This window comes from Pelovirga sp. C15f, assembly GCF_057178085.1.
In genome coordinates, this window is the sequence record NZ_JBXUCV010000005.1 from 57,672 (window position 1) to 113,986 (window position 56,315).

General features: G+C 53.8%; 59 protein-coding genes and 1 tRNA gene (2 of these 60 cut by a window edge). 40 read left to right on the forward strand and 20 right to left on the reverse strand.

What is annotated here, in order from left to right; all coding sequences use genetic code 11:
- The 4 genes from purD to AC1931_RS11975 form a co-directional block, all read left to right on the forward strand.
- Positions 1–277, forward strand: the final stretch of a protein-coding gene (gene purD / locus AC1931_RS11960) for a phosphoribosylamine--glycine ligase (RefSeq protein ID WP_483877501.1). It extends 1,022 nt beyond the left edge of the window; the window shows 277 of its 1,299 coding nt (coding positions 1,023–1,299); its start codon lies beyond the left edge, outside the window; its stop codon occupies positions 275–277.
- The gene (purE, locus tag AC1931_RS11965) at positions 270–794 is read left to right on the forward strand and encodes a 5-(carboxyamino)imidazole ribonucleotide mutase (protein ID WP_483877502.1); all 525 of its coding nucleotides are present in this window, start codon (positions 270–272) and stop codon (positions 792–794) included. Before purD ends, purE begins: the two co-directional genes overlap by 8 nt.
- A gap of 109 nt (positions 795–903) precedes the next feature.
- A complete protein-coding gene (locus AC1931_RS11970; protein ID WP_483877503.1) occupies positions 904–1,215 on the forward strand; it encodes a cytochrome c3 family protein in 312 nt (103 codons plus the stop codon).
- Positions 1,216–1,319: 104 nt separating this feature from the next.
- Positions 1,320–2,069 (forward strand): tRNA1(Val) (adenine(37)-N6)-methyltransferase, encoded by a 750-nt coding sequence (locus tag AC1931_RS11975; RefSeq protein ID WP_483877504.1) that lies wholly within the window; start codon positions 1,320–1,322, stop codon positions 2,067–2,069.
- Here AC1931_RS11975 and AC1931_RS11980 read toward each other — a convergent pair.
- Positions 2,066–2,569 (reverse strand): DciA family protein, encoded by a 504-nt coding sequence (locus tag AC1931_RS11980; RefSeq protein ID WP_483877505.1) that lies wholly within the window; start codon positions 2,567–2,569, stop codon positions 2,066–2,068. The two genes, AC1931_RS11975 and AC1931_RS11980, sit on opposite strands and share 4 nt — an antisense overlap.
- On the reverse strand, positions 2,566–2,829 hold the full coding sequence (locus AC1931_RS11985; protein ID WP_483877506.1) for a hypothetical protein: 264 nt from the start codon (positions 2,827–2,829) through the stop codon (positions 2,566–2,568). Before AC1931_RS11985 ends, AC1931_RS11980 begins: the two co-directional genes overlap by 4 nt.
- A 172-nt stretch (positions 2,830–3,001) precedes the next feature.
- Here AC1931_RS11985 and AC1931_RS11990 point away from each other — a divergent pair, with 172 nt between their 5' ends.
- From AC1931_RS11990 to rsmI, 10 genes are all read left to right on the forward strand, one after another.
- Positions 3,002–3,256 carry a putative Se/S carrier protein gene (locus AC1931_RS11990; protein ID WP_483877507.1) on the forward strand — a complete coding sequence of 85 codons (255 nt, stop codon included), beginning with the start codon at positions 3,002–3,004 and terminating at the stop codon, positions 3,254–3,256.
- An 86-nt stretch (positions 3,257–3,342) separates the two neighbouring features.
- Positions 3,343–4,695 (forward strand): signal recognition particle protein, encoded by a 1,353-nt coding sequence (gene ffh, locus AC1931_RS11995; RefSeq protein ID WP_483877508.1) that lies wholly within the window; start codon positions 3,343–3,345, stop codon positions 4,693–4,695.
- Between the two features lie 52 nt (positions 4,696–4,747).
- Positions 4,748–5,023: a 30S ribosomal protein S16 gene (gene rpsP / locus AC1931_RS12000; RefSeq protein WP_483877509.1), complete on the forward strand. Its 276-nt coding sequence runs from the start codon at positions 4,748–4,750 to the stop codon at positions 5,021–5,023.
- A gap of 31 nt (positions 5,024–5,054) precedes the next feature.
- Positions 5,055–5,606: a ribosome maturation factor RimM gene (gene rimM / locus AC1931_RS12005; RefSeq protein WP_483877510.1), complete on the forward strand. Its 552-nt coding sequence runs from the start codon at positions 5,055–5,057 to the stop codon at positions 5,604–5,606.
- On the forward strand, positions 5,603–6,343 hold the full coding sequence (gene trmD / locus AC1931_RS12010; RefSeq protein WP_483877511.1) for a tRNA (guanosine(37)-N1)-methyltransferase TrmD: 741 nt from the start codon (positions 5,603–5,605) through the stop codon (positions 6,341–6,343). The genes rimM and trmD overlap by 4 nt, the downstream gene beginning before the upstream one ends.
- A 54-nt stretch (positions 6,344–6,397) precedes the next feature.
- The gene (gene rplS, locus AC1931_RS12015; protein ID WP_483877512.1) at positions 6,398–6,745 is read left to right on the forward strand and encodes a 50S ribosomal protein L19; all 348 of its coding nucleotides are present in this window, start codon (positions 6,398–6,400) and stop codon (positions 6,743–6,745) included.
- 71 nt (positions 6,746–6,816) lie between these two features.
- Positions 6,817–7,458, forward strand: coding sequence for a ribonuclease HII (locus AC1931_RS12020; RefSeq protein ID WP_483877513.1), 642 nt, complete (start codon positions 6,817–6,819; stop codon positions 7,456–7,458).
- Positions 7,451–7,822, forward strand: a complete 372-nt coding sequence (locus tag AC1931_RS12025) for a YraN family protein (protein ID WP_483877514.1) — start codon at positions 7,451–7,453, stop codon at positions 7,820–7,822. Before AC1931_RS12020 ends, AC1931_RS12025 begins: the two co-directional genes overlap by 8 nt.
- 29 nt (positions 7,823–7,851) lie before the next feature.
- Entirely contained in the window at positions 7,852–9,819 is a 1,968-nt protein-coding gene (locus tag AC1931_RS12030) for an NAD(+) synthase (RefSeq protein ID WP_483877515.1), read from the forward strand.
- Positions 9,816–10,649, forward strand: a complete 834-nt coding sequence (gene rsmI / locus AC1931_RS12035) for a 16S rRNA (cytidine(1402)-2'-O)-methyltransferase (RefSeq protein WP_483877516.1) — start codon at positions 9,816–9,818, stop codon at positions 10,647–10,649. The genes AC1931_RS12030 and rsmI overlap by 4 nt, the downstream gene beginning before the upstream one ends.
- A gap of 116 nt (positions 10,650–10,765) precedes the next feature.
- Here the strand turns inward: rsmI and AC1931_RS12040 are convergent, their stop codons facing one another.
- Genes AC1931_RS12040 through ligA form a run of 3 tightly spaced genes read right to left on the reverse strand, consistent with a single transcriptional unit; the run spans position 10,766 to position 14,108 of the window.
- The gene (locus tag AC1931_RS12040; RefSeq protein ID WP_483877517.1) at positions 10,766–11,770 is read right to left on the reverse strand and encodes a 4Fe-4S binding protein; all 1,005 of its coding nucleotides are present in this window, start codon (positions 11,768–11,770) and stop codon (positions 10,766–10,768) included.
- Positions 11,771–11,805: 35 nt separating this feature from the next.
- Complete coding sequence (locus AC1931_RS12045; RefSeq protein ID WP_483877518.1) at positions 11,806–12,084, reverse strand: acylphosphatase; 279 nt, start codon at positions 12,082–12,084, stop codon at positions 11,806–11,808.
- Positions 12,081–14,108: an NAD-dependent DNA ligase LigA gene (gene ligA / locus AC1931_RS12050; RefSeq protein ID WP_483877519.1), complete on the reverse strand. Its 2,028-nt coding sequence runs from the start codon at positions 14,106–14,108 to the stop codon at positions 12,081–12,083. Before ligA ends, AC1931_RS12045 begins: the two co-directional genes overlap by 4 nt.
- 137 nt (positions 14,109–14,245) lie before the next feature.
- On the opposite strand from ligA, the gene AC1931_RS12055 reads away from it, so the two are divergent.
- The 17 genes from AC1931_RS12055 to AC1931_RS12135 all read left to right on the forward strand — a co-directional run bounded on the left by AC1931_RS12055 (position 14,246) and on the right by AC1931_RS12135 (position 34,692).
- The gene (locus AC1931_RS12055) at positions 14,246–15,511 is read left to right on the forward strand and encodes an HlyC/CorC family transporter (RefSeq protein WP_483877520.1); all 1,266 of its coding nucleotides are present in this window, start codon (positions 14,246–14,248) and stop codon (positions 15,509–15,511) included.
- Positions 15,512–15,704: 193 nt separating this feature from the next.
- Positions 15,705–16,148: a division/cell wall cluster transcriptional repressor MraZ gene (locus AC1931_RS12060; protein ID WP_483877521.1), complete on the forward strand. Its 444-nt coding sequence runs from the start codon at positions 15,705–15,707 to the stop codon at positions 16,146–16,148.
- Positions 16,148–17,101, forward strand: coding sequence for a 16S rRNA (cytosine(1402)-N(4))-methyltransferase RsmH (gene rsmH / locus AC1931_RS12065; RefSeq protein WP_483877522.1), 954 nt, complete (start codon positions 16,148–16,150; stop codon positions 17,099–17,101). The genes AC1931_RS12060 and rsmH overlap by 1 nt, the downstream gene beginning before the upstream one ends.
- A 2-nt stretch (positions 17,102–17,103) precedes the next feature.
- Entirely contained in the window at positions 17,104–17,421 is a 318-nt protein-coding gene (gene ftsL / locus AC1931_RS12070; protein WP_483877523.1) for a cell division protein FtsL, read from the forward strand.
- A gap of 8 nt (positions 17,422–17,429) precedes the next feature.
- A complete protein-coding gene (locus AC1931_RS12075) occupies positions 17,430–19,379 on the forward strand; it encodes a penicillin-binding protein (protein ID WP_483877524.1) in 1,950 nt (649 codons plus the stop codon).
- 25 nt (positions 19,380–19,404) lie between these two features.
- Positions 19,405–20,940, forward strand: a complete 1,536-nt coding sequence (locus tag AC1931_RS12080; protein ID WP_483877608.1) for a UDP-N-acetylmuramoyl-L-alanyl-D-glutamate--2,6-diaminopimelate ligase — start codon at positions 19,405–19,407, stop codon at positions 20,938–20,940.
- Positions 20,933–22,321, forward strand: coding sequence for a UDP-N-acetylmuramoyl-tripeptide--D-alanyl-D-alanine ligase (locus AC1931_RS12085; RefSeq protein WP_483877525.1), 1,389 nt, complete (start codon positions 20,933–20,935; stop codon positions 22,319–22,321). The genes AC1931_RS12080 and AC1931_RS12085 overlap by 8 nt, the downstream gene beginning before the upstream one ends.
- Before the next feature lie 3 nt (positions 22,322–22,324).
- Entirely contained in the window at positions 22,325–23,401 is a 1,077-nt protein-coding gene (gene mraY / locus AC1931_RS12090) for a phospho-N-acetylmuramoyl-pentapeptide-transferase (protein WP_483877526.1), read from the forward strand.
- Positions 23,398–24,762: a UDP-N-acetylmuramoyl-L-alanine--D-glutamate ligase gene (murD, locus tag AC1931_RS12095; RefSeq protein WP_483877527.1), complete on the forward strand. Its 1,365-nt coding sequence runs from the start codon at positions 23,398–23,400 to the stop codon at positions 24,760–24,762. The genes mraY and murD overlap by 4 nt, the downstream gene beginning before the upstream one ends.
- Complete coding sequence (ftsW, locus tag AC1931_RS12100) at positions 24,759–25,862, forward strand: putative lipid II flippase FtsW (protein ID WP_483877528.1); 1,104 nt, start codon at positions 24,759–24,761, stop codon at positions 25,860–25,862. The genes murD and ftsW overlap by 4 nt, the downstream gene beginning before the upstream one ends.
- Positions 25,859–26,953, forward strand: coding sequence for an undecaprenyldiphospho-muramoylpentapeptide beta-N-acetylglucosaminyltransferase (gene murG, locus AC1931_RS12105; RefSeq protein ID WP_483877529.1), 1,095 nt, complete (start codon positions 25,859–25,861; stop codon positions 26,951–26,953). The genes ftsW and murG overlap by 4 nt, the downstream gene beginning before the upstream one ends.
- Positions 26,953–28,335: a UDP-N-acetylmuramate--L-alanine ligase gene (murC, locus tag AC1931_RS12110; RefSeq protein ID WP_483877530.1), complete on the forward strand. Its 1,383-nt coding sequence runs from the start codon at positions 26,953–26,955 to the stop codon at positions 28,333–28,335. The genes murG and murC overlap by 1 nt, the downstream gene beginning before the upstream one ends.
- The gene (locus AC1931_RS12115; RefSeq protein ID WP_483877531.1) at positions 28,332–29,270 is read left to right on the forward strand and encodes a D-alanine--D-alanine ligase; all 939 of its coding nucleotides are present in this window, start codon (positions 28,332–28,334) and stop codon (positions 29,268–29,270) included. The genes murC and AC1931_RS12115 overlap by 4 nt, the downstream gene beginning before the upstream one ends.
- Positions 29,271–29,286: 16 nt before the next feature.
- On the forward strand, positions 29,287–30,123 hold the full coding sequence (locus AC1931_RS12120) for a cell division protein FtsQ/DivIB (RefSeq protein WP_483877532.1): 837 nt from the start codon (positions 29,287–29,289) through the stop codon (positions 30,121–30,123).
- Between the two features lie 15 nt (positions 30,124–30,138).
- A complete protein-coding gene (gene ftsA / locus AC1931_RS12125; protein ID WP_483877533.1) occupies positions 30,139–31,368 on the forward strand; it encodes a cell division protein FtsA in 1,230 nt (409 codons plus the stop codon).
- A 140-nt stretch (positions 31,369–31,508) separates the two neighbouring features.
- Positions 31,509–32,690: a cell division protein FtsZ gene (ftsZ, locus tag AC1931_RS12130; protein WP_483877609.1), complete on the forward strand. Its 1,182-nt coding sequence runs from the start codon at positions 31,509–31,511 to the stop codon at positions 32,688–32,690.
- A 289-nt stretch (positions 32,691–32,979) separates the two neighbouring features.
- Entirely contained in the window at positions 32,980–34,692 is a 1,713-nt protein-coding gene (locus AC1931_RS12135; RefSeq protein WP_483877534.1) for a radical SAM protein, read from the forward strand.
- Between the two features lie 160 nt (positions 34,693–34,852).
- Here the strand turns inward: AC1931_RS12135 and AC1931_RS12140 are convergent, their stop codons facing one another.
- The 15 genes from AC1931_RS12140 to phnD all read right to left on the reverse strand — a co-directional run bounded on the left by AC1931_RS12140 (position 34,853) and on the right by phnD (position 48,840).
- On the reverse strand, positions 34,853–35,257 hold the full coding sequence (locus tag AC1931_RS12140; protein ID WP_483877535.1) for a hypothetical protein: 405 nt from the start codon (positions 35,255–35,257) through the stop codon (positions 34,853–34,855).
- 40 nt (positions 35,258–35,297) lie between these two features.
- Entirely contained in the window at positions 35,298–35,741 is a 444-nt protein-coding gene (locus tag AC1931_RS12145) for an MOSC domain-containing protein (protein ID WP_483877536.1), read from the reverse strand.
- A gap of 3 nt (positions 35,742–35,744) precedes the next feature.
- Positions 35,745–36,716 (reverse strand): GTP 3',8-cyclase MoaA, encoded by a 972-nt coding sequence (gene moaA, locus AC1931_RS12150; protein ID WP_483877537.1) that lies wholly within the window; start codon positions 36,714–36,716, stop codon positions 35,745–35,747.
- Positions 36,706–36,915 carry a twin-arginine translocase TatA/TatE family subunit gene (gene tatA, locus AC1931_RS12155; protein ID WP_483877538.1) on the reverse strand — a complete coding sequence of 70 codons (210 nt, stop codon included), beginning with the start codon at positions 36,913–36,915 and terminating at the stop codon, positions 36,706–36,708. Before tatA ends, moaA begins: the two co-directional genes overlap by 11 nt.
- A gap of 16 nt (positions 36,916–36,931) precedes the next feature.
- Positions 36,932–38,152: a molybdopterin molybdotransferase MoeA gene (locus AC1931_RS12160; protein WP_483877539.1), complete on the reverse strand. Its 1,221-nt coding sequence runs from the start codon at positions 38,150–38,152 to the stop codon at positions 36,932–36,934.
- A gap of 66 nt (positions 38,153–38,218) precedes the next feature.
- Positions 38,219–38,557: a winged helix-turn-helix domain-containing protein gene (locus AC1931_RS12165; RefSeq protein WP_483877540.1), complete on the reverse strand. Its 339-nt coding sequence runs from the start codon at positions 38,555–38,557 to the stop codon at positions 38,219–38,221.
- A complete protein-coding gene (gene mobB, locus AC1931_RS12170; protein ID WP_483877541.1) occupies positions 38,554–39,060 on the reverse strand; it encodes a molybdopterin-guanine dinucleotide biosynthesis protein B in 507 nt (168 codons plus the stop codon). Before mobB ends, AC1931_RS12165 begins: the two co-directional genes overlap by 4 nt.
- A complete protein-coding gene (gene mobA / locus AC1931_RS12175) occupies positions 39,057–39,665 on the reverse strand; it encodes a molybdenum cofactor guanylyltransferase (RefSeq protein WP_483877542.1) in 609 nt (202 codons plus the stop codon). The genes mobB and mobA overlap by 4 nt, the downstream gene beginning before the upstream one ends.
- A 25-nt stretch (positions 39,666–39,690) precedes the next feature.
- On the reverse strand, positions 39,691–40,629 hold the full coding sequence (locus tag AC1931_RS12180) for a 4Fe-4S binding protein (RefSeq protein WP_483877543.1): 939 nt from the start codon (positions 40,627–40,629) through the stop codon (positions 39,691–39,693).
- Positions 40,630–40,638: 9 nt separating this feature from the next.
- A complete protein-coding gene (locus tag AC1931_RS12185; RefSeq protein ID WP_483877544.1) occupies positions 40,639–41,271 on the reverse strand; it encodes a TorD/DmsD family molecular chaperone in 633 nt (210 codons plus the stop codon).
- A gap of 94 nt (positions 41,272–41,365) precedes the next feature.
- Positions 41,366–42,154: a 4Fe-4S dicluster domain-containing protein gene (locus AC1931_RS12190; protein WP_483877545.1), complete on the reverse strand. Its 789-nt coding sequence runs from the start codon at positions 42,152–42,154 to the stop codon at positions 41,366–41,368.
- Positions 42,155–42,189: 35 nt separating this feature from the next.
- Positions 42,190–44,730 carry a molybdopterin-dependent oxidoreductase gene (locus tag AC1931_RS12195; protein ID WP_483877546.1) on the reverse strand — a complete coding sequence of 847 codons (2,541 nt, stop codon included), beginning with the start codon at positions 44,728–44,730 and terminating at the stop codon, positions 42,190–42,192.
- A 399-nt stretch (positions 44,731–45,129) separates the two neighbouring features.
- Positions 45,130–46,473 (reverse strand): sigma-54-dependent transcriptional regulator, encoded by a 1,344-nt coding sequence (locus tag AC1931_RS12200; RefSeq protein ID WP_483877547.1) that lies wholly within the window; start codon positions 46,471–46,473, stop codon positions 45,130–45,132.
- Positions 46,466–47,953: an ATP-binding protein gene (locus tag AC1931_RS12205; RefSeq protein WP_483877548.1), complete on the reverse strand. Its 1,488-nt coding sequence runs from the start codon at positions 47,951–47,953 to the stop codon at positions 46,466–46,468. Before AC1931_RS12205 ends, AC1931_RS12200 begins: the two co-directional genes overlap by 8 nt.
- On the reverse strand, positions 47,953–48,840 hold the full coding sequence (gene phnD, locus AC1931_RS12210) for a phosphate/phosphite/phosphonate ABC transporter substrate-binding protein (protein ID WP_483877549.1): 888 nt from the start codon (positions 48,838–48,840) through the stop codon (positions 47,953–47,955). The genes AC1931_RS12205 and phnD overlap by 1 nt, the downstream gene beginning before the upstream one ends.
- Before the next feature lie 208 nt (positions 48,841–49,048).
- On the opposite strand from phnD, the gene ispE reads away from it, so the two are divergent.
- From ispE to rpsR, 9 genes are all read left to right on the forward strand, one after another.
- The gene (ispE, locus tag AC1931_RS12215) at positions 49,049–49,933 is read left to right on the forward strand and encodes a 4-(cytidine 5'-diphospho)-2-C-methyl-D-erythritol kinase (RefSeq protein ID WP_483877550.1); all 885 of its coding nucleotides are present in this window, start codon (positions 49,049–49,051) and stop codon (positions 49,931–49,933) included.
- Between the two features lie 94 nt (positions 49,934–50,027).
- Positions 50,028–50,102, forward strand: a tRNA-Gln gene (locus AC1931_RS12220).
- A gap of 233 nt (positions 50,103–50,335) precedes the next feature.
- A complete protein-coding gene (locus tag AC1931_RS12225) occupies positions 50,336–51,268 on the forward strand; it encodes a ribose-phosphate pyrophosphokinase (RefSeq protein WP_483877610.1) in 933 nt (310 codons plus the stop codon).
- 54 nt (positions 51,269–51,322) lie between these two features.
- Positions 51,323–51,931 carry a 50S ribosomal protein L25 gene (locus AC1931_RS12230; RefSeq protein ID WP_483877551.1) on the forward strand — a complete coding sequence of 203 codons (609 nt, stop codon included), beginning with the start codon at positions 51,323–51,325 and terminating at the stop codon, positions 51,929–51,931.
- Between the two features lie 39 nt (positions 51,932–51,970).
- The gene (pth, locus tag AC1931_RS12235; protein WP_483877552.1) at positions 51,971–52,549 is read left to right on the forward strand and encodes an aminoacyl-tRNA hydrolase; all 579 of its coding nucleotides are present in this window, start codon (positions 51,971–51,973) and stop codon (positions 52,547–52,549) included.
- 29 nt (positions 52,550–52,578) lie between these two features.
- Positions 52,579–54,594 (forward strand): sodium-translocating pyrophosphatase, encoded by a 2,016-nt coding sequence (locus AC1931_RS12240; RefSeq protein WP_483877553.1) that lies wholly within the window; start codon positions 52,579–52,581, stop codon positions 54,592–54,594.
- Between the two features lie 75 nt (positions 54,595–54,669).
- Positions 54,670–55,764: a redox-regulated ATPase YchF gene (gene ychF, locus AC1931_RS12245; RefSeq protein WP_483877554.1), complete on the forward strand. Its 1,095-nt coding sequence runs from the start codon at positions 54,670–54,672 to the stop codon at positions 55,762–55,764.
- Positions 55,765–55,905: 141 nt separating this feature from the next.
- Complete coding sequence (gene rpsF, locus AC1931_RS12250; RefSeq protein WP_483877555.1) at positions 55,906–56,277, forward strand: 30S ribosomal protein S6; 372 nt, start codon at positions 55,906–55,908, stop codon at positions 56,275–56,277.
- A gap of 29 nt (positions 56,278–56,306) precedes the next feature.
- Positions 56,307–56,315, forward strand: the 5' portion of a protein-coding gene (gene rpsR, locus AC1931_RS12255) for a 30S ribosomal protein S18 (RefSeq protein WP_483877556.1). The gene runs 261 nt beyond the window's last position; only the first 9 of its 270 coding nucleotides appear in the window; its start codon is at positions 56,307–56,309; its stop codon lies off the right edge, out of view.

Genomic DNA, 56,315 nt, shown 5'->3' on the forward strand with positions numbered 1-56,315 from the left:
CTATGCCAAGGGTCTGCCCATCTCCGGACTGGAGGATGTCGCCACCATGGAGGATGTGATGGTCTTTCATGCCGGAACCGCTCTCGAGCAGGGGAAGATCGTCAATCGTGGTGGCCGGGTTCTTGGCGTCACCGGTCTGGGATCCACCGTTGCTCAGGCGATCAGCAATACCTACCAGGCAGTTGAAAAAATTCATTGGGATAAAGTTCATTTTCGCCGGGATATTGGTGCCCGGGCATTACAGCATGTTGCTGGCGCAGGAGAAAAAAATGAGTGACAACCAGCCGCTGGTAGGTATCTTGATGGGTAGTGACAACGACTATGAGGTGATGTCTGAGGCTGGACGGGCGCTCAAGCAGTTTGATGTCCCCTTTGAGATGATTGTCTCAAGTGCCCATCGTACTCCCGAACGAACTGCCAGCTATGTGCGCAGCGCCCGCCAGCGCGGTATCCGGGTGCTGATCGCCGGTGCCGGGGCCGCCGCTCACCTGGCCGGTGTTGTCGCCGCAGAAACTACGTTGCCGGTGATCGCGGTGCCGATTGATGCCACGGCACTGCGTGGTCTTGATGCCCTGCTGGCGATGGTGCAGATGCCGGCCGGTATTCCGGTGGCTACCATGGCGATAGGTCCTGCCGGGGCGCGCAACGCGGGATTGTTTGCCGTACGCATGCTGGCGACAACTGATCCTTTACTGGAACAAAGACTCGATAAGTTCAAACAGGAGATGGCTGCCGGCGTTGTAAAAAAATCTGATCGACTGCAGGAAAAATTACGAATAGATGGTCTGGTTTAGTGGACACTGTATACAATTTTATTGACATTCAGGGGCTGTTATTTTAATTTGATCCGCAACAGGTTGTTTATTGTCATTGGTTATTGTCTTTTATCAGGAGGATTAAGAAATGAAGAAGCTTGCTGTATTGTTGGCCGTGTTTGCTATTGTTGGCGTCGCTGTGTATGCGATTGCCGCACCTACCGAAGTTGTTTTTGAAGCCAAGAACGGAAATGTTACCTTTAATCATGAAGCTCACGTGGCAACAGGTGACTGTGCTTCCTGTCACCATACCGGCGAGATGGCCTCTTGCCGCAGCTGTCATGATGGCACCAATGCTGAGTCAACTAAATCACCTAGGGGTAAATTTCACACCTTCTGTATCGATTGCCACAAAGGTGGCGGTATGAAGGGCACCTGTAACGAGTGTCATAAGCGATAAAATATCGTTATTGGTTTTTGTTTATTTAATAAGTATTGATGGCGAACGCCAGTCCGGTTAATCCGGGTTGGCGTTCGTTTTTTTTTGGTGTGTGAAGGAGCAAAATGAGCACCGGAGAAACCCTGGATCGAATACTTCCTGGAAATTTGCAGATTTGGCAGGCAAAAGCCGGCCATCGCTATTCCATTGACGCCGTTCTTCTGGCGCGCTTTGTTCGGCTTGCTCCATGTCGACAAATTGCTGATTTGGGAACGGGCAACGGAGTGCTGCCGTTGTTGTTGTCACATTTGAGTGCCGCCGATAGAATATCCGGTTTTGAGTTGCAAGAGGACATGGTAGCGCGCGCCCAACGTAATGTTGCATTGAATGGTCTTGCCGGGCGTATCAGTATTCATCAGGGTGATATCCGCCGGATAACAGAGATTCATGCTGGTGGGGGAATGGACCTGGTGGTGAGCAATCCTCCTTATCGTGCCGTTGTCAGTGGCCGGATCGCGCCCAATGATGAACGTGCTCATGCGCGTCACGAGTTGGCGGGTACCATCGAGGATTTTGCGGCGGCAGCGAGCTGGTTGTTAAAGGCAGGCGGTCATTTTGCCGTAGTCTATCTGGCTGAACGGCTCAATCTTTTGCTTGGCGCGATGACGCGGACCCGGATCGAACCCAAGCGCTTGCGGATGGTTCATGCAACAGCTGATAGCGCTGCCAGGTTGGTTTTGGTTGAAGGAGTTAAGGGCGGGCGGCCTGGATTACAGATCGAAAAACCACTGGTTCTTTATGTGGGATGTCAGGCCGAGCGCCGTTATACCGAAGAGGTTGAACAGATGTACCTTAACCCCGGAGAGGAGGGTTAGGAACCGCGCTTTTTATGGAGCCTTGCCTGCAGGCTAAAGAGCCGGCGTAGTTCCTGTTGCAGCTCCGGATTTTCAATGCCCTTGACGAGGTGATCAATGTGGGAACGCTCTGCAGCACTGAGTTTGATGTCCTCGAGGGGTGGAGTTTTTTGTGGAGCTGTTCCGGGTGGCGGAGTCGCTGCGTAATGGCCGCTTTTGCGCAGGTAGAGGTCGGTAATCCCGGCCTTTGGTATCTGCTCCTGGATTTTGACAAGGATCTGGGGTTTCATCATCTGCAATTGCTGCATCCAGACCGGATGATCGACTGCTATTTCCAGAACCCCTTTGCGCAGGCGTAACGGTCTTGCCCGTGCTGCTATCTGACTGCCGACAATCTTGTCCCATACCAGCCAGGCCTGATGGCGGGTAATCTGTTGCCCGAGTCCCGGTTTGTTCAGCATCTCCTTGAGCAGGGTGTTAACGCTTTGGGCCTGTTTAAGTCGAGGACGTTTGCCGCTCATCTTGACTGTACCCGCCGGTACATCCAGCCTCCGAGAAGCTGACCGCCAACAGCGCAGGCCAGGGTGACCGGGATCCAGTGCCAGCTGAAGCCGTACAGTTGCCGGACAATCACCAGTAACGGGATGGACGCATGGATGTAGATGATCCAGCGCAGAGAATACTTGGTTGCGGATTCGCGTAGATAACCCAGGGGAAGATTGCAGGCGAATGCAATGGAAACCAGTATAATCAGCGGTAGCACTTGGTAATCGGGCAGCAACAGGAATCCTTCTTCGATATTTTTTAGAACATGTCACTCAAATTTACTGTCTGCGTCAGGGAGTTGTCAATTGATCGACGCTGGCTATCAATTGCTTCTTGCGCAGACAATACAATCATGGCACTATGCGCGACCGGATGGGGGGTGTCAATCAGCAATTTAAAGAGGTGCCGTGGTTAAGCAAGGTGATTGTGTTGCGGTTTTTCATTCGGTTCACCGGGTGCTTAAGGCTGAAAAAGTTTTAAAGGATGCAGGTATTGCTTTCGCCCTGATTCCAGCACCGCGACAACTCAGTGCAGATTGTGGGCTGGCCTTATGTTTCGCCCCGCTTGAACGTGCCGCGATCAGCGAGATACTCGAAGCGGCAGGTGTTGCTGTTGTGGAACTCTGGGTGATGCAAGCGGGCAAGTATGTGCAGATTATGTAAGTAGTCCTTGTGTCTGAGTTTTGTCTTGACAAATGAGGATGATAAATTTTACCTTGACTCTTTTGTGAGTTGAAGCGACGGGCTGTATGTTTGATAATCTCTCTGACAAGCTTGATGCGGTTTTTAAAAAACTGCGTGGCCACGGGCGCTTAACCGAAAAGCAGATCAAAGAAACCATGCGCGAAATTCGCTTGGTTCTGCTTGAGGCCGATGTCAATTTCCGGGTTGTCAAGGATTTTGTGGCCACGGTCAGTGAGCGCGCAACGGGGCAGGATGTCCTTAAGAGCCTGACGCCGGCGCAACAGGTGATCAAAATTGTTCGGGAAGAGCTGGCGCGACTGATGGGTGACGGGGAAGATAATTCCCTGAAACTGGCCGCCAAGCCGCCTGTTTCATTGATGCTCTGCGGGTTACAGGGGGCAGGTAAGACAACCAGTTGTGGCAAGCTGGCACTCAAGCTGCGGCGCGATAAGCGCAATCCGTTGCTGGTGCCTGCGGATGTTTATCGACCGGCGGCGATTGAACAGCTGAAAACTCTGGGTCGTCAGTTGGGGATCGAGGTTTTCGACTCGTCGGTCGATGATAAACCGGTTGATATCTGTACCCGTGCCCATCGCTATGCAGAGCTTAACGGCTTTGACACGATAATTTTTGATACCGCCGGTCGTCTGCATATCGATGCTGAGTTGATGGGCGAGCTCACAGGGATCGTCCAGGCGGTAGCTCCGCAGGAGATCCTGTTTGTCGCTGACGCCATGACCGGTCAGGATGCAGTGACGGTGGCGGCCAGCTTCAATGAACAGTTGCCCCTGACCGGTGTTGTTCTGACCAAGATGGACGGTGATGCCCGCGGTGGTGCGGCCCTGTCGATTCGGGCGGTTACCGGCAAACCGGTCAAGCTGGTCGGTATGGGGGAAAAGCTCGACGCCCTTGAGGTTTTCCACCCTGATCGTATGGCACAGCGCATCCTGGGCATGGGGGATGTCTTAAGCCTGATCGAAAAAGCCCAGGCTGCCGTCGAGGCTGATGACGCTGCTGCCATGGAAGCGAAACTGCGTAAGGATGGTTTCACCCTTGAGACCTTTCTTGAGCAGATGCAAATGGTTAAAAAAATGGGGTCGATGGACTCCCTGCTGAAGATGATCCCAGGCGCCGGTAAAATGATGAAGCAGGCACCAGGGATGCAGTTGCCTGAAAAGGAAATCCAGAAGATCGAAGCCATTATCCGCTCAATGACGGCGCGGGAACGGATGGATCACCGGATTTTGAATGGTTCACGTCGCCTGCGCATTGCCAAAGGCAGCGGAACCCGGGTTCAGGACGTCAATCAGCTGTTAAAACGTTTTGTCGAAGCACAGAAAATGATGAAAAAGATGCAGAAAATGGGTCCTAAAGGGCTCAAGGGAATGCTTGGTCGTGGTGGTCAACTTCCATTTTAAATAGTTTGTATACCGCCAATAATTCATGTGAAACACCAGGAGGACAGACAGCATGGCAGTAAAAATCAGGCTCGCCCGCGGTGGCGCCAAGAAAAAACCAGTTTATCGGGTTGTTGTTGCCGATGAGCGTTTCCCACGGGATGGCCGGTTTATTGAAGCATTGGGGCAGTATAACCCGCGCCTTGAAGATTCTCTTGTTGATTTTAAAGAGGATCGCGCGCTGGAGTGGCTGCAAAAGGGTGCCCAGCCGACAGATACGGTACGCAGATTATTGCGCCTTTCCGGTGTCTGGGCGAAATTCAAAGGCCAGTCAGCGGCACAAGCCTGATTCTGTCCGGCCGTGCTGATGATGGGATGGCATGTTGATTGGCTCTGAACAGCAACCGGGCGACCAAGAGACTCTGCTCCATATAGCAGACGTTATCGGCACTCACGGCCTGCGCGGTGATCTCAAGGTGCGAGCACACTCAGGTGACCATTCTGTACTGCTGGCGGTTGCCGAGGTGATGCTCGAAACCCCAACCGGGAGGGCTGTTGCAGTGCCTGTCAGTCGGCAGATCCCCCACAAGGGGATGGTGTTGCTGAGGCTTAAGGGTTTTGACACGATCGAACTGGCCGAGCCCCTGGTCGGCAGCAAGGTGAAGATCCCGCAGTCAGCCCTGCCCGAGCTTGATGACGACGAATATTACTGGGAAGAACTCTCGGGAATGCGGGTCATTGACCGGCACTATGGTGATCTGGGACGTTTGGTCCGAATATTTACCACCGCTGCCCACGATACCTATGTAGTCGAGGGGGCGTACGGCGAAGTACTGATTCCGGCCGTGAAAGAATTTATTGAAACGATTGATCTGGTGCAGCGAATTGTCGAGGTCGATTTACCCGCAGGACTGGTGCCGGATCAAGAATGATTTTTCATGTGGTCACCCTGTTCCCGGAAATGCTCGAGTCGCCTCTGCACGAGAGTATCATCGGTCGGGCATTAAAACAGGGGCTCATCGAGGTTGAAACCCACAACCTGCGTCATTGGGCCGAAGGTAAACATCTGGCCTGCGATGATGCACCATATGGTGGTGGTGACGGCATGGTGCTCAAACCCGAACCCCTGTTTCGGGCCGTCACTGAATTGAAACGCCGTACCCCGGCAGCCAGGGTGTTGCTGATGTCGCCGCAGGGCGTGCCGTTTGATCAGCAGCATGCCCGACGGTTGTCAACCGCAGAGGGAATCATCTTTCTCTGCGGACGCTATGCCGGGTTTGATGAGCGGGTCCGTGCGACACTGGTGGATGAAGAGTTTTCCATTGGAGACTTTGTGTTGACCGGTGGTGAGCTGCCGGCCCTGGTGATGATAGATGCCATCTCCCGGCATGTGTCCGGAGTTCTTGGTTCAGCTGATAGCGTGACCAGCGACTCTTTCACCGATGGTTTGCTGGAATACCCCCAGTATACCAGGCCCCCGGTATTTAATGGTGTTGCTGTGCCTGCTGTGTTGCTTTCGGGTGATCACGGGCGGATCGACGCCTGGCGCCGTGAGCAGCAGTTGTTGCGTACTCTGCAACGCCGCCCCGATTTGTTGGAAAAGGCCGACCTCAGTGCTGACGATCGCTGTATTCTCAAGCGATTACGTGGCGTAACTGGCGAGTCATAATAAATAAACACTGTCGCAAGACACGGATAGAATCATTTTTCAGGAGGATAAGGCATGAACATCATCGATCGCTTAGAGCAAGAGCAGCTCCGCAAGGATGTCCCCCATTTTAAGGCGGGTGACACCCTCAAGGTTCACGTTAAAATTACCGAAGGGGACAAGCAGCGGATTCAGGTTTTTGAAGGGATCTGTATCAAACGTGTCAACTGCGGCCTTGGTTCGTCATACACCGTGCGCAAGATCTCGGGCAGTGTCGGCGTTGAAAGAATCTTTCCTCTCCATTCACCGAGCATTGAAAGAGTCGATCTGGTGCGGGTTGGTAAAGTCCGTCGCGCCAAACTGTACTACCTGCGCAACCTGCGCGGTAAGGCTGCCCGGATTGCGGAAAAGCGTACTGCTTAATTCCTGATCTACTGCACAAGAAGCCCCCGGTATTCACGCTGGGGGCTTTTTTAATGAAGGTGGCGACCAGCATGACACCTTTAGGTTTGTTCGATTCCCCAGCGCCAACGTTTCTGGAATTTGAGGAGCAGGCGCGGCAAAGTGGTTTTCAGTCCGTAGCCGGGATCGATGAGGCCGGACGCGGACCCCTGGCCGGCCCGGTGGTTGCTGCCGCGGTTATTCTGCCCGAACATTTTTCCCTGCCTGGCCTGACCGATTCCAAAAAGCTCAGTGAACGAAGGCGCCAGTTTCTGTATCCGGAAATCTGCCAACAGGCGCGCGCCGTCGGTATTGGTGTCGCTTCCACCCGGGAAATTGATCGTCTGAACATTCTCCAGGCGACCCTGCTGGCCATGATTCGTGCGGTTGGCCGCCTGTCACAGACTCCTGATCATTTACTGATCGATGGGATCTCTGCCGTTCCCTTAACACTTTCACAACAATGTATCAAACAAGGCGACAGTCGTTCCCTTTCTATTGCGGCGGCCTCAGTCGTTGCCAAGGTGATTCGTGATCGGATCATGCTCAGCTACCATCGCCAGTTGCCTGGTTACGGCTTTGATTCCCATAAGGGCTACGGAACGCAGCAGCATCGGGCAGCTATTGCCGAGATCGGGCCATCCGCCCTTCATCGTCGAACCTTTGCCGGCGTCAAGGAGCATTTGCGTGACTGAGCAACGTCTTGCTCTGGGGGGCTATGGGGAAGAGATGGCGGCTGCCTATTTGCGCGAACAGGGTTATACTCTGATCGAACGTAATTTTCGCTGTCCCCTGGGGGAAATTGATATCATTGCCGAAAAACGCCATGATTTGATCTTTGTTGAAGTAAAAACCCGGCGCAGCACCCTGTTCGGCTTGCCACAGGATGCGGTAGGAGCCCATAAACAGCGGCAGTTGATTCGCAGCGCCCAGTGGTATCTTAAAAAACCTGGAGTTTCACGCTATCATCCGCGCTTTGATGTAATAGCGATTCTGGTGCGGCCTGGACAGGCGCCGGAAATCAATCATATCCAGAATGCCTTTACTCTCGCTGGCTGACGGTTCGTTTCGCTAAGGAGATCTCGTCAATGACCAACAAAGCAACCGCTACGGCAATCGATCCTATCCCGTATGGACTTGTTCGCGTGGCTGCGGCAACGCCGCAACTGCATCTGGCTGATCCTGATGCGAATCTTGTGCAAATCTGCAACCTGGCCCAGCGTGCTGCAGAACAATCCTGCTCCCTGGTGGTTTTCCCTGAGCTCTGCCTGACCGGTTACAGCTGTGGTGACCTGTTTTTCCAGGAGATGTTACAACACCGGGTGGTTGAGGTGTTGTTTGCCCTGGAAAAATGGACTGCAACCACCGATATAGCCCTTGTAGTGGGACTGCCGCTGGCTGTTTCGGGGCGCTTGTTTAATTGTGCTGCGCTGATCAGCGGTGGCATTATTCATGGCCTGGTGCCCAAGACCCACCTGCCCAATACCGGAGAGTTTTACGAGCAGCGCTGGTTTTCTTCGGCGCGGGATGCCCATTGTTCAGCCGTCACCCTGGGTAGTGTTGATATTCCCTTTGGTACCGATCTGCTTTTTGCGGCGGCGGATGATCCGCGGATGATGATCGGTATCGAACTGTGCGAAGACCTGTGGGCGGTACAGCCTCCCAGCAGCTCCCAAGCCCTGGCCGGGGCCAGTCTGCTGCTGAATCTCTCAGCGAGTCCGGAGATTCTCGGTAAATATGAGTATCGCCGCAACCTGGTGGCCTCACAATCGGCGCGGTGTCTGGCCGCTTATGTCTATGCCGGTTCCGGGCCGGGCGAATCGAGCACCGATCTGGTTTTCCCCGGACACTCCCTGATTGCAGAAAATGGTCAGATTTTTGCCGAAACCGAGCGTTTTTCCTTTGCGGGGCAGCTGGCGGTTGCTGATGTCGACCTGGCCCGACTGCAAAGTGAGCGTCAGCGCAATCGCCCCTTTGCTGAAAGTGCTCCCAAAGGTTCCTCCAGGTTGATCTCCATCCCTTTGCCCCGACCTGCCATCTCCGGGCTGCTGCGGCCCTTGACACGAACTCCCTTCGTTCCGCCTGACGCTAGCGAGCGCAAGGAGCGCTGTCACGAGATTTTTCAGATCCAGACCGGCGGGTTGGTCAGGCGCCTGCGCCATACCGGCTCCAAGGCCGTTGTCGTCGGCCTCTCCGGCGGTCTTGATTCCACCCTGGCGTTGCTGGTGACGGTCAAAGCTTTTGACCTTGCCGGATTGGCGCGCGGGGGGATTGTGGCGATCACCATGCCCGGCTTTGGAACCACCAGCCGAACCCGCAACAATGCCGAAAAGCTCGCTTCCCAACTGGGTGTAACACTGCGGGTTATTCCGATTCATGCGGCAGTTAAGCAGCATTTTGATGATATTGGCCATGATCCACAAACCCACGATGTGACCTATGAAAACAGTCAGGCCCGGGAGCGTACCCAGATTCTGATGGATGTCGCCAATCAGGTTTCCGGCATAGTGATCGGTACCGGCGATCTATCGGAATTAGCTCTGGGATGGTGTACCTATAATGGTGATCATATGTCCATGTACGCGGTCAACAGCGGCGTCCCCAAAACCCTGGTACGCTATCTGGTGCAATGGTGTGCCGATGAGGAATTCAGCGGTGATATCTCCACGGTATTGCGTGATGTCTGCGCTACCCCGATCTCACCGGAGCTGTTGCCGCCAACCGCTGATGGTGAAATCGATCAGTTGACGGAGCAGATGATTGGTCCTTATCTGGTCCATGATTTTTTTCTCTACCAGGTGGTAAGGATGCACTATCCACCACAGAAGGTGTTGATGCTGGCCGAACAGGCCTTTTTGAACGAATACAGTCGTCAACAGTTGACTGGCTGGCTGCAGCAGTTTTACCGGCGGTTTTTCAGTCAGCAGTTCAAGCGCTCCTGTCTGCCCGATGGTCCCAAGGTCGGCACTGTGGCGCTGTCACCGCGTGGTGACTGGCGCATGCCGAGCGACGTGCCGGCAACCCTGTGGCTCAGCCAACTGGAGCAGTTGCCGTGAGCGGCACCCTCTATGTTGTGGCTACGCCGATCGGTAACCTTGAAGACATGACCTATCGGGCCGTCAGGGTTCTGGAGGAGGTGACCTTGGTCGCCGCCGAAGATACCCGCCATAGCCGCAAGCTGCTGACCCATTACGGTATTACCACGCGGCTGATTTCGTACCACGACCACAACGAAAAAGGGCGCGCTGAGCAGCTCCTGGCCCGTCTCAAAGATGGCGAAAATATTGCCCTGATCAGTGATGCCGGTACCCCCTGTATTGCCGATCCCGGCTACGAGCTGGTGCAGCGCTGCCATCATGAAGCCATTTCGGTAGTTGCCGTGCCTGGTCCCTGTGCCGTGATCGCCGGGTTGTCCATTGCCGGACTGCCGACGGAAGGATTCCGCTTTCTCGGATTTCTGCCGGCCAAAGTCCAGGCCAGACGGGCTGTGCTGCTACGTTGTAGTGCTGATACGGCGACCCAGGTGATGTACGAAGCTCCCCACCGTCTGCTTGCTGCTCTAGCGGATATCGTCACTACCTGTGGTGGTGCGTGTCGGGTTGCCATTGCGCGTGAACTGACCAAGCGTCATGAAGAGTTGTTTGCCGGCACGGCGCAAGAAGCCCTGACCAGTTTTTCTGAGCGAGAAGCAGTAAAAGGGGAGCTGGTTATCATGCTGTCACCGCCACCTCTTCAGGTTCCGGAGTTGACGATAGCAGAGCACTTGCGCCACTTGCGCCAGACCACTGACCTTAACTGGAAAGAGATTGTCAAGCAGGTTGCCCGTGATCATGGTGTTGCCGGTAGCGAGGTTTATCGGGAGTCCTTATCGTTGCGTGAGGGTTAAATCCCGTGGGGGTTGCTTTTGTCAGGGTGAAAAATGAAGGGGATTTTATAATCGTTAGCGGTCCGGCGAGGCCGCCTTCAGTATGCGATAATGCTTTTTGTTTCCAGCTTTTTCCCTTAATGCCCGGTGCTGTTCAGCAGCGGAATCAGAACCTGATAATCCTGATAGCTCAGAGATGTCTGCCAGTTCCCGGATACCATGCCAAAAGTGACTCCAGCACAATAAATTCCCATAACCAGCACAGGGAACACCCATAGTGGCAGTGGTTTTCTAAGTTGGGGCAGGGACATGGCCAGGGCGTTTTCAGTGCAGTGTTCGACGCAGCTGATACAACCGATACATTCCGGATTGTGGATGGTTGTTTTTTGGTGTATCTGCAGGTGTGAAGGGCAGTGACTGGTGCATCGGGCACAACCGTTACATTGATTTTTGTCCCGCCTGATTTTCATTGGACTAAGCATGCTTAGCAGTCCCAGGAAGGCACCGTAGGGACAGAGATAGCGGCACCAGAAATTTTTGTAAAGCAGAGACAAAGCGCTCAGAATCAGAATGATAACTATGGCAGTGACGGACATCTGTTTGAAGAAATACAGCATCTTGACATCGCTGGTAGCCCAGTAAGGGGCTCGCATAAAGCCACTGATTGCTTGTGCCGGCATATCATAGAGGATGGTTTTGGCAAAAAAGAAAAACAAAAGATATTTCACCCCGCGCAAGGGGATATCAAGCCAGGTCCAAAGTTGAAAATCCCGTCCCAGGAAGCGTTGACCGGTTTTCCACATACCCTCCGAGAGAGTACCGACCGGGCACAACCAGGAACAGAACGATTTTTTCGCCAGCAGGCTCATGGCTATGAAGGTGAGAAAGAGAACCAGTGCGGCCGGGTGAATCGTATCTACCAGGCCGTTAATCACCCAATGCTTCAGGCTCATTAACGCTCCGATCGGCAGAAACCCTTCAATTCCCGGAGGACGTGAAACAAATGACGTCGCGCCGGCTGTTTCAAAATGTCGGACAAAGAGTCCAAAGCGAATCCCGAGGTACAGTATCCAGAGGAAAAACCCCCATTGGATAATATTCCGCCAGGTATTAATGCTACGCGGATTTAACCGGTAAGACATGGTGATTCCTTTCCTGCGAAAGCAGGTTCAACGTTTTACGCGCGTATCTCAAAGGTGCTGAAACCCGCAACAGTATCAAGCCATTCAATAGCGACATGGTCGACCCGTGCCATCTGCGGCCCCTGTCGACACCATTCGATGATTGCATTGACAATCATATGATGACCTTCAAAAACCGCCTCGACACAGCCATCGGGACAGTTACGGACCCAGCCGGTGACGCCGAGTTCGGCAGCTTTTCCCCTGGTGCTTTGACGAAACCAGACCCCCTGTACGCGACCGCTGATTCGCACTTTTGCCCTGACAGTGGTCATGATTTGCTCCCTGTTGCAATCAGCTCAAGAAACTCCTCCTCGGTCAGTACCGCGACCCCTAGACTCCTGGCCTTGTCCAGCTTGCTGCCGGCGCCGGGACCGGCAACGACATAGTCGGTCTTGCCGCTGACCGAGCCACTGGCGCGTCCCCCCTGCTGCATAACCAGATCTTCACCTTCTTTACGGCTAAAGCGTTCCAGACTACCGGTAAAGACGATAGTTTGCCCTTCCAGACGTTTGCCGGCCGGTTGTCGATTTGCGACCGGAGGTACGACGCCCAGTTCTTTTAAATCGGTGAGCACCGCACGGTTTTTTTCGGTGGCAAAAAAGTTAATTATACTATCGGCAACCTGAGGTCCGATTTCATGGATGGCGATGAGCGTTTCATAGTCCGCAGCGGCAAGTTTGTCAAGGCTGCCAAACTGCAGCGCCAGCAACCGCGCGGTGTGGCTGCCGACATGGCGGATTCCGAGGGCATAGATGAGGTTGGCCAGAGGGCGATTTTTGCTTCGGTCAATCGCTGTCAGCAGCTTTTCAGCAAGTTTGCCCCCCATGCGCTCAAACAAGAAGAGATCCTCTTTTCTCAAACGATACAGGTCGGCAATGCTGGTTACCAGTTGCAGGCGCAGCAGCTGATCGATATAACGACCACCCATTCCCTGAATATCCATGCCCCCACGTGAGCAGAAGTGCTTGAGGGATTCTTTGAGCCGCGCCGGACAGTTGATCCCCTGACAGCGCGGTACTACCTCGTCATCTTCCTGAACCAGGGGGGAATTGCAGACCGGGCACTGGGTTGGCCGTGGTATCGCTTGCTCAGTACCTGTTCTTTTATCTTTGACTACCCGCACGATCGCCGGAATGACATCTCCGGCCCGCTCAACAATAACAGTATCGCCAATATGGGCATCCAGACGCTCAATTTCGTCCCAGTTGTGCAGGCTGGCGCTGGAAACGTTAACCCCGCCGACATTGACCGGGATAAGGTTGGCAACGGGGGTCACAGCGCCGGTACGACCGACCTGTAGCCGCACTGATTCAAGGACTGTCTCTGCCTGGCGGGGGGGGAATTTGCAGGCGATGGCCCAACGCGGGGTACGGCTTTTTACGCCGAGTTCCTCCTGCAGGTTGCGGTGATTGACCTTGACCACCATGCCGTCGATTTCATACTCAAGGTGCTCGCGGCGTTCAAGCAATCGCTGATAACGATGTATGACCGCGTGGATGTCGGCAACGCAGCGGGTTTCGGCAAGATTGACCTGAAGACCCCAGCGGGCCAGATCGTCAAGCAGTTGCTGATGGGTTTGTGGTGCCTGGCCGGTCAGCTTGCCGATTCCATAACAGCTGATTTTTAATGGTCGTTCTGCCGTCAGGCGAGGGTCGAGTTGGCGCAGACTGCCGGCGGCCAGATTGCGGGGATTGGCAAAAGGGGTTTCTCCAGCGTCGCGGCGTAGCTGATTGAGCCGCCGAAAGTCAGCAAGATCGATATAGATTTCACCACGCACCTCAATCAGAGCAGGAAAATCATTCTGCAATTGTAACGGAACGCTTCTGATGGTGCGGACATTCTGAGTGATGTCCTCACCGGTCGTGCCATCGCCCCGGGTTGCGGCGCGGATCAACAGGCCGTTTTCGTAGCTCAGGGCGACGGCTACCCCATCCAGTTTTGGTTCGCACAGGTATTCGATGTCTGCCGCGGTGGCTAAAAAACGTTTGATTCGCGCATCAAAAGCGATCAGATCATCACTGTTAAAGGCATTTTCCAGCGACAGCATGGGTTCGCCGTGAACGGCCGGGGCAAATTTGTCCAATGGGGCGCTACCGACACGCTGGGATGGTGATGTCGGAGTAATAAGTGCGGGGTGCTCTCTTTCCAGTTGCAGCAGCTGTTGCATGAGCTGGTCATATTCCGAATCACTTATTTCCGGAGTATCCAGGGCGTGATAACGGTAATTATGAAAGTGCAGCTGTTGACACAGGTGCTTATGCTGTTCACGAATCTGGTCGGTGAGAGCGGTGGTCATGATTTTATCCTTGTAAATAGTGCCCGGATGTTGTTATTTCATCCGTATCATGCGGATTCGATTAAACTAATGCAAGAACTTCTCCTGTTGTAGAGAACTGAGTAACGGTACCATGCAAAAAAAGAGGATAACTTTCGATGGATGAAACAACCTGGCGCGTTCTGGCGCTGTTTTTTCTCCTTCTTCTGTCGGGCTTTTTTTCCGGCTCTGAAACTGCCTTTACCTCCCTCGATCGCTTACGCTTGCGTTTGCTGCAGCAAAAGCAGCATCCCGGTGCCGACAGGTTGGCTGATCTGGTGGATCATCCTGATCGTACCTTGAGTGGTGTGCTGGTTGGTAATAACCTGGTCAATATCGCTTCGTCTGTTATTGCCGCCGGACTGTTTGTCAGTCTGTTCGGTGATCAGGGTGAATGGCTGACCATTTTGATCCTGACACCGATTCTGTTGATTTTTTCTGAAGTCTGCCCCAAAACCCTTGCGGCACAGTACCCGGAGCGATTTTCCTTTATTGTGCTGCGGCCAATGCGCGGGTTTCTGTTTATCCTGGCCCCGGTTATTCGCGTGGTTGCGGGCACATCCAGGCTGTTAACCAGTTTTTTGCGCAAACATCAGGCCGAAGGACTCCATGTCTCGGAGGATGGTATCAAGGCGTTGATTGAGGCCGGTGAAGAGTCGGGAGTCGTCGCAGCCGAACAGCGGCGGATGCTCCACGGAATTTTTGAATTGTCCGAAACCCGGGTACGCGATGTCATGATTCCGCGCACAGAAGTTGTCGGTATTGCTGCCACAGCGTCGTATGAAGAGGTTCTGGAGGCGGTACGGCAGGCGCGGCACTCGCGGTTCCCGGTGTATCACGAGAACCTCGATAATATTGTCGGAGTCCTGCACTCAAAAAATGTTCTGGCCTATAGCCAGAATCCGACTGATTTCTCCTTCGAGAGTGCTTGTCGCAAACCCTACTATGTGCCGGAGTCAAAACGCATTGGCGTGCTGCTGCAGAATTTTTTGAAAATGCGAGAACATTTGGCCATCGTTGTCGATGAGTATGGCGGCATGGAAGGGATCGTCACCCTTGAGGATGTCGTAGAGGAGGTCATTGGTGATATCAATGATGAATATGATATTGCCGAAGTAGAATTCAGGGAAGTGGCCCCCGGCCATTACCTGATTGATGCCGCCATGCCCCTGAGGGAAGTCAACAAGCGTCTGGGGCTTGAGCTTCCCGAAGAGCAGGTCACCACCCTGGCTGGTCATATTTTTCAGCTCAGTGGCAGCATTCCCGCCGAAGGGGACACCTTTGAGGAGGGGGGGATTCGTTTCCGTGTCAGACGGATGGAAGAAAGAAGAATAGAAGAGATTGAAATTTTTATTGCGCCGCCATTACCGCAACCACCACGATAACTTAATAGCCCATAAAAATTAGCTAGTTCTCTCCCTGTTCAGGGATTTTATCATCCGCTTTGTCCAAGTCCTTGTCTTAGCAATACTTTTCTTTTTCCCCCGGACGCCCTGTATACAGATTTTCCCTTGACACTTCAGGAGCCCACCGTTATATTTTCTAAACTTAGTGTCAAATAGTGTCAAGAGGTGTCATGTGAGGTTTTCCGGCGAGTTTAATGTCAGTATCGATCTCAAAGGACGGGTCAGTATTCCGGCGCCGTTCAGGGACCATCTGCGTCAGGATTACGATAGTGACGGCCTGGTAGTGACACGCTACAAAAACGGCCTGGTTGCTTATCCGCACAAACGTTGGGATGAAATCTGCGCCAAGGTTCTCGCCATGCAGCCTGGGCCGATGCGGGAGGCAAATCTGCGTAATCGGATTGCCCCGGCCCGCGAGTGTCAATTTAATGCCCAGGGGCGCATTCAAGTTCCCCAGTCCTTGCGTGAGCATGCCGGACTCGACAAGGAAGCAGTGGTTATCGGCATGTTCGAAAAAATTGAGATCTGGAGTCAGCAGGCTCATGCTCTGATTGTTGCCGAGTCGGAAGCGTTGCTTAACGACGATGCGCAGGGGCAAGCGGATCTGGGTTTCTGATGGCAGCCGAGTCCTATTCGCACCTGCCGGTATTGCCTGAAGAGGTTGTCCATTGGCTAGATCCACAGCCTGGCGGGGTTTTCCTTGATGGCACCCTGGGCGGCGCCGGACATGCACGATTGATTCTTGACCGGGCGCCGGACAGCCGCTTGATCGGTATTGACCGCGATCCCGCCGCTCTGGCTAATGCCGCCAAGATCCTGGCACCCTACGGTGACCGCGTCAGTCTCCATCACGCTGAATTTGATAAGGCGGCGGCGCTGTTAACACAGCTGGGGATTGCCGGCCTCGATGGCATGCTTCTCGACCTCGGGGTCTCCTCTCATCAACTTGATACGCCTGCACGGGGTTTTTCTTTCAGGCATGAGGCCCCGCTGGATATGCGCATGAATCCTCAGACCGGGATGACTGCCGCTGAGGTTGTCAATCAACTCGAAGAGGCGCCGTTGCGCCAGCTGTTCTTTGACCTTGGGGAAGAGCGTTACAGCCGCCGGATCGCCGCCAGGATTGTTGCCCAGCGTCAACAGCAGCCGATTGCCACTACCATTCAGTTGGCAGATCTGGTGCGTGATGCTGTCCCTGGTGGTTACCGTCCCGATCGTATCCATCCAGCGACCAGAGTATTTCAGGCGTTACGGATATATGTGAATGACGAACTCGGTCAGGTCAGGCGCGGCGTGGATGCCGCTATCGACCTGCTCAAGCCCGGGGGGCGACTGGTCGTGATCAGTTTTCATTCGCTTGAAGATCGGATTGTCAAGCAGCTGTTTCGTGCCCGCGCGCAAGGGTGTATCTGCCCACCGCGACTGCCGGTGTGTCAGTGCCGGCATCAGCCCGATGTGGAGTTGTTGACGCGCAAGGGCATCAAGGCATCAGCTGGTGAAATTGAAATGAATCAACGCTCGCGCAGCGCCATTTTGCGGGTGGTTAAACGTTGTCAGCCAAGAGGTTAGCCATGCCCCAAGTGATTTCTCAAACCCGAATTAAAATCAGTGGTTTTGCTCTGTCCCGTCCGCGTTTAAGCCCGATGTTGGTGGTGATTGTCCTGATGTCGCTGTTGGCGCTGCTGTTTGTCTGGTCGCGGATCCATGCCATTAGCCTGGAATATGATATTTCACGGCTCGAACGGGACCTGCGGACACAAAACCAGCAGGTCAAAGAGCTTTCTCTAGAGGTGGCCTTTCTCTCGCGCGATGAGCGCATCGAAACCCTGGCAAGAAATGAATTGGGCCTGCGCGATCCTGTGCCGGGCCAGATCGTTCGAGTGGAGTAATACGGATCATGACACATGAGACAGGACAGATACGCATCCGGATTTTTGGACTGCTGTTCATTCTGGCTTTTTGTGTTATTGCTGCGCGCGCATATCAATTGCAGGTGGTTGAAGCCCCTGAATTGCAGGCTCGAGCTGACCAGCAACGGCACCATGTTATCAAACTCGCGCCGCGCCGGGGCACCATTGTTGATCGTAACGGCAGTCCTCTGGCCCTCAGTCTTGAGGTCGATTCCCTCTACGCTGATCCGGTGATGATTCAGGATCCCGCTGCCACGGCGAAAAAGCTCGCGCCACTGTTGGAAATCTCCCGGCCTGATTTAGTTAAAGCCCTCTCTTCTGAAGGTCGGCGTTTTGTCTGGCTCCAGCGGATGATGGATCCGGAGGTCGCCGACGCCGTGCGTCAGCTCAGAATCCCCGGGCTGGCGTTTGTCAGCGAACGTAAGCGCTATTACCCCCAGTCGGCGATTGGGGCCCATGTGGTGGGTTTTACCGGTCTTGATCCCCGTGGACTGGAGGGGATCGAGCTGGAATATGATCGTTTGTTGCAGGGAGAGCCGGAGTTGCTGGTATCGACCAAGGATGCCCGCGGTCGTGGTCTGGCAAGCACCGAAGAACCAATCCGGGCGGGCGCAAGCGGGCATAATCTGCAACTGACCCTTGACCGCTCGTTGCAATATATTGCCGAGAAAGAGCTGGCGCGGGTGGTGCGTGAAAGTGAAGCTATCGGTGGCACCCTGGTGATGCTTGAACCAGCCAGTGGGCGGATTCTGGCGTTGGCCAGCTGGCCTGACTTCAATCCCAATCTGGCCGGTCGATACCAGGCAGATGAGCGTCGCAACCGGGCCATTTGCGATGTCTATGAGCCCGGCTCGACCTTCAAACCCTTCTTGCTTGCCGGGATTCTCGAAGAGGGGCTGATGACTCCCGAGCAGACCGTTTATTGTGAACAGGGACGCTATTCAGTTGGCGGCAGCGTTGTCCGTGACGCGCGTAAGCATGGCCACCTGACCCTGAAAGAGATGTTGAAGTTCAGCAGTAACATCGGCTTTGTCAAGCTTGGCAAGGAACTTGAGCGCGATCGTTATTACCACTATCTGCAGGCCTTCGGCTTCGGTTCCAAAACCGGTGTCGATTTTCCCGGTGAGGTGGGTGGGCTCATCCGCCCGCCGACCCGCTGGTTTGAAATTGACCTGGCAGCAATTTCTTTTGGTCAGGGCATCAGCGTTACTCCCATCCAGATGGCTGCAGCGATGGCTGTTATCGCTAATGGTGGTCTCCTGATGGAGCCCTACCTGGTAGAAACAGTCACCGATGCTGATCATCAGGTGGTGCAGCGGCGCCTGCCGGAAGTGCGTCATCGGGTTATTTCGGAAAAGACTGCGGCGCAGGTGCGCCGGATGATGGTCGCAGTAACCGAACCAGGAGGTACGGGTGCCAGGGGTGCTGTCCCGGGTTTTCAGGTTGCAGGCAAAACCGGGACGGCTCAGAAGGTTGATACGGTAACCGGAGGCTATTCTATCGATAAGCGGATTGCTTCATTTATCGGCTTTGTGCCGGCAGAAAATCCGGCGCTGGTTATTGCCGTGACCGTCGATGAACCACAGGGATCAGTCTATGGCGGGCAGGTTGCCGCTCCGGTTTTTTCCCGGGTGGCAGCGCAGGCATTAAATCACTTGAATATTTTACCGGATAGCCAGGTAGCAACCTTGCCCGTTGTTCCTGTAGCCGCTGAGCCTTTGCCTGACCTGGCTGACTTGTTGCCGAACAGAACCCCGAAGGAGGGGCTGGTTATGCCGGACTTTCGTGGCATGAACTATCGCCAGGTACTGCAGGCGATGGAACAGCAGGGTCTGAACCTGAAGTTGACGGGCAGTGGGCGGGCAGTTGAACAATACCCCCGTGCCGGACAGTCGATTCCTTATGGCAAGGAAGCCTGGGTCCGTTTTGGCGCCTGAAAATGAATCTGCGGAGGATACGTTGATACAGTTGTGTGAATTGCTGGGTGCCATTAGTCCCGTTGCGGTTGAGGGTTCAACCGCGGTGGAAATTTGTGCGCTGGTATGTGATTCACGTCAGGTGACTGCGGGGGCTGTTTTTTTTGCCCTGCCGGGCAGCAAAGCTGACGGGCGCAGCTATATCTCTGATGCCATTGCAGCCGGTGCTGTTGCCGTTGTCGCCGATTCTTTTGCCGGGCTGGAGCCGGTGGCAGGTTGCTGCCTTGTTCAGGTTGATAACGTCCGTCGCGCCATGGCTCGGGCTGCAGCGCACTATTATGGCTATCCCGGCAGGGGGATTCCGGTGATCGGTATCACCGGAACCAACGGCAAAACCACCATTACCTACCTGATTGAAGCAATCCTCAGGAACGCCGGCTATGCCCCGGCAGTTTTCGGAACCGTTGATTATCGTCTGGCAGACACCTTGCGTTTTGAGGCAACCCATACCACGCCGGAATCGTTGGAATTGATGCGGATGCTGGCTGACTTCCGGCGCCATGGTGCCAATGCCCTGGTGATGGAGGTGTCATCCCACGCTCTGGAACAGCACCGCGCTGATGGCCTCACTTTTGATATCGCCGTCTTTACCAATCTGACCCAGGATCATCTCGACTACCATGCCGGCCTGGAACACTATTTTGCCAGCAAGAGACGGCTGTTTACCGAACTGCTCGGCACCGGGGTTGCCTTGATCAATGCTGACGATCCTTATGGTCGGCGCCTGCTGGCCGATATTCCGGCGGCACTGACCTTTGGCAGACAGCCCTCCTGCAGTCTCCATCCGCGTCAAGTGGCGATCGGGCGTAATGGGATCCATGGGGTTTTTGCCGGTCGCCACGGGGATGTGCAGATCGACAGTCCGATGATCGGAGCATTTAATCTCAGCAATCTGCTGGCGGCGGTAGCCGTTGCCCAGCAACTGAACATCAGCAATGAGCAGATTGCCGCTGGAGTTGGTGCTGCACCCCAGGTGCCGGGACGACTTGAGCGCGTTGGCAATGACGGTGGCGTGCTGGCACTGGTTGATTATGCTCATACCGGCGATGCGCTGGAACAAGTGCTGAAAACCCTTTCCGGACTTGAACATCAGCGCCTTTATACCGTTGTCGGTTGTGGAGGTGACAGGGATCCGGGTAAGCGTCCATTGATGGCGGCAGCGGCAGTCAGCTATTCAGACCTGGCTATTTTTACCTCTGACAATCCACGCACGGAAGATCCCCTCGCTATTCTTAACCAGATTCGTGCCGGGGCCCTGGCGGCGGGTGGCCGCGAGCTTGATCCGGACACGGCTGATAGCAACAGCAGGGGCTTTGTCGTGATTCCGGACCGCCGCACGGCTATCAACTATGCCGCCGGTTTGGCCGGTAAAGGTGACCTGCTGCTGGTCGCCGGCAAGGGGCATGAGGATTATCAGATTCTTGGGACGACGAAGATTCATTTTGATGACCGTGAAGAGCTGCAGCGGGCGTTTGCTCAAGCCTGCGCGGCCCGCAATCCTGGAGGCCGGACCGATGTTTGATCTCGAACGGATCGTGCGGATTGTTGGTGGCGAGTTCTGTGGTCGCAAGATGAATTGCGAACTGACCGGGGTGTCCACCGATAGTCGCAACATGCTTCCGGGAGCATTGTTTGTTCCGTTACGGGGCGGGCGTTTTGATGGTCATGATTATCTCAGCCAGGCGGTTAAAAATGGCGCCGCTGCCTGCTTAAGTGAAGAAATTGTAGAGGGTTTGAATGTGCCGGTGGTAAGGGTAGCCGACACCTTGCGAGCTCTGGGTGACATTGCCGCAGCGTATCGTTTTCAATTGCAGGGTCCGCTGATCGCCATAACTGGTTCAGCCGGTAAGACCACCACCAAGGAAATGCTTGCGAGCATTTTGACGAAGGTCGCCCCCGGGCTTAAAACCTTCGGCAATTTCAACAACCTGATCGGCTTGCCGTTGACCCTGTTGAGGATCGAAAATAATCATCAATGGGCGGTCATTGAAATGGGGACCAGCGCTTTGGGTGAGATCGAACGCCTGACCGAGATAGCCCAGCCAACCATTGGAGTGATTACCAATGTTGGTGAAGCTCATCTTGAAACCCTCCACGGTCTTGATGGCGTTTCGCGTGCCAAGGGTGAGCTTTATGCCGGGCTCAAAGGGGGAACGGCAATCATCAATCTTGATGACGAGCGGGTTGCCAGGCTGCCAGTTGCTAATGGGGTAAAAAAGAGAACCTATGGCCTCAGCCCCCAGGCCGATGTGCGCGCTGAAAATATTGTTGTTGAACCAGGCGCCATTCGTTTTGAACTCTTGAGTGCTGATCAGCGTCGACCGGTACGGCTGCCGGTGCCGGGAATGCATAACGTTCACAATGCTCTTGCCGCCACCGCTGCGGCTCTTGAGCTGGATGTGTCTTTGGAGGACATCGTCGGCGGGTTGGAGGAGTTCGTTCCGGTTCAGGGGCGGATGAATCTCTTCCCCCTGCCAAGCGGAGGGATGCTGCTCGACGACAGTTATAACTCAAACCCGTTGTCCGCTCGATCCGCACTCGATGCCCTTAATGCGCTCAAGGGACAAGGCAGGAAAATCGCTATTCTCGGAGATATGCTCGAACTAGGAGAGGATGCCCAGGTGTTGCATCAGGCTCTGGGAGAACGCGTGGCGCAGGTTGCCGATATGCTGATTGCGGTCGGCCAGCATGGTGATCACCTCGAGAGCGGGGCGCTTAAGGGGGGGATGCGTAAAGAACAGATCTACAAGGTTGGCCATGTCACTGAAGCGATTGAGCTGATGAAGAATTGTCACCGTACCGGCGACCGCTTGCTGGTAAAGGGATCGCGTGGCGTTCAGCTCGATCGCCTGGTGCAGGAACTCAAATCGGCGGGGCCGGATTCCGCGCAAAGGAAGGGATAACAGATGCTGTATCACCTGCTCTATCCATTGCATACGGATTTTTCCGCTCTCTATGTGTTCCGCTACATCACTTTTAGAACCATTTACGCCACCATTACTGCGCTTATGATCTCGTTTATGCTCGGTCCCTGGTTGATCGCCACTTTGCAGCGCATGCAGGTCGGCCAGACAATCCGCAAGGTCGGGCCGGAATCGCACTTTGTCAAGGAGGGGACTCCCACCATGGGTGGAGCCCTGATCCTGATTGCCATTATCCTGCCGACCTTGTTGTGGGCAGACCTGACCAACCTGTATATCTGGGTCTGTCTGCTGGTGACCAGCGGTTACGGTGCCATCGGTTTTGTTGATGATTATCTGAAGGTGGTCCGTAAAAACAGTGACGGCATCTCGGCCCGGCAAAAGATGTTCTGGCAGCTGTTGATCGCGGCGGCGGCGGCATTGCTGCTTTTTTTCAGTGGCCTGGTGGAAACCCATTTGAGCGTTCCATTTTTCAAGAACATCAGTCCCGACCTGGGAATCTTTTACATTCCCTTTGCGATGTTGGTGATGGTTGGGGCCAGTAACGCAGTGAACCTGACTGACGGGCTTGACGGACTGGCCATCGGTCCGATGATTATTGCATCTGGTACCTTCTTGCTGCTGGCTTATGTCGCCGGCAATGTCAATCTGGCAGGGTATCTGCAGATCACCAGCGTACCGGGTGCCGGGGAATTGTCGATTCTGTGCGGGGCGATGGTCGGAGCGGGGCTGGGTTTTTTGTGGTTCAATACCTACCCGGCACAGGTGTTTATGGGGGATGTCGGCAGTCTCTCGTTGGGAGGTGCGCTGGGAACCATCGCAGTCATCACTAAAAACGAATTTGCCCTGGTGATCGTCGGCGGAATTTTTGTCATCGAAGCGCTGTCGGTCATCGTCCAGGTGGTGTCTTTTCGCTACTGGGGAAGGCGGGTATTTCGTATGGCACCGATCCATCACCATTTTGAACTGAAAGGCTGGCCGGAACCCAAGATCATTGTGCGCTTCTGGATTATCAGCATCATTCTGGCATTGATTGCCCTATCGACACTGAAACTACGATGAAAACAAACGATCAGCAACAGCGAGTGATTGTCGTCGGCGCCGGCCTGAGTGGTCAGGCGCTGGTGCGCTTTTTTATCGCTCGTGGTGCCGATGTTGTGCTTTCTGATCAGCGCTCGCTGGAGCAGCTGGGAAGCTTGCCTGCGTTGGCCGGGTTGCGGGTTCATTATGATCTGGGGGGACATGACCTGACCCTGTTTGCCGCCGCCGATCTGATCGCTGTCAGTCCCGGGGTGCCGTTGACCAATGAAGCATTGCGGCACGCCATCAGTTGCGGGGTGCCGGTATGGGGGGAAATTGAGATTGCTGCTCGTGAACTGAGCATTCCGATCATTGCTGTGACCGGTACCAATGGCAAGTCGACTACCACCAGTCTGATCGGTGAGGTGATGCAGGCCTGGGGGCAAGACGTCTTTGTCGGTGGCAACTTAGGGACGCCATTTGTTGATGCCGCGTTACACCAGTATCAGGTGGCCGTCATTGAACTTTCATCCTTTCAACTCGAAGCGATCGACAGCTTTCGTCCACACATAGCCTTGCTGTTGAATTTGAGTGCCGATCATCTTGATCGTTACCCTGATCTGCACAGTTATTATGCGGCCAAACGCAACATGTTCAGTAACATGACAGCAACGGATCTGGCAGTGCTCAACGCCGATGATCAGGCGGTCGTCGAGCTGTGTGGCGGTATTCAGGCGACCAGGGTGTGGTTCTCCGCCGCCGGTCAGCAGGTGGCTGGAATGACTCGACAAGGACATCAACTGCGATGGAACTGGCAGGGGGCGCAGGATGCTTTTGACCTGTCAGCGCTGCGGCTGTCCGGTGAGCACAACGTCGAGAATGCCATGGCCGCGCTGACGGCTGCGCTGCTGCATGGCTGTCCCGGTGACCTGGCCTGGAAGACAATCTGCAACTTTGGCGGACTGCCCCACCGCATGCAGCTGGTGCGTACCCTGGCAGGAGTGAAATGGTACAACGACTCCAAGGGCACCAACGTTGGCAGTGTGGTGAAAAGCCTGGCCGGGCTTGAGGCTCCGGTCACGCTGATTGCCGGCGGCAAGGACAAGGGCGGTGATTATGCACCACTGCGACCGCTGCTTGAAAAAAAGGTCAGGCATCTGATCCTGATCGGTGAAGCACGTCGGAAGATGAGCGCAGAACTGGCAGGGTGCTGTGCCATCCACTGCGTTGACAGTATGAGTGCGGCTGTTGATACGGCACGGCGAGTGACCCCGGGCGGGGGAAGTGTGCTGTTGTCACCGGCCTGTTCCAGTTTTGATATGTTCGCCAACTACGAACAGCGTGGAGACGTTTTTGCCGAACTGGTAAAGTCCCTTTCCAGTCCCGGGGAGGCCTCCCGATGACCCTGCAACGCAACATTGATACCAGTATGCTGCTGATGACCGTGGCGTTGACCTGTGTTGGCGTCGTCATGGTTTATTCATCGTCAGCGATTATGGCGGCGGAGCGTTTTGGCGATGGCTTCTATTTTCTCAAACGCCAGGCGGCTTATACATTGGTCGGGTTTTTGGTGTTGTGCCTGGCCACATACTTCAACTATGAAAACTGGCGCAAACTGGCGGTTATCAGTTTGCTGGTCAGTATGGGGTTGCTGGCCCTGTTGCTGGTCCCCGGCATCGGTGTCAAGGTCGGGGGGGCGGTGCGCTGGATCCGTTTGCCGGGGGTGACCCTGCAACCGGCGGAACTGGTCAAGTTGACGTTGGTGCTCTATCTAGCCCACTCCCTGACGCGCAAAAAGGAGAAGGTCAGATCCCTGACCAAAGGATATCTGCCCTACATGATTGTCCTCGGTGTGCTGCTGTTTTTATTGCTCAAACAGCCGGATCTGGGCAGCTCAATGATTGTTGCCGGAGTAGCCCTGGTCATGCTCATTGTCGCCGGTGTGCGCTGGTTGTACATCCTGCCGACGGTCCTGATGTCTCTGCCGGTGCTTTACTACCTGGTGATGAACTCCGATTATCGGCGCCGGCGGATCATGGCGTTTCTGGATCCCTGGACAGATCCTTATGATAGCGGTTTCCAGATTATTCAGAGTCTGGTTGCTTTTGGTAAAGGCGGGGTGGCCGGTGAAGGCCTCGGGGTTGGCCAGCAGAAGCTCTTTTATCTGCCCGAGGCGCACACCGATTTTATCTTTTCCGTCATCGGTGAAGAATTGGGGATGATCGGGGTGCTGGTGGTTGCCGCCCTGTTTCTGCTGCTGGTGCTCAGTGGTATTCGCATTGCACTCCAATGTCAGGAACCCTTCGGCAGAAATCTCGCTTTTGGTTTGAGTCTGCTGATCGGACTCGGGGCTTTTGTCAACATGGCGGTATGTATGGGATTGTTGCCGACCAAGGGATTGACCCTGCCGTTTATTTCCTATGGCGGCACCAGCCTGGTCACCAATCTGTTGGCGGTGGGCATTTTGTTGAATATTTCCAGCCACCAGCGGAGGTCGTCATGAGAGTGCTGTTGGCCGGTGGCGGCACCGGCGGGCATCTGTTCCCGGCGGTGGCTTTAGGGCAATTGCTGCTCAAGGAAGTGGCGGGGGCTCAGATTCTGTTCGTCGGCACCAGTCGTGGCATTGAATACCGTCTTCTGCCACAACTGCAGTTGCCTCTGGAGTTGGTAGACATGGTCGGGGTTGTCGGACGCGGCTGGCAGGGCAAACTCGAATTGATCCCTAAGTTGACCCGCAGCCTGATTCAGGCCCAGGGCATTCTGCGCAGGTTCAAGCCGGATCTGGTGGTAGGTTTTGGTGGTTATGCGTCAGTACCGGTGCTGCTGGCGGCAAAGATGTTCCATGTTCCTTATCTGATCCATGAGCAGAATGCCATTCCCGGTCTGAGCAACAAGTTGCTTGCCAGGGGAGCTGCGCGAATCTGTGTCTCCTATCCCGATACCCTGACGTGTTTTCCGCACAGCAAAACCGTACTGACCGGCAATCCTCTGCGCCGGGGTTTTGATCAGATGCCGGAAGAGCTGCCGATGCCGGGACAGGTACTGGTCTTTGGTGGCAGTCGCGGTGCCCGGGCCATCAACGAGGCGCTGGTTGCCTGCCTGCCGGAACTGCTGCGCTGGCCGCAGCCGCCGCAGATCCTCCACCAAACCGGTGAGGATGATTTTGCTATGGTCAAGGCAGCTTATGTAAAGGCTGGTTATCCCGCCGCGACCATCGTTCCCTTTATTGATGACATGGCAGGGGCCTATGCCGGTTCGGCGCTGGTGATCTGTCGAGCCGGCGCGACAACCCTGGCAGAATTGACGGTATGCGGGCGTCCGGCGATTCTGATTCCCTTTCCTCACGCGACAGGCGATCACCAGAATGCCAACGCCCGGACCCTGGAGCAGGCGGGAGCCGCCGTGGTGTTGCAGCAGCGGGATCTGACCGCGCTGCGTTTGGCAACCGAATTGCGGATTCTGCTCGCAGATCGGGAAGAGTTGCAGTTGATGGCGATGCGGGGACGTTCCCTGGCGCGCCCTGACGCAGCCGCAAAAATTCTCGCTGAATGTCGCAACCTTGTCCCCTTTTTATCACCGGCGGAGGCGCACTGATGTACGGACGGATCCGTAAAATACACTTTGTTGGTATCGGTGGTATCGGTATGAGTGGTATCGCCGAATTACTGCTCAATCTTGGCTACCGGGTCTCGGGATCTGACTTGCGTGATAGTGACACGACCCGTCGCCTGGCAAGCCTGGGTGGCGAGGTCGTCATCGGTCATCGCGCTGAAAATCTGGTCGAGGTTGATGTGGTGGTGACCTCAACGGCGGTTAAAACCGACAACCCGGAAGTCGTCGAGGCCCACCGGCGCCATATCGCCGTCATTCCGCGGGCTGAAATGCTGGCAGAGTTGATGCGGATGAAGTATGGCATCGCTATTGCCGGCACCCATGGCAAAACCACGACAACCAGCATGACATCCGTGGTGTTGCACCATGCCGGCATTGATCCAACAGCGGTCATTGGTGGCAAGCTTGATGCCTTCGGCTCTAATGCGAAGCTGGGACGCGGCAAGTTTCTGGTTGCCGAGGCTGATGAATCGGATGGTTCCTTTATGCTGCTGACTCCTACCATCGCCGTGGTAACCAATATCGATCTCGATCATCTTGACTACTATTCCGGCATTGATGAAATCAAGCAGATATTCGTGGATTTTATCAATAAAGTGCCCTTTTACGGGCGCGCTATTCTCTGTCTGGAAGACCGCAATATCCAGGCAATTTTGCCGGAGGTGAAGAAGCGCTATTCAACTTACGGATTCAACAGTCAAGCTGACTTTTACGCCCAGGATATCAAGCATCGCCAGGGACGGACAAGTTTCAGCGCATTTTTCCAGGGGCATGAGCTCGGTCAGATCTCATTTTCCATGCCGGGGCGTCACAATGTCCTAAACGCCCTGGCGGTGGTTGCCGTGGCTCATGAACTGGAAATTCCGTTCAGTGCCGTTGCCGGTGGATTTCGCCATTTTGGCGGGTTGCAGCGTCGTTTTGAAGTGCGGCATCAGATCGGCGATATCATGATCATCGATGATTATGGCCATCATCCCGAAGAGATCAAGGCAACCTTGGCAGCGGCTAAAAATGGCTGGGACAAGCGCGTTATTGCGGTCTTCCAGCCCCATCGCTATAGCCGTACTGAAGCACTTTTTGCTGATTTTCTGACGGCTTTTTATGACGCCGATATCCTGATCGTGACCGACGTCTATGCTGCCGGTGAGGAGCCACGCGCCGGTGCCTGCAGCCAGGCGCTGGTTACCGGAATTGTTGAACATGGGCACAAAGCAGTTGAATACTGTGAAACCCTTGAATCGGCGGCTGATCAGGTTGCTGGGCTGGTGCGGCCCGGCGATATGGTCATTACTCTGGGTGCCGGCAATGTCAACCAGATCTGCGATCTGCTGGCTACGAGAATTCGTTCTTCTGAGGGCTTATGATGGGTTGCTGGACGCGTGAACAGCTGCAGAAAAAGAAGATCGGGGTGCTGGCGGGCGGCTGGTCGGCTGAACGAGAGGTTTCTCTGCGTACCGGAGAGGCGGCTCTGAAGGCCCTGTTAGCGCGTGGGTACGATGCCGTGCTGATTGATCCTGATCAGCGGTTGCCCCAGCAACTGCTGGACGCAGAAATCGATGTTGCTTTTATTGCCCTGCACGGTCAGGGCGGAGAAGATGGTACGGTCCAGGGGCTGCTTGAAGTCATGCGGATTCCCTACAGCGGTAGCGGGGTGCTGTCTTCAAGTATCGCCATGGACAAGATTGTCACCAAGCAACTGCTTGTATATCACGGGTTGCCGACCCCCGGGTTTGATTATGTCAGGTCGGGGGAATCACCTGAGGATCTGGCCAATCGCTGTCGGCGGGTGCCGATAGTGGTAAAGCCCTCCCAGGAGGGATCAACGGTCGGCATCTGTATTGCGCGAAGCCGGGAAGAGCTGGAGGCGGGTCTGGAAGTAGCTGCCAAACTCAACGGCACCCTGATGGTGGAGGAGTTTATTGACGGCGACGAGCTGACCGTATCGGTGGTGAATGATCAGGCGTTGCCGATTATCCAGATTGTCCCGCAGGGAGGATTTTACGATTACCAGGCCAAATACGTCAGTACCACAACCCGCTACCTGGTGCCGGCACCCCTGGCTCCTGATATCGCCGGAGAGATTCAGGCTGTCGCGTTGCGCGCCTGCCGCGCGCTGGGCTGCAGAGGCGCCACCCGGGTTGATTTTATGATGGCGAATAACAGCTTTTATTGTATCGAAGTCAATACGATTCCGGGGATGACAGCAACCAGCCTGTTGCCCAAGGCCGCCGCCGCTGCCGGTATCGGTTTTGAAGATCTGGTTGAGCTGATTCTGTTTGATGCTGACCTGGTGAAGTAGAGCAGCCATGCGTGATATGAAAAGACAAAATGTCAACAAGAAGGTGCGTAGCAACCGCCGGAAAACGCAGAGAAAACCTGTTGATCTGCGGTTTTTGCTGCATCGCTGCTTACGAGTTGGCATTGGGGTCTTCAGCGTTACGCTGGTAGTAGCCGGCAGCTTTTTTCTGGTGCAAATGCTCCTTGCGTCAGACCAGTTTCGTATTGATACGATACGTGTGGAAGGAAATCAGCGGCTGGATGAAAAGACTCTGGTGGCACTTTCTGATGTGCAGCCGGGAATGTCAACATTCAGCCTGGATCTTGATCTGATCGGACGTAAAATTGCTGAAAATTCCTGGGTCGAGGAGGCTCGAATCCAGCGGATTTTTCCGCGCCAGATAAGTATCCGCATTGTAGAGCGTGAGCCGCTTGCCATTATCAATCTTGGTTATCTCTACTATCTGGATGAGAACGGGGCGATTTTCAAGCTCCTCGATGCCGGCGACAGTCTTGATTATCCTGTTATTACCGGTTTCAATGCGCCCCAACTGGAGTTGGGTCGCCATAAAGATCGTGCCCAGCTGCTGAAGATTGTCGGACTGATTGAAGAACTTCAGTCACGTTCGCAGTTCGGCTTGCATAAGGTTTCGGAGATTCACAAAGAGACCGGCGGAGGTTTATCCGTTTATACCCTGGATAGTGGCGTGAGGATCCGGCTGGGGACCGAGAAATATCATGAAAAGCTGGATCGTCTGGAGCGCATTTATGCGCTGTTGAAGCCAAAAATGAAGATGCTCGATTATATCGATTTAAACGTTGATGAGAAGGTTATTGTACGAATTGAACGGTCGGATAAAACGACCAAAAGCTGATACCAAGGGGGTGTCATGAGTAAAGCAAAAGATAATTTGATCGTTGGTCTGGATATTGGAACCACGAAAATCTGCTGTATTGTCGGTCATATGGCAGAGGATGGGCTGGAAGTGGTCGGGATTGGCACCAGTCCGTCACGCGGAATGCGCAAAGGGGTGGTGATCAATATTGAATCCACGGTAGCCGCCATCCGCAAGGCTATTCGCGAAGCGGAGTTGATGGCCGGTTGTGAAATCAAGTCCGTATTTACCGGAATTGCGGGTGGCCACATTCGTGGCATGAATTCGCAAGGGGTTATCGCAATTAAAAATCGCGAAGTAACCAGCGAGGATCTGCAGCGGGTTATTGATGCCGCCAAGGCAATTGCTATTCCAATGGACCGGGAAGTTCTACACATTCTGCCACAGGAATTCATTATTGATGATCAGGATGGTATTCGCGAGCCGTTGGGGATGAGTGGTGTGCGTCTGGAAGCCAAGGTGCACATTGTAACGGGTGCGGTCGCCAGCGCCCAGAATATTATCAAAAGTTGTAATCGTGCCGGTGTTGATGTCGCCGATATCGTGCTGGAGCAACTTGCCAGCAGCGAGGCGGTGCTTTCCGCTGATGAAAAAGAGTTGGGGGTTGCGCTGGTGGATATTGGCGGTGGCACCGCGGATATCGCTATCTATTCAGATGGGGCGATCAAACACACATCGGTCCTGTCGATTGGCGGTGATCACCTGACCAATGATATCGCCGTTGGTTTGCGTACCCCGATGGCCGAAGCAGAAAAAATCAAACAGGCTTACGGTTGCTGCCTCACCTCCATGGTCGGCAAAGATGAAACCATCGAGGTGCCATCGGTGGGCGGTCGTGAGCCACGGATCCTGTCACGGCAATTACTCGCTGAAATTCTCGAACCACGGGTAGAGGAGATGTTTTCACTGATTAATCGCGAAATCATCAAAAGTGGTTATGACGAGTTGATTGCCTCCGGGGTCGTCATTACCGGCGGCACCGCCATTTTGCCGGGGATGCCGGAGCTGGCTGAACAGATTTTCAATTTGCCGGTACGGCGCGGCACTCCAGTCGATATTGGTGGTCTGGTGGATGTGGTTAATTCGCCGATTTACGCCTCAGGGGTAGGGCTGGTGAAGTACGGCAGGATGAACAGCCAGGCACAAAAATTCAAGGTGGGAGAAGACAATATGTTTGAGCGGGTCTCAAAGCGTATGAAAGAGATGTTCAGTGACTTTTTTTGATCAATAATTATATAATAATTACTTGTAAAAGAATTTAAATTTTGGTAACTTATGTAAAGTTATATAACCAGCTTCTGTGATCGCGGAGTGAGCGGGAGCGCAACGCCAGGGAGGCAGTCATGCCTATGCAAGAGGGAGTTATGTTTCAATTTGAGGAAAATCTGGATCAGACAGCTAAAATCAAGGTGATCGGTGTCGGTGGTGGGGGTGGTAACGCCGTCAACACGATGATCCGCAATCATGTCGAAGGTGTCGATTTTCTGGTCGCCAATACCGATGCCCAGGCTCTGCGCCGCAGCGATGCCCCAATGAAAATTCAGCTTGGTGGCAGCCTGACCAAGGGGCTTGGTGCTGGAGCCAATCCGGAAATTGGTCGTCAGGCCGCCGAAGAGGATGTCAAGCGCCTGGTCGAACTCTTTACCGGTGCGGATATGATTTTCATTGCTGCCGGCATGGGTGGTGGTACCGGCACCGGCGCTGCACCCATTATTGCCAGGGCGGCAAAAGAAGTAGGAGCCCTGACTGTTGGCGTAGTGACCAAACCTTTCACCCGTGAGGGAAAACAGCGCATGGCCAGAGCCGATGCCGGTATCGCCGCATTGCGCGAGGTTGTTGATTCACTGGTCGTGGTGCCGAACGATCGCCTGCTGGGTTTAGCCGGTAAAAATATGAGCATACTTGATGCCTTCAAGCCGGCTGATGATGTCTTGCGCCAGGCAGTGCAAGGGATCTCGGATCTGATTATCACCGAGGGGATGATCAACGTCGACTTTGCCGACGTGCGTACCGTCATGAGTAATCGCGGCATGGCAATGATGGGGATTGGCATCGCAGAAGGCGAACGCCGTGCCGCCGAAGCTGCTTACAGCGCCATCAGCAGTCCGCTGCTTGAAGAGGTTGACATTTCCGGGGCGATGGGCGTGCTGGTCAATATTTCCGGTTCGTCGAGCATGACCATGGAAGAGTTTGAAGAGGCTTCGACGATCATCCACGAAAAAGTTCATGAGGATGCCAATATCATCGTTGGTCTGGTTATTGATGAAAGTCTCGGTGAGAAAATCAAGATTACTGCGATTGCGACCGGCTTTGGTGAGCAGTATGAAGTCAAGGATAAAGGCACGGAAAATACTGAAGTGCAGCGTACACCCTATGTGCCGCCAGTCGTCAAGCATAAGCGTGACCTTGATGTTCCGACCCACATCCGTAATCAGCAGAATGAACTATATGGACGTCGTCGCGAACTGCCGAGTCAGAATCGCGATCTGTTTGTTGATGATGAGCAGTTCGATATCCCGACATTTTTGCGCCGTCGGGTTGATTGATCCTTCGTCCTGTTTCGTTTGATGTTCATCTCCAATTGATGGTGGTGATTGTGAATAACCTTTGTGCCCGTACTGTTGGTGAATCAGTGCGGCGATAAAAACCAGATTGCGTCTTATTGGCAACGCTCCTCTGTTGTAATTATTGATGTGATGTATGCCGGTTCTCCGCCCGGCGGATGTACAGCGCTTCTGTACCTTGTTATGTATCCCGACGACTCCCTCGTCCAGGGCCATCTTGTGTGGCCCTTTTTTTCTTTGTGATGATCATTTCTCGTGTATAACAGCAGCTATGGCTTATAATGTTGTTTCCGCAAATCAGCTGCGCCGCAACGAGGAATCCGGTACTCGCTATCATTCCTGGAATGAAGGCCGTTATCGCATTGCCCTGGTCTACCCCAATGGGTATCAGCAGGGGATGGGTAATCTCGGTTTTCAGACGGTGTACCAGCTGATCAATCAGCGGGATGATTGCCTGTGTGAACGTTTTTTTCTGCCGGAGCCGTCATCCTCACATAATGTAAATCCCCTGGTTTCCCTTGAGTCGGATCGTCCTTTAAGGGATTTCGATCTGATTGCCCTGTCGATCTCCTTTGAAAATGACTATCTGCACCTGCCGGCTATTTTTTCCGCCGGCAACATCCCGCTGCTGGCTCACAACCGCCGGGACGATGATCCATTGGTGTTGTTTGGCGGCGTTTGCGCCTTCATCAATCCTGAACCTGTGGCTGAGATTGCCGACTTGATTGCGGTCGGTGAGGCCGAACCTATATTGTCCGCCTTACTGGCAGGACTTCAGCAGTCATCTTCCTTGCCGCGCCTTCAGCTGCTGCTAGGTCTGGCTCAGCTGCCGGGGGTCTATGTGCCGCGTTTTTACCAGCCGGTCTATGCGGCCGATGGCATCACTTATCAGCGTAGTGCGGGGGTACCCAAAACAATCCAGAGACAATATCTCCATGATCTTGACAGCTCTGCCAGTCGCACCTTCATTCAATCTGAGGCAGCTGAGTTTGGCCATATGGCGCTGGTTGAGGTATCACGCGGTTGCTCGCGTGGCTGTCGCTTCTGTGCTGCGGGGTTCGTCTACCTGCCTCCGCGCGAACGCAGCCTGGATAATCTGCTGCAACAGGCTGACCAGGGGTTGTGCCAGCGCAACCGGATCGGTCTGGTGGCTGCTGCGGTTGCCGATTACTCACAGGTTGTGCCACTCCAGCAAGGGATCATCGCCCGCGGCGGCGAGATTTCAGTGTCCAGTCTGCGGCTGGATGCCATCGATGTCGACGCCGTTACCCTGCTTACTCAAGCCGGGCACAACAGCGTCGCGATTGCCCCGGAAGCCGGCAGCCAGCGAATGCGTGATGTCATCAACAAGGGGTTGAATGAAGATCAGATTCTGTCAGCCGTTCAGGTGCTGTCGGATGGTGGTATTCGCCATCTTAAACTGTATTTTCTGATTGGTCTGCCATTTGAAGAAATGGCTGATGTCGAAGCGATCATAGAACTGGTAGATAAGATTGCGGCCATGCGCCGGACCAGTGGCAAAGCCCGGGGTTTTCTCGGCAATCTGACGGTCAGTGTTAACCCCTTTATTCCCAAGCCCTTTACCCCGTTTCAGTGGGCCGGCATGGAGGGGGAAAAGTCATTGAAGAAAAAGGGGCGCTTGCTGCAGTCAGCGTGCAGCCGGATTCCTAATACCCGTTTTATGATGGAATCGGTGCGACTGGCGATCCTTCAGGCTTTTTTATCCCGTGGCGATCGCCGCATTGCCGCCATATTGCCGGAACTGGCCAAGGGAGGGAGCTTAAGGCAGATTTGCGCAGCGGCCAAATGGCCCTTGATCCAGGAGTTAACGCGGGAGCGCGGGCGGGATGAAGCCTTTGCCTGGGAGATCATTGATTCCGGGGTACGGCGCGATTATCTGTGGCGTGAATATCAACGCGCTGCCGAGCAACGTTTAACCTCACCCTGCGTGCACGGATGCAGTCGTTGTGGTGTTTGTGGCTGATTCGGGTTGCCCCCCCTTTTTTTAATGCTTAGCAACTCAGAGCACCAAAACAATTTTAAAAATCCAGGTTTTCCCTGTGTTCCCGACGGCTCGGCTGAGGGAAGTAACCGGGGATTTTTATATCTTTAATGCCAGCGATATGGAGAATCGGATAGTTTTTTTACGGGGTGAGGTCACGTTTCTGCAGCTCAAGCCGCACAAGGTTGCGGTGGGCGCGTAGATCGGCGGCTGAATCAGGCTGGCCGATCGGGGTTCTAACGCCAACCCCGCCGCCAACGGAGCTGCTTCCGCCATAACTGCCCAGGCCTAAACCCAGACTAACAGAAGGCGCGGATCGCCGTTGCTCGGAGAGGGCGATCTGATCTTCAACTGCATAATAATGTAGTAATAAAGCTTCATTGTCGAGCTGTTGATAATCGATTGTCAGTAGCTCCCGGGTTTTTGCCGAATGTGATGAACAGCCGACGAGAATCAGAAGCAGGGACAGTAAAATCAGCCACAGAGCAGGTGTCACCAGGCTGGAATGTGAACGATGAGATGTTGCATGGGATATCCGGGACAGCATTCTGGTCTCCTTCCACAGGGTTGTTATGCTTTCAGGTATATCACAAACTACCGTTTAAAACCTGCAACTGTGAACCCGGGGTGACCACTCCGCCACTTAAGACCCTGGCAAAGATGCCTTCCTTGGGCATGACGCAATCCCCGGCCTGATGATAAATGGCGCAGCGGGTATGGCATTCCTTGCCGATCTGGGTTACCTCCAGCAGTACCTCACCGATCCGCAGCCGACTTCCAATGGGCAGGGCGGGGAGATCTATGCCAAGGGTTGTGAGGTTCTCAGCGAAGTCGCCGTTGTCGACATCGAGCCCCATGGCCCGCATTTTATCGATACTTTCTTTTGCAAGTAAACTGATTTGACGATGCCAGTCACCGGCATGGGCGTCATCGACGATGCCATGATTTTCCCGCAACAGCACCTTCTCAACTGGTGTTTTGCGCTCTCCTTTAGCGGCGCTGACACAAACCGCAACAATTTCACCAATCATGAACTATCCTCCTATGCTGGCCATGGAAAATGGGGTGGTCGAATCAGGATCTGTACCCAGTCGGTGATGTTCAGGCTTGCCGCAGATGACCTTTTTCAATGTGTCGATCAATTCACTCTGCTGACGAACACCCAGAAGAGGGCGCAGGTTGACAGCCTCATTCGACATCAGACAGCTTTTTGCATGCCCCAGGGAAGTCACCCGAATGCGATTGCAGGAACCGCAAAAATGTTCACTCATGGGGGTGATAATACCAAGGGTGCCGACGGCTCCGGTAATCCGGTAAGGACGGGCCGGACCACAGAAATGATCCGCTGTAAGGGGTTCCAGTTGAAAATGCTTGTTCAGCTGAGCAAGGATATCTGCGCCGCTGATAATCCGTTGCTGCCATTGTTGTTCGCGGATTGTCGGCATATATTCGATAAAGCGCACCGACCAGGGTTTGTCAATCGACAGGGTTGCGAAATCGAGGAGTTCATGGTCGTTGACTCCGCGCATGGCCACCATATTGAGCTTGATTTTCATGCCGACTTGTTCGGCCTTGCCGATACCCGCCAGAACCTGAGCAAGATCACCGCCACGGGTAATTTCATTAAAAGTGTCAGGCTTAAGGGAGTCGAGACTGATATTGAGGCGTTTAACGCCGGCAGCGCTCAATTCCTCCGCATAGTCCGCTAGCAGGATACCATTAGTCGTCAACGCAATTTCTTCAATCCCCTCAAGAGCAGCAAGCTGCTCTAAAAAGCCGATCACCCCCTTGCGTAGCAGCGGTTCCCCACCGGTAATACGAACCTTGCGAATGCCCAGGGTGATGGCAGCGGCGACAATCCGGAGCATTTCGTCATAACGCAGGATGTCTTCATGCTGCCGGTACTCGATGCCGGCAGCCGGCATACAATAGTGACAGCGCAAGTTGCAACGGTCGGTAATCGACAGTCGCAAGTAGCTGATATTGCGTCCGAAGCTATCTTTCATGACGTTCTGAGTCTACTTCGGATTTTTTCTTTTCATCCAGATCGGCAAGGCCAAGTTCTTCGACGTCATTGACCCCTTTTTTGAAATTACGTATTCCCTTGCCGAGGGCTTCACCCACCTGAGGAAGTTTGCCGGCACCAAAAATTACCACAACCAGCACCAGAATAATCAGCAGTTCTTGTGTTCCCAGTCCAAACATTAGGTGCTCCTTTTAATTAATTGTTAGAAGGATTCTGGCCAGGTGGCAAGGTTAGCAAGATGACGTCGATCCTGTCTCCGGCTTCCAATGCAGGGGAGTCGATAGGCAGAGGAAACAACGCCTGAGCGCCGACAGCACTACGATTCTGTCCTGATCCCTGACGTTGTGATGGAGCAAACTGTAGCTCACCATCAACAATGATCAGGTTGCCCCAGAGAAAATGTAAACGTTTTCCTCCTGCTTTAAGGGGTGCGGCCAGTTTGACCTTAAGGGTCGGTGCAAAGGGCTGCGAGTGCCCGGCAAGCATCCGCAAAGCAGGACGGGCATACAGCTGATAGGTTGCAGCAGAGGCAGCTGGGTTACCAGGTAGTCCGAACACCGGCTGTCCGTCAATTGTACCAAACAGGGTTGGCTTGCCGGGCTTGGTCGCCACCTGCCAGAAAAGTTTTTTAAAACCGAGCTCAAGCAGGGTTGGCTGCACCAGATCGCGATCGCCAACGGAAACCCCGCCGGTGGTAATCAACATATCAGCATCCAGTCCTTTGCGCAGGCAGGTCTGGAGCTCCCCCGGCTGATCCTTGGCGATGCCGAGCAGGATCGGGATGAAACCGTCCTGGCGCAAGCAGGCTGCGAGCAGGTGAGCATTGGAGTTAATGATTCTGCCGTTCTCAGGTGTCTCGCCCAGTTCGACCAGCTCGTCACCAGTGGAAAGAATAGCCACTCGCGGAGCAGGGTAGACACAGACTTCAGTGACGCCGGCGGAGGCCAGCATGCCGATCGCTGCTGGGTCCAACTGCTGCCCGCGACAGAGAATTTTTTCATCGACCTTGAGTTCTTCACCACGGTAGCGAACATTAGCACCGCGTTTCAGCGGCTTGCGCAGGCGGATCCGGTTGTCACTCATCTGTTCAGTGTCTTCAATCGGCACGACAGTATCAACGCCTTTGGGCATCGGGGCCCCGGTCATGATACGTACCGCTTCACCGCAGTTAACGGATGCCGAAAAGCTTTCTCCGGCCGGCACAAAACCGATTGCTGTCAAGTCACCATCTCCCAGCTGGGCGTGGTCAAAAGCATAGCCGTCCATGGCGGAATTATCAGCGGGGGGGAGTTCCAGAAGCGAAAAAACATCTTCGGCCAGCACCCTGCCCAGGCCTTCGGCAAGGGGGACGCGCACCGCAGCTAGTGGCTTGATGGTCTGAAAAATACAATGGATGGCTTGCTGGTAATCTATCACCGTGGCTCTCCTTGTCGCACGCATCGCAAAGAAATCGAAGATGAAAAAATGCGGGTATTTGCCTTTTCAGGAATTAAAAACCTGGTCAAACTTATCGTCGATCATCTGATGTAGTCCCTCCAGGACATCATCAAAGTTTTTAAGCAACTCCCGTGCTTCTGGAGTAATGAAAGAACGACCACCGCCACTCCCCCCCTTTTCACGCTCAACCAGAGAGATGCCGTGTTTTTCCATCTCCTGCAGCTGGCTCCAGGCCTTACGGTAGGAGATGCCAAGTTGCTGGGAAGCGGCATTGATCGAACCGGTAGCTGCGATGGCGCGCAGCAGGCGCAGACGGCCACCACCGAGAAACGGCTGGCCGTTCACTTCCAGCCAGATTTTGCTGCGGATGCGGATGTCATTCACGCTAGAAACCTCTTCTCAATCAAGTTACACAGACCGGCGGCATCGTTGAGGTCAAACACCGGTACGTCCAGTTCCAGGGGTTCATCTGACGCCACGGCAAACAGGGTAGGGTCACGCTGTTCACCACGACACAGCAGAGTGGCGCTGCGTTCACGCCGATGGACTTCAATCTTCGGCATGTTGCTGCGTTTGAACCCTTCTGTCAGAACAATATCGACATCCGAACAGTAGGTCGCAATGGTTTCGCTAAGGGTCGGCTCAGTGTGTTCATTCTGCCTGACCATGGCAATCTTGGCCGGTGAGGTGATCACCATGGTGTCCGCTCCGGCCTCGGTCAGTCGCCAGGAGTCCTTGCCTTCATGATCAATACTGAAGCTGTGGGCGTCATGTTTGATGGCCGCGACGCGATAACCACGCTGTTTCATTTCTGCAATCAGTTTTTCCAGCAGGGTGGTTTTGCCGGTGCCGCTTTTGGCCACAATAGATACGACGGGGGGAGTCATGATGCCTCCTGGCGGAGTTGTTCAAGATCGACCGGTGAATTCAGATTAACCAGGGCCGATTGCCAACCGGTCGGTAACTCATCGCTACTCACAAAGCGGGTACGAATGCGATCATAAAAATCGTAGATGCGGTAATTGTCAGCGCGCAGCATCTGTTCCATGACCGGCAGGCAATTTTTGTGGTAGAGGGCAAATACCGGCTCAAAACCTGCCGGGGTGCGTGGTACCACAGCATCGTAGTTGTGGCGATAAGTGAGCAGATGGCGGATTAGATTCTGGTCGGGTTCAGCCAGATCGCAGGGAGCCACAAAAATCCACGGCGTTTGCGCAGCCTTCAAGCCACCATGAATGCCACCTAGAGCACTGCCCGGAAACTCATCAGCAAAACAGGGCACAGCTTCGGAGGCGAGGTCGGGGCGATCACCGGCAATCAGTGTCCGCTCTAAAACGGCATCAAAGGCGTCATGCGCGCGTTCAAACAGGGTGCGCCCGCCGACCGTCAAGGTCGCCTTGTCGCGCCCCATGCGTCGGCTGCGACCCCCTGCTAAAATTACTCCGGTAACGTCGCTGTGGTCAGTAAGTTGTCGGTTGTGCGAAATCTGCATAACGCTTATCCAAAAAAAGCACACCCTAGTGCGAGGTGACGGTGATTGCCGATTGACGACAAAATTCTACACAAAGATTGCAGGAGGTACAACGGTCTTTCTTGATTTGCGGCTTGCTGCCACGCACATCCGGCGACATCAGCGCGCCGGTCGGACAAATACCGACGCAGGCGGTGCAGCCCCGGCAATCGGCGACAAATGTGAGCTCCGGCAGAATCCTCGTGTCAATCATTTCCCGCACAGCGGAGGACGCCTTGCCGAGTTGCAGCAGCAGTTGCCGGGTCAGGGGTAAGCTCTTTTTGCCGTAAGTGCCTGACGTTGTGTCGAGACGCAGACGATTGACCAGAGACAAACCGGTCTGGCGTGAACGACGATTGAGAAAGTTGAAAAACTCTCGGCGTGAGCAGCTTTTTTCGCGGTAATCAAGCTCTGGTGCTGTTTCAATCACCTTGACCTCACCGGGTAAGCCTTGAGCCAGCTCAGCAACTCGTTTAGCTGATTGCTGTAGTGCCGGTAAAATACGACAGTTTTCGCAGGTTGCACAGGTTGACGCATTGAGACGCAGTTCCTTACCCAGAGCCTGTTGCAGTGCCAGTAACAGGTATGGATCAGCGAGCAGCCCCAGACAGGATAACCGCGCATGCCCCTGTGTTTGTGGGTTAAAGGAGCAAGCCAGCAAAGGAGTATCGACTTCATCAAGACGCTGCAATAGATCAGCCACGGCTAGCTGGGTGCTTGTCAGAGCATCAGTGGGACAATCGGCAGCGCAAAGCAGGCAGCCGCTGCATTTTTCTTCATCCCAGTGCAGGCCGTTTTTTGTCCAGGTTATGGCGCCGGTTGTGCAAGCGGTAAAACAGTTGCGACAACTTGAAGAAGACAAACGGTGGCGTAAGCAGCGGCCGCGTTCGAGTCGCAGGGTGTCCTGTGGAGTCAGGAGTTTGAAGGCCGTGCTCTGCAGCATCATACTGACAACCTATACCGCTGATTTTTGTGCGTTGATAAAGTGCTGGGTCAGATCGGCGAGATGACGGTAATAATCGAATTGCGTGTTACTACGCAGCTTGTCGGAGAAATCATTAATCCAACGGCCAATGTGGTCAGCAATAAATTGTTGGCGGAGCTGATACCAATACTGATGGTCGTCAGCACGCTCTTCATTCCGGGCCAGGGCTTCATTGAAACAGAGCAGATAAAGGAATTCAAGTTCGATCGCGATATGATCCGGGACTTCATTGAACTCGGGGCTGATGCCAAAGTCAGCGTCCTGGTAGCGGGCAATGACATCCATAGTGGAGTCACCCATGAGAATTTTTGGGCCATCAAGGTAAACCGAACCGTAAGGGTGTGCCAGCAGCACATCAGGTCCGACAAAGAGTTTGGTATAGTCGATCAGCAGTTCCTGTGGCGGCACACTTTGCAGGCTGGTTGCCATGGCATCGGCTAAATGAACCGAATGGGGAAGACACAGCTCAAGGGCCTCACGCATTTGAGTAAACAGGCCTTCTTCGAGCAGCATACTCTTATCCGGCTCATAATAGCAGGCAGAAAGCAGGCGGTAGGTGTCAGCAGTAGCAGCGACTTTATCCATAAGGGAAGTGGTGGTCACAAATGTCTCCAAAAAAAAAGAAGTGGGTTTGCCGGGTAAAAAATACCGCAGACGAAGAACGCTTCATCTGCGGCATCATCACTTAGTCAAGGTATTACTTGCGCGCTGAATAGGCGCGGATATAGTAAACATTAGGCCCAACACCTTGCTCATTGGCGGCCAGAAACTCACCCTTGTTGTTTTTAAGGCGCCGACCACCATATTTCTTGAGAAGTTTTGCAGCATCACTGTTGGGATCATCAAAATCGCCGGCAACCCGTGCTTTCGATGGACAGACATCGGTACAATAGGGTTGGATGCCATTTTCGATACGATGATCGCAGAGGATGCACTTCTCTACGACCCCATCTCCTCTGACACTATTATAGTCAGGGTGTCCATACGTGGTGGCATAGGGTGGTGCCATCCCGGCTTTTTTGGCAACTTCAGCACCTGAAGCGGTACAGCCTTTGATCGCCTCTGTGTTGTCCTGGTAAGTGGCGTGAATGATCTTACCGAAATTATTGAAGCTGATAACACTATATTGGACATCATCATTCTCTACATCCATAGAGCTGTAAGGACAGGCATTCTGACAGGCCCGGCAGCCGATGCAGCGTTCTTCATTGTGAATCGTCATCCCCTTGGCATTTTTGTGCATTGCCTTGGGAGTGACGGGACAGGCAGCAACGCAGGGGGCGTTGGTGCAGTGATTGCACAAAACCGGCAGTGTCTGGTAGCTGACGTTGGGGAAAGTCCCCGTTGCCGAATGATGATAATCGGCCCAGTTGTGGGTCTGACCATCGCCACGGTCATCGGTGTTGTTCTCGGTCTTGCACCCGAGTCCACAGGCACCGCAGCTGGTGCACTTGTGCAGGTCAATAACCATTCCGTATCTAGCCATGTATTTTTTCTCCTATTGAAAGGTGTTTGCTTTTATCAAACTTTTTCTACCTTGACGCCGGTGAAGCCACCGTTGCGAGCGGTTGAGCCACTCATGCGATCGTAATCGTCAGGCATGATTTCGTTAAAGTTCGCACCGCGTGGTTTGAACTTGCTGTAATCCTCGGTGGCAACACGTCCGTAGGCCCAGTGTCCCTGACCGAAACACTTGGCAACTGTTCCGGGCTGAATACCTTCCCACAGGCGAGCTTTAACCGTCAGGCTGCCGATAGTGGAGGTGACTTTGACCATATCGCCTTCGCTGATGCCGAGGCGACGCGCATCGGCCGGATTGATTTGTACAACATCATGGCCGACGATCTCACCCGGGTCACATTTTTTAAAGGTGTAATACCAGGTGTTGTTGGCGCTACGCCCTTCGCGATTGAAGCGCGATTTCATGTCGATCAGATCAAAGGGGTAGGCTTCGCGGTCGCCATGACGGAAAATCGGTTCGTAATGGGGTACAAAGACTGTTTCCCCCCGGGCAGTGTTGTTAGCCGCTTCGATGGCCTGATCAATGGTGACCTTGTTTTTTTCTGCATGATCGATAAGCACCTTTTTCAGGGTTTCGCTGTAGAACTCGAATTTTTTGGTTTCGGTCGGGAACCCTTTCTCCCACATGGAGCGGTAAGATTTGCGCGGAGAATTGACTGTTCCCTTTGCCACGAATGCGTTCCAACCGGCAGGGCGATCCCCTTTATAGTCGGCATTTTCCTTCGGATCCCAAGCCTTTTGGCTGCGGATCTTGGTGGCGTAAAGACCTAATTCTGTGCCACTTGCCGGCTCTGCTCCGGTTTCCGGATCTTTAAAACTCTTGAGCCAGTTGAGAGGGTTTGCAAAACCCTTGGCGGCAAGTTTTTCAGAGATCATCCATACCACTTCGGTCTCAGCTGCCTTGACGTCGAACAGGGGCTTGATCACCGGTTGCTGGATGGAAATACAGCCGTGAAGGTTGTAGGCGGAACGTACAATCGCCCATTGCTCGGAATGATGAATCGCTGCCGGCAGGACGATGTCGGCAAACTGGCTCATCTCGCTGGGCATAGTGACAATATGGGCAAAGAAGGGAACTTTGGCCATGGCGCGGTCCCAGCGCTGTCCTTCGGTTCCGGAAAAATTAAAGTTGTTGTAGTAGCCGATAGCGACTTTGATGTCGTAGGGATTTTCTTGCAAAATACCGTTGGCGGCATTGTTGGTAACCACACCACCGCCTGATTTTTCCTTCAGCGCAGGGAACTTGAGGGTGCCGCGCTGGTCGATTTTTTTGTTTTTGCTGGATTTTTTCGCCTGCTCATCTTGGAAATCGGCAATTTTCGGGTAGCTGCTGCTGGGTGCACTCTGGGGCTTGAGGTAACCGCCCTCATTGTCGGTTGAGCCGGTAAGGCCATTGAGAGCATGCATGGCTAATGCGGCATAAGAACCGCGCGGTTGCATGTTGGGGCCGTACCAGACTGCGCAGTTAGGAGCGGCATTGGCTAATTCGGTCGCCACACGGGTAATGGTAGCTGCGTCAATGCCGGTGATGCCGGCGGCCCACTGTGGAGTGCGATCTTTCAGCTCGATGTTCCACCATTTGACAAGGCCGTGGGTATGCTTTTCGGCAAACGCGTCTTCAGCAACAGTTTTGCCGGCAACAAAGAGATTTTTGCCGTTGTTGAAGTCACCGACAAATTCCTTGTACCAGAGCCCCTTGGTCAGAATAACATGGGCTAAGGCCACTGCCAGAGCACTATCGGTCTGCGGCTTGATCGGCAGCCATTCCTGCCCCTTTGCAGCAGTGTTGCTCATGCGTGGATCGATAGTCACCAGCTTGCCACGCTCAATGACGCCGTGGATTTTGTCGATGGCGTTGGGTACCTGGCGGTTGGATGATATCGGATCACAGGCCCAGACAATCAGGTATTTCATTTTGTCGAGATCATAGTCGCCGTAGCCCCAGTATCCCTGGGTATAGTAGCGGCCGAACTTTTCCACCTCGGCACAGATGGCACTGTGGGAAATGTTGTTGGGCGAGCCGATCATCTTGGTGAAATCACTGTACAGGATCTGGTTGTGATCGGAATAACGTCCGCGCATCAGCATGTATTTTTGGGTTTCATTGTTGCGGCGAAGTTCCATGATTTTTTCGGCGATGGTATCGGTGGCTTCATCCCAGGAAATGGGAACCCACTTGGGATCAACGCCACGACCTTTTTTCGGGTTGGTACGCTTCATCGGGGTTTTGATCCGGTCCGGATCATAAGTTTGCTGCAGAATCAGGTGGCCTCGCGGACAGACATAACCGTTGTTGAGCTTGCTGTTCTGGTTACCGCGAACTTTAACGGCACGACCATTCTGAACAAAGATCTCGATCGGGCACCAGGTGGTGCACCCCTGACAGACGCTGGCCATCCACTTGCCGGGATCTTCTCCTTTGGGTTTAGCAGCTGATTTGTTCATAGCGTTAGTGGCTGGTTTGCTTGCAGCGCAACCGGCCAGTAAAGCACCTCCGGTGGCAGCGGAAGCTTGGATGAAGCTTCTACGTGTCAATCTCATTCGCATCCTCCTTGGCAGTTGTTTGATAAACAAAGGTGAACCAGTAGCGACCTTCGCACTGCGCGCACCCTTCTTGCGTTGATTAGCAAAGGTCGTGCCGGGTGACGATTTTCGACAAGCTGCCTGAAATTGCAGAAAATATTACTTTACTAAAGAAGGTTTCCTGATTTCTTTTGTAACCCGAGTGTTACAGTTGACATTTAAAAGAACACAATATCTAGTAAAAATAGTATCTTAACGGTTTATGTATACAGTGTTACCTGGCGGTAACAACCGCATGTTAATAAACTATGGTGTTATTTAAAGATTATTAACGACATTGCTCCATAGGACAGAAGCGGCTGGGGAGACTTGTGATTGTCATCGTAAATGAAAGGAGTGCGGTCGAAATTTTCAAGGTTACAAAGCGAGTTTTTCCCACAGGGATTTGCGTGAGATGTTCAGGCGCTGGGCAGCCGCAGTGCGATTTCCTCCTTCTTCGTTAAGGACCCGGGTAATAAAGCGCAGTTCAAAATCGCGGATGGCTTCACGCAATGGCAGGTCGGTACGAAAACACTGGATAATGTCACCACTGTTGCCACCTGACTGGCGCAGGGGTTCGGGTAACATGCCGGGGGTGATCTCTTTGCCGGGAGCGAGAACCTGCAGCCGCTCAATCAGGTTTTCCAGCTCACGCACATTCCCTGGCAAGGGGCAGTTCTGTAGCCGCTCATAGGTTTCGAGGTTGAGCTGAATCGGCGCTTTGTTGTAGCGGGAGGCATACTTGTTAATAAAATGGGAAATCAGCAATGGGATATCTTCGCGCCGTTGACGCAAGGGTGGCAGATGCAGCGGAACAACATTGAGTCGGTAGTAAAAATCCTCGCGGATGCTGCCTTCGTTGCGCAATTCGGCGAGGTTGCGGTGGGTGGCGGCAATCAGGCGGAAATCGACCTTGATTGGTTTTTCGCTCCCTAAACGACGAATAACGCCGTCCTGCAGGACACGCAGAAGCTTAACCTGCATCGGCTGGGGAATTTCTCCAACTTCATCCAGAAACAGAGTGCCACCGTGGGCCTGCTCCAGGTAGCCGCGGCGCACTTGATCGGCACCGGTAAAAGCTCCCTTTTCTGTTCCAAACAGTTCTGATTCCAGCAAAGTTTCCGGGATTGCGCCGCAGTTGACCTTGACCAGGGGTTTGGGGTGACGGGGACTTTCCTGGTGGATAAAGTCGGCCGCGAGTTCCTTGCCGGTGCCGCTCTCGCCCTGAATCAGGATGGTAACATCAGTGCCGGCTGCAGTTTGTGCGGCGGTTAAAAATTTTCGTAACGCCTGACTATCACCAATCATTCCTGACGACTGATCGCGGCGCCGTAGATCGCGGTTTTCAGCTTCAATCTGTTGGAGATGAAACAGACGTTTAAGTTTCAGTAGCAACAGTTCGGTTCTAAAGGGCTTGGCCAGGTAGTCGTGGGCTCCTTTTTTGAGGGCATCGACAGCAGCTTCGACGGTTGCTTCGCCGGTCATCATCAGAATGGTACAGTCAGGCTGCTGATTCAGAATGACCTCAAGCAGCGACATGCCGCTGACATCGGGAAGGCGAATGTCGATCAGGGCCACCGGGAATCTTTGCTGCGCCAGCGCATCAACTGCCTGCTGGCCATCCTTGGCGGGAACCACATTGTAATTGTTATCGGTGAGAACTTCGCTGAGCATTTCCAGATGAACCAGATCGTCTTCCACCAGTAAAATCGTTTTATCCATCAGTTGCATCCACAGGTTTTGTGCAGGGAATAGACAGGGTAAAAACCGTGCGCTCCCCGGTCCGTTGATAGTCGAGGGTGCCACCGTGGTTTTCGGCTATCCCTCTGGAAATAGCAAGACCCATGCCGGAACCTTTGCCGGCTTCTTTGGTGGTAAAAAAAGGGGTGAAGATTTCATCGATAATCTTATCGGGAATGGCTGGACCGGTATTTTCCACCCGCAACAGATAGTTACCATTGTGCCAGGTTGCTATCAGGCTGACTTCTCCATTGGCACAGATGGCATTGGTGCAGGTAGCATCTACCGCATTCAGTACCAGGTTCAGTACGACCTGGTGAATTTTGTCACGGTCGAGGAATAGTGTTGTTGGCGGACAGTGGTTTTCGGTGGTAAATCGGCAATTGATCCCTTTGACTGCCATACGTGAGAACACCGCCAGGTCTTCAAAAAAGCTGCCACTGTTAACCGGTTTAGGGTTGATGGTGCCGACGCGTGACAGGTCGGAGAGTTGGCTGACAATACGACCGATGCGCTCAATGCTCTGACGGACCAGTCCGACATAGCGCTCGGTCGCAGAGCCCCCTTTGCGCTCGATTTGATAAAGAGCACCTTCGATGCCGGCCAGGGGGTTGTTAACTTCGTGGGCAACTCCGGAAACGATACGACCGATAGCGGCGATCCGTTCGTTTTCGAGCATCCGGTTCATTGAGATGATACGTTCAGCTTCGCTGCGGTTGAGACGTTCGAGCATGGCGCTGAAACTTTTTTGCAACTGGCCGATTTCATCATTACGGTAAACATTGATTGTGAGGTTGCTCGGATCTTTGCCGACATTCTCCATGCTCTGGGTCAGGGCCTGGATCGGTCGGGCTAACCAGGTGCCGATAATCCAGTAAATCAACAGGGCGCCGATGGAAAAAAGTCCGGAAAAAAGAAAAATCTGCTGTTCCAGTCGCCCGATTGCGGCATAAGCCGGTTCCATGGAAACCCCGACGCGTAAACACCCCCAGCGTTTGCCGGCAATCGCCAGGGGCATCGCCAGGTCAGCAACCCGCTCTTCCTCCACCAGGATGTCAGTCTGGATAAAGCCCTCTGCAGCAAGAGCAGCACGACTTATAGGATCATCGTAGTTGGTGCCGAATTCGGCAAGCCGGTTATGAGCCAGGACCCGCCCTTCTTCATCCAGAACGAAGGCGTAGCGAATCTTAAGTCGTGGCGTTGCCATGATTTCACTGACAAAATTGTCCAGCAGCCCACCTTCGCTAATAATGCCGAGCTCTTCATAAAGCAAAGCGTTGATCACGGGAATCGCCATGGTGGTGACAAGGGTCTCCCCTTCACGGGTGAGGGTTTCCAGCAAAGACGTGCGCTCACGCTGCCAGGTCCAGCCACCCCAGATAGCTGATGAACCGAGGGTCAGGATGACGGCGACCACCATGAAGCGGACACGCAGGCTGAAGAAGGGGAGTTTGCCCGGCATCAGTGACATCCCAGACCACAGCCGGTCTTGTTATTGCTGGTAAGGTCAAAAATCAATTGATAGTCGTCAATCGCGGCAGGGACAAAGCCGTGGGAGAATTCAGGATCCCAGCGGATCAACTCCCGCCCGATTCGCGGATCATCAGGGTCGATTGCCAGTAGCGCTATTTTCAGAGCAGCGACCAGATCCTCCGGCGCATCTTTACGCACAACGATGGGGACCGACGGAATCGGGTCGGAGATGGAAAGAAAGCGCAGGCCGTGCTCACGGTAGCGCAGGGCAACCACATCCTTGACTGCGCCGGCGGCAACACTGCCTTTGAGCACCGCCTTCGCGACGGCGTCGTGGGATTCGAGATGCAGGTAAGATGAAAAATCATCCAGCTCAATACCATGAAGCTTGAGGTGGTGGTAGGGGATCAGCTTGCCTGATGTCGAATGATAATCGCCAAAAGCAAAAAGTTTCCCTTTGAGTTCTTGCAATGACGCGATCGAGCTGTCCTCCCGGACAATGATATAACTATGATAGTATGCTTCCCGATCTGCGTTGAGAGGTTTAAGAATAGGCTCAGCTCCAAACTTCTGATGGGCTTCGGCAAAAGTTACATCCCCGAGGGAGGCCACTGGTGTCGTGCCGTTTTGCAGGAATTCGACAGCCTCGTGATAATTGCGTGAAAGTTTCAGTTCAAAGCGGTAAGGGGTGTTGGCGGTCAGATAATCCATCATCGGCTGGTAAGAGCGATACATAATGATTGGATTGTAACGGGGGATAACGCCGAAATGAATGAGTGGTTTGTCAGCTGATGCCGATGGAGCTTGGGCTAAACCCGCTGAAGCTGCAAAAAATAAAGCCGCCAGGATGATGCTGATGATGACGAGTCTGTTCATGACAGATGCTGCCTCCGATAGCAGGATAGCGGAATATTTCAAGGGCGCTTGAATGATGCGGTTGCCTTCGAGCATGGATTCGTTCTCGATTCTATCAGGAGTTGTTGCCAAAAACAGGTTTTTTTGCCAATAGTTTTTTTATCCCTTTTCTTGACTGCGTGATCTCAATCAGGTGAAAGTTGTCGTTCGCTTCAAAGGAAGCCTATGCATGAGGTGGATGATGATGATCAACGAATCAAGTGTTAAGTCACCAGCCAAAATCAACCTGTGCCTGCATGTGCTGGGGCGTTATGAGAACGGGTACCATGCCCTGGCGATGGCGATGCAGGGTATTGACCTGTACGATGATATTCGTGTCCGCTTAACGAGATCTCAAGGGATAAACGTCCGTTGTGATGGTTTGGCGCTGGCGCCCGGTGAGGACAATATCGCAGCCCGGGCGGCCCGTTTACTTCTTGCCGAGGCACAGGTCGGCGTCGGCGTTGAGATTCAGATCAATAAGCGCATTCCGGTGGCTGCCGGACTTGGTGGGGGTTCATCAAATGCCGCCACCGTGCTACTGGCACTAAACGAGATGCTTGAACTGAATATGGGTAATCAGTCTTTGCAGCAACTGGGTGCGCAGCTCGGGGCGGATGTTCCTTTTTTTGTTTTTCAGCGTCCAGCCTGGGCTACAGGTACCGGGACCACGCTGACCCCATTGCCGAGGCTGCCCGAGGTTGCCTATCTGTTGGTTAACCCCGGGATTGCCGTATCAACGGCGGAAGTTTATCAAAGTTTACAGTTGACAAAGGGTGGTGAACTGGCTAACCTTCCGAGGTTTTCTGTTGTGACCAGGGAAGAGCTTTGTGAGGCACTGCATAACGATCTGGAACAGGTCACGCTGATGCGTTACCCTGTGTTACAGCAGATCAAGCAGCGCCTGCTGCAACTGGGTGCCCGTGGGGCGCTGATGTCCGGTAGTGGCGCAACTCTGTTTGGGGTGTTTGATGAGCTTGACCAGGCTCAGCGTGCCGCCGGTGTTCTGGCTTCGGAAACCGACTGGTGGGTTTGCCCGGTGTCGCCACTGCAGGGTCACTCCCTGCTGCTGTAGCGGGTCAGGATAGAATATAGCAATTTGATATGGTGCCGGTTTATGCCGGCTTCATTTGTTTTTTTTGTTGCAAAGAGATCAGCAGGTTACTTGTTGGGGCGTCGCCAAGCGGTAAGGCACCGGATTTTGATTCCGGCATTCCCAGGTTCGAATCCTGGCGCCCCAGCCACTTACAATTTTCGTTTCCGGTGGTACAGCCGGGATTCGAAGCGCAGCGAAAGCTGACTGAATGTCAGAAGAGCGGCCATGGATGGTCGCGGCAGTGAGCGCAGGGGAGCCGACGCAGGAGCCGCCGTGATGGCGGTGACGTAGTGGGCGAATCCTGGCGCCCCAGCCACTTTACAGATTTCGTTTTTTGCTGTGACGCAAGTTGATATATTTGAAGGGTTGTGATTCGTGGGAATGATCAAAGTTTTTACCGGCAACTCGAATGAGCCCCTGGCTCATGATATCTGCCGTCACCTCTCGGTAAATCTCGGCAACGCCAAGGTCAAGACTTTTTCCGACGGAGAGGTTTTGGTTGAAATCAATGATAACGTGCGTGGCCGTGACGTCTACGTTATTCAGTCAACCTGCTCCCCGGCAAATAATAATCTGATGGAACTGCTGGTCATGACCGATGCCCTGAAGCGTGCTTCGGCGGCGCGTATCAATGCCGTTGTTCCTTATTTCGGCTACGCCCGCCAGGATCGTAAAGTCGCTCCGCGGGCACCGATTACTGCCAAGCTCGTTGCTGACCTGTTGTCGGTTGCGGGAATCGACCGGTTGTTGACGATAGATCTGCATGCTGGTCAGATTCAGGGTTTTTTTGATATCCCCGTCGATCATCTGTATGCCGCACCGGTCATGCTTGAAGAGATTCGGCGTCTGAATCTGGGTGAGTTGGTGATTGTTTCACCTGATGCCGGGGGCACCGAGCGCGCGCGCGCTTTTGCCAAACGTCTCAATGCCGGACTGGCTATTATCGACAAGCGTCGCAGTGGCCCCAATGTCTCTGAAGTCATGCATATTATCGGCGATGTCAAAGGCAAGGTCTGTGCTATTGTCGATGACATGATCGATACCGCCGGCACCCTTTGTACCGCCGCTACAGCACTGCAGAATCAGGGGGCAACGGCGGTTTATGCTTTCGCAACACACGGGGTTCTGTCCGGCCCGGCGTTGGAGCGGATTTCCGAAAGTCCGCTTAAGAAGGTTTTTGTTACTGATACTATTCCGATTCAGAACAAACTGAACAAGTGCGATACCTTGCAGGGGGTGTCAGTCAGTTATCTGCTGGCTGAAGCGATCCGCCGCATCCATAATGCGGAATCGGTCAGCTCGCTGTTTGTATAAAAATAGAATTTTTTTAGCGTATACGAATACCCAATTTATACGGAGGATGAATAGATGGCCCAAGTCATTTTGGAAGTAGAAGCACGCGAGAATGCCGGCAAAGGTTTTGCCAGGAGATTGAGGGCTGCAGGAAAGGTCCCAGCTGTCGTCTATGGCAAGGGGATGGACGCTACAAAAGTTTCGGTCGATCCGAAGGCGCTGCAAAAGGCGGTATCGGGCGAAGCCGGCTGGAATACCCTGCTTACTCTCTCCGGTGCCGGACTCGACAAGAAGGTTGTGGTTCTGCGGGAGGCCCAGATCCATGCGCTGCGACGTGATATGCTCAGTGTCGACTTCCATGCGATTAACCTCAAGGAAAAAGGCTACTTCATGGTGCCGGTCAACCTTGTGGGGATTTCCAAGGGGCAGAAGGCGGGTGGCTCAACCCAGTTAATCAGAAAAGAGCTCGAGGTAGCCTGCCTGCCGACCCAGGTTCCACAGTCGATCGATATTAATATCGAAGCGCTGGAAATTGGTGACACGGTCCATATTGAGGAGGTCACCGTTCCTGTCGGCGTAGAGCTTGTCCACGAAGTCAACTTTACGGTTATCACTGTCATCGGCCATAGTGCCGAGGAAGAAAGTGACGAGGAAGCTGAAGTTGCAGAAAGTGATGAAGAATAACATCACCACAGCTGGAATCTTTATCGGCGGTTATTGCAAGTGAAGCTACTTGTTGGTCTCGGTAATTATGGTTCGGAATATGCGTCAACCCGCCACAACATTGGTTTTATGGTGGCACAGCAGGTTGCCGGGCGCTTTGGAATTGCCCTGAAAAAAAAAGGTTACCAGGGGATATACGGGGTTGGGGCAGTTGCCTCGCAGCAAACTACCATTATTCTCCCCCAGACCTATATGAACCGCAGTGGTGCCTGTGTCCATGCTGCCAGCAGTGCATTGAACGTAGATCCTGCTGATATCATCGTGATTTACGACGACCTCGATCTACCCTTCGGGCGGATGAAAATCAGCAAGGAGGGTGGTCACGGCGGTCACAACGGAATGCGCGATATTATCAGCACCCTGGGACGCCGCGATTTTGTACGCCTGCGTGTCGGCATTGGTAAGCCGGAACACTCAGATGTAACCCGTCATGTGCTCGGTTCTTTTAACTCCAAAGAGCGCGTCGGGCTGCCTGCCATGGTAGCGACGGCAGCAGATGCCGCGGAATTGATTATCGCTGGCGGAGCAGGAGCCGCCATGAATAAATTTAACGGTTTCAACCTGGAAGAGAATCTTTAAACCCATATCAGACGAAAGAGGCGAGACAAATGCAACTGCAAGCATGGGCCCCCATACTCGGGGTCATCGGTTTTGTGATCGCGCTGGTGATCTACAACAACGTCAAATCACAACCAGTGGGCAATGACAGGATGCGTGAGATATCTGAGGATATCCATAAAGGTGCCATGGCCTTCTTAAACCGCGAGTACCGCGCTCTGGCCATTTTTATTGTGGTAGTTTTTGCGTTGATTGCGGTTGCCATGAGTATCCACAGTGCCCTGGCTTTTGTTGGCGGCGCCGTGTGCTCCATGACCTGCGGGTTTATCGGCATGAAAGCGGCAACTCGTGCCAATGTCAGAACCTCAGAAGCTGCCCGTGCCCACGGTCAGGCGCGTGCTTTGGAGGTTTCTTTCAACGGTGGCGCGGTTATGGGTCTTGCTGTTGCCTCCCTGGGTCTGGTTGGCGTTGGTATCGCGTATATTTTTTATGGTGGCGATGTCGAGAGCGCTAAATATATCAACGGTTTTGCCATGGGCGCCTCATCGATTGCCTTGTTTGCGCGTGTCGGTGGTGGCATCTATACCAAGGCCGCTGATGTCGGATCTGACCTTGTAGGCAAGGTCGAAGCCGGCATTCCTGAAGATGATCCCCGTAACCCCGGTGTTATTGCTGACAACGTAGGTGACTGTGTTGGCGACACTGCCGGTATGGGGGCCGATATTTTTGAATCATATGTTGGCTCCATTATCGCAACCATGGCCATTGCCGCTGCTGCCAGCCCGCTGCTGCTCACTAAGCTCGGCTCGGGAGCTAATGTTCAGGCGGCGGCCATGCTCCTGCCGCTGGCTCTGGCGATGATCGGCCTGGTCTTTTCGATCATCGGGATTTTCTCCATGCGTTTCCTTAAGTCGATGGATCCCGCCAAGGCCTTGCATTATACAACCTTTGTGGCAGCCGGCGGTTTTCTGATTGCCGCATTCATCTACATCAAAGCCGCCGGGCTGAATGCCGGTATCTTCTGGGCCATCCTCATTGGTAGCCTTGCCGGTATCGCTATCGGTCAGATTACCGAATACTACACCGCCCATGGCCCGGTAAAGCGGATTGCCGAAGCCAGCAAGACCGGTCCGGCAACCAACATCATCCATGGCCTGGCTATTGGTCTTGAATCAGCGGTTCTGCCGGTACTGATCATCGCCTTTGCTATCTTTGTCGCTAACGCTTTTGCCGGCCTCTATGGCATCGGTATCGCTGCAGTCGGCATGCTGGCGACGGTTGGTGTTACCATGACGGTCGATGCCTACGGCCCGATTGCTGATAATGCCGGCGGGATCTCGGAGATGGCAGGTCTTGGGCCGGATGTGCGCAAGATCACTGACGGACTCGATGCTATCGGTAATACCACCGCCGCGATCGGTAAAGGTTTTGCCATCGGTTCTGCTGCGCTGACAGCTCTGGCACTGTTTTCTGCCTATGCAACAACCGTTGGTCTGGAATCGATTAACCTGATTGAGCCGATGGTTGTTATCGGTCTGCTGGTCGGGGGAGCGCTGCCATTCTTTATCGGTGCTCTGACCATGACCAGCGTGGGTCGTGCCGCCGGATCCATGGTCGATGAAATCCGTCGTCAGTTCCGTGAAATTCCCGGTCTGCTTGAAGGGAAAGAAGGTGCCAAGCCTGATTCCCAGAAGTGTATCGATATCTCAGCCAAGGCGGCTCTCAGGGAGATGATTCTTCCTGGTGTGGTCGCTGTAGCAGCGCCGGTGCTTGTCGGTTTCCTGCTCGGCAAAGAGGCCTTAGGCGGCATGCTGGCCGGTGCGACACTGGCCGGGGTGCTGTTGGCGCTGTTCATGTCCAACGGTGGTGGGGCCTGGGATAACGCCAAAAAATATATTGAAAGTGGTCAGCTTGAAGGCGAAGGAAAAGGCGGCGAAGCGCATGCTGCCGCGGTCATTGGTGATACCGTTGGCGATCCCTTGAAAGATACCTCCGGTCCGTCAATGAACATCCTGATCAAGCTGATGAGTGTTGTGTCGCTGGTCATTGCACCACTGCTTATCTGACCGGTACAAACAACAGATAGATGATCGGATAGCCGGGGCGCATGCTTCGGCTATCCTTTTTTTGAGGGTAAAAACATGGGTTTTAAATGTGGAATTGTCGGCCTTCCCAATGTTGGAAAGTCGACCATATTCAATGCGATCACTGCTGCCGGCGCTGAATCTGCCAATTATCCTTTCTGCACCATCGAGCCGAATGTCGGAATGGTGGCAGTTCCTGATCCGCGCCTGGACGAACTGGCACTACTGGTTAAACCAAAAGAGATTGTGCCGACGGTGATGGAGTTTGTCGATATTGCCGGGTTGGTGAAAGGGGCCAGTCGTGGCGAAGGCCTGGGAAATCAGTTCCTTGGTCATATCCGTCAGGTTGACGCCATTGCCCATGTCGTGCGTTGTTTTGAAGATGACAACGTTGTTCATGTCGATGGCAGTATCGATCCGCTGCGCGATATTGAAGTAATTCAGACTGAGCTTAATCTTGCTGATCTGGACAGCGTCGACCGACGTATTCAGCGCAGCAGCAAACAGGCCAGAAGCGGTGACAAAAAACTGCAGGCCGAGGTTGCTGTCCTCGAAAAAATCGCCAAGGCACTCAACCAGGGATTGCCGGCGCGATCGGTGGTTCTTGAAAAAGATGAAAAGCTGTTGATCAGGGATCTTCACCTGATCACGGTTAAGCCGGTTCTGTATCTCGCCAATGTCGCAGAGGATGATCTTGCCGGCAAGCACCCATTTGTCACTCAGGTGCGAGAGCATGCCGCCGCTGAAGGTGCTGAAATGCTGACCTTGTGCGGCAAGATAGAGGCCGAAATTGCCGAACTGGATAAGGATGAAAAGGCCGATTTTCTGTCAGAGTTAGGTCTTGAAAGCTCGGGGCTTGACCGGATGATTCACGCCGGCTATCGCCTGCTTGGTCTGATCACCTATTTCACCGCCGGGCCGAAAGAGGTGCGGGCCTGGACTGTGTCTGACGGGGCAACTGCACCCCAGGCGGCGGGGGTGATTCACAGTGATTTTGAAAAAGGTTTTATCCGGGCCGAGGTCACCGCCTATAAGGATTACGTAACGTCCGGTGGTGAAACGGGTGCCAGGGAAAAAGGACTGTTGCGCCTTGAAGGAAAAAATTATCGGGTGCTTGATGGTGACGTGATGCATTTTCGTTTTAATGTCTGATGCAATTATTAGGATAAAAGATCTTGTAATAGCACAGGTTACGTGATAAAAATCCTGGTTCTGCGGGTTCATTGTGAGTCTGCACCATTCCTTGCTCCGGGGTGTGCCCGGGGCTGTTAATCCGAAAGGGGTCAATGCTCAATGAGAAATTATGAGTCACTTTACATCGTTCATCCGGAGGTTGTCGGCGACGAGCTGACAGCACTGGTGGACAAATTCCAGAAAATTCTCAACGATCAGCAGGCTGAAATTGTCAAGCTCGACAATTGGGGTACGCGCAAGCTAGCTTATCCGATTAAAAAGGTTGAGCGCGGCAATTACATCCAGGTGCTGTTCAGTGCCGGACCAGAGGTTGTGGCCGAGTATGAACGTCGTCTCCGGTTGGATGAGCAGATTCTGCGTTTTCTGACTGTGCGGTTGGATCGCGACTTCACCGCAGATGCTGCTGAACCAGCTGCAAATGTCAGTGCTGACGATGACGATGACGATTTCGAAGATGACGACGAAGAATAACGACAACAACTGATTCAGGAGAATATAGTATGGCTAGT

Bases quoted from the DNA above. Each gene is read 5' to 3' on its own strand.
- purE (WP_483877502.1), top strand. From the start codon at position 270: ATGAGTGACAACCAGCCGCTGGTAGGTATCTTGATGGGTAGTGACAAC.
- AC1931_RS11970 (WP_483877503.1), top strand. From the start codon at position 904: ATGAAGAAGCTTGCTGTATTGTTGGCCGTGTTTGCTATTGTTGGCGTC.
- AC1931_RS11975 (WP_483877504.1), top strand. From the start codon at position 1,320: ATGAGCACCGGAGAAACCCTGGATCGAATACTTCCTGGAAATTTGCAG.
- AC1931_RS11980 (WP_483877505.1), bottom strand. From the start codon at position 2,569: ATGAGCGGCAAACGTCCTCGACTTAAACAGGCCCAAAGCGTTAACACC.
- ffh (WP_483877508.1), top strand. From the start codon at position 3,343: ATGTTTGATAATCTCTCTGACAAGCTTGATGCGGTTTTTAAAAAACTG.
- rpsP (WP_483877509.1), top strand. From the start codon at position 4,748: ATGGCAGTAAAAATCAGGCTCGCCCGCGGTGGCGCCAAGAAAAAACCA.
- rimM (WP_483877510.1), top strand. From the start codon at position 5,055: ATGTTGATTGGCTCTGAACAGCAACCGGGCGACCAAGAGACTCTGCTC.
- trmD (WP_483877511.1), top strand. From the start codon at position 5,603: ATGATTTTTCATGTGGTCACCCTGTTCCCGGAAATGCTCGAGTCGCCT.
- rplS (WP_483877512.1), top strand. From the start codon at position 6,398: ATGAACATCATCGATCGCTTAGAGCAAGAGCAGCTCCGCAAGGATGTC.
- AC1931_RS12020 (WP_483877513.1), top strand. From the start codon at position 6,817: ATGACACCTTTAGGTTTGTTCGATTCCCCAGCGCCAACGTTTCTGGAA.
- AC1931_RS12030 (WP_483877515.1), top strand. From the start codon at position 7,852: ATGACCAACAAAGCAACCGCTACGGCAATCGATCCTATCCCGTATGGA.
- AC1931_RS12040 (WP_483877517.1), bottom strand. From the start codon at position 11,770: ATGTCTTACCGGTTAAATCCGCGTAGCATTAATACCTGGCGGAATATT.
- AC1931_RS12045 (WP_483877518.1), bottom strand. From the start codon at position 12,084: ATGACCACTGTCAGGGCAAAAGTGCGAATCAGCGGTCGCGTACAGGGG.
- ligA (WP_483877519.1), bottom strand. From the start codon at position 14,108: ATGACCACCGCTCTCACCGACCAGATTCGTGAACAGCATAAGCACCTG.
- AC1931_RS12055 (WP_483877520.1), top strand. From the start codon at position 14,246: ATGGATGAAACAACCTGGCGCGTTCTGGCGCTGTTTTTTCTCCTTCTT.
- rsmH (WP_483877522.1), top strand. From the start codon at position 16,148: ATGGCAGCCGAGTCCTATTCGCACCTGCCGGTATTGCCTGAAGAGGTT.
- ftsL (WP_483877523.1), top strand. From the start codon at position 17,104: ATGCCCCAAGTGATTTCTCAAACCCGAATTAAAATCAGTGGTTTTGCT.
- AC1931_RS12075 (WP_483877524.1), top strand. From the start codon at position 17,430: ATGACACATGAGACAGGACAGATACGCATCCGGATTTTTGGACTGCTG.
- AC1931_RS12085 (WP_483877525.1), top strand. From the start codon at position 20,933: ATGTTTGATCTCGAACGGATCGTGCGGATTGTTGGTGGCGAGTTCTGT.
- mraY (WP_483877526.1), top strand. From the start codon at position 22,325: ATGCTGTATCACCTGCTCTATCCATTGCATACGGATTTTTCCGCTCTC.
- murD (WP_483877527.1), top strand. From the start codon at position 23,398: ATGAAAACAAACGATCAGCAACAGCGAGTGATTGTCGTCGGCGCCGGC.
- ftsW (WP_483877528.1), top strand. From the start codon at position 24,759: ATGACCCTGCAACGCAACATTGATACCAGTATGCTGCTGATGACCGTG.
- murG (WP_483877529.1), top strand. From the start codon at position 25,859: ATGAGAGTGCTGTTGGCCGGTGGCGGCACCGGCGGGCATCTGTTCCCG.
- murC (WP_483877530.1), top strand. From the start codon at position 26,953: ATGTACGGACGGATCCGTAAAATACACTTTGTTGGTATCGGTGGTATC.
- AC1931_RS12115 (WP_483877531.1), top strand. From the start codon at position 28,332: ATGATGGGTTGCTGGACGCGTGAACAGCTGCAGAAAAAGAAGATCGGG.
- AC1931_RS12120 (WP_483877532.1), top strand. From the start codon at position 29,287: ATGAAAAGACAAAATGTCAACAAGAAGGTGCGTAGCAACCGCCGGAAA.
- ftsA (WP_483877533.1), top strand. From the start codon at position 30,139: ATGAGTAAAGCAAAAGATAATTTGATCGTTGGTCTGGATATTGGAACC.
- ftsZ (WP_483877609.1), top strand. From the start codon at position 31,509: ATGTTTCAATTTGAGGAAAATCTGGATCAGACAGCTAAAATCAAGGTG.
- AC1931_RS12135 (WP_483877534.1), top strand. From the start codon at position 32,980: ATGGCTTATAATGTTGTTTCCGCAAATCAGCTGCGCCGCAACGAGGAA.
- AC1931_RS12140 (WP_483877535.1), bottom strand. From the start codon at position 35,257: ATGCTGTCCCGGATATCCCATGCAACATCTCATCGTTCACATTCCAGC.
- AC1931_RS12145 (WP_483877536.1), bottom strand. From the start codon at position 35,741: ATGATTGGTGAAATTGTTGCGGTTTGTGTCAGCGCCGCTAAAGGAGAG.
- moaA (WP_483877537.1), bottom strand. From the start codon at position 36,716: ATGAAAGATAGCTTCGGACGCAATATCAGCTACTTGCGACTGTCGATT.
- tatA (WP_483877538.1), bottom strand. From the start codon at position 36,915: ATGTTTGGACTGGGAACACAAGAACTGCTGATTATTCTGGTGCTGGTT.
- mobB (WP_483877541.1), bottom strand. From the start codon at position 39,060: ATGACTCCCCCCGTCGTATCTATTGTGGCCAAAAGCGGCACCGGCAAA.
- mobA (WP_483877542.1), bottom strand. From the start codon at position 39,665: ATGCAGATTTCGCACAACCGACAACTTACTGACCACAGCGACGTTACC.
- AC1931_RS12180 (WP_483877543.1), bottom strand. From the start codon at position 40,629: ATGATGCTGCAGAGCACGGCCTTCAAACTCCTGACTCCACAGGACACC.
- AC1931_RS12190 (WP_483877545.1), bottom strand. From the start codon at position 42,154: ATGGCTAGATACGGAATGGTTATTGACCTGCACAAGTGCACCAGCTGC.
- AC1931_RS12195 (WP_483877546.1), bottom strand. From the start codon at position 44,730: ATGAGATTGACACGTAGAAGCTTCATCCAAGCTTCCGCTGCCACCGGA.
- AC1931_RS12200 (WP_483877547.1), bottom strand. From the start codon at position 46,473: ATGGATAAAACGATTTTACTGGTGGAAGACGATCTGGTTCATCTGGAA.
- AC1931_RS12205 (WP_483877548.1), bottom strand. From the start codon at position 47,953: ATGCCGGGCAAACTCCCCTTCTTCAGCCTGCGTGTCCGCTTCATGGTG.
- phnD (WP_483877549.1), bottom strand. From the start codon at position 48,840: ATGAACAGACTCGTCATCATCAGCATCATCCTGGCGGCTTTATTTTTT.
- ispE (WP_483877550.1), top strand. From the start codon at position 49,049: ATGAGGTGGATGATGATGATCAACGAATCAAGTGTTAAGTCACCAGCC.
- AC1931_RS12225 (WP_483877610.1), top strand. From the start codon at position 50,336: ATGATCAAAGTTTTTACCGGCAACTCGAATGAGCCCCTGGCTCATGAT.
- AC1931_RS12230 (WP_483877551.1), top strand. From the start codon at position 51,323: ATGGCCCAAGTCATTTTGGAAGTAGAAGCACGCGAGAATGCCGGCAAA.
- AC1931_RS12240 (WP_483877553.1), top strand. From the start codon at position 52,579: ATGCAACTGCAAGCATGGGCCCCCATACTCGGGGTCATCGGTTTTGTG.
- ychF (WP_483877554.1), top strand. From the start codon at position 54,670: ATGGGTTTTAAATGTGGAATTGTCGGCCTTCCCAATGTTGGAAAGTCG.
- rpsF (WP_483877555.1), top strand. From the start codon at position 55,906: ATGAGAAATTATGAGTCACTTTACATCGTTCATCCGGAGGTTGTCGGC.